General features: G+C 46.6%; 44 protein-coding genes and 1 tRNA gene (1 of these 45 only partly in view). 6 read left to right on the forward strand and 39 right to left on the reverse strand.

What is annotated here, in order from left to right; genetic code table 11:
• Window positions 1–1,280: the 3' portion of a CoA-acylating methylmalonate-semialdehyde dehydrogenase gene (locus ICN15_RS10615; RefSeq protein ID WP_216202717.1), read on the forward strand. Its footprint begins 241 nt before the window's first position; the window shows 1,280 of its 1,521 coding nt (coding positions 242–1,521); its start codon lies off the left edge, out of view; it ends in the stop codon at window positions 1,278–1,280.
• 84 nt (window positions 1,281–1,364) lie between these two features.
• Here the strand turns inward: ICN15_RS10615 and ICN15_RS10620 are convergent, their stop codons facing one another.
• The 27 genes from ICN15_RS10620 to ICN15_RS10750 all read right to left on the reverse strand — a co-directional run bounded on the left by ICN15_RS10620 (window position 1,365) and on the right by ICN15_RS10750 (window position 26,742).
• A complete protein-coding gene (locus ICN15_RS10620; RefSeq protein WP_216202718.1) occupies window positions 1,365–2,033 on the reverse strand; it encodes an amino acid ABC transporter permease in 669 nt (222 codons plus the stop codon).
• Window positions 2,030–2,761 (reverse strand): amino acid ABC transporter ATP-binding protein, encoded by a 732-nt coding sequence (locus ICN15_RS10625; RefSeq protein WP_216202719.1) that lies wholly within the window; start codon window positions 2,759–2,761, stop codon window positions 2,030–2,032. Before ICN15_RS10625 ends, ICN15_RS10620 begins: the two co-directional genes overlap by 4 nt.
• Window positions 2,762–2,795: 34 nt before the next feature.
• Window positions 2,796–3,449, reverse strand: coding sequence for an amino acid ABC transporter permease (locus ICN15_RS10630; protein ID WP_216202720.1), 654 nt, complete (start codon window positions 3,447–3,449; stop codon window positions 2,796–2,798).
• Between the two features lie 56 nt (window positions 3,450–3,505).
• Window positions 3,506–4,258, reverse strand: a complete 753-nt coding sequence (locus tag ICN15_RS10635) for a transporter substrate-binding domain-containing protein (protein WP_216202721.1) — start codon at window positions 4,256–4,258, stop codon at window positions 3,506–3,508.
• A gap of 82 nt (window positions 4,259–4,340) precedes the next feature.
• Window positions 4,341–4,880, reverse strand: a complete 540-nt coding sequence (locus tag ICN15_RS10640) for a DUF1178 family protein (protein ID WP_216202722.1) — start codon at window positions 4,878–4,880, stop codon at window positions 4,341–4,343.
• Window positions 4,881–4,939: 59 nt separating this feature from the next.
• The gene (locus tag ICN15_RS10645) at window positions 4,940–5,539 is read right to left on the reverse strand and encodes an NUDIX domain-containing protein (protein ID WP_216202723.1); all 600 of its coding nucleotides are present in this window, start codon (window positions 5,537–5,539) and stop codon (window positions 4,940–4,942) included.
• Window positions 5,540–5,658: 119 nt separating this feature from the next.
• Window positions 5,659–7,164: an NADH-quinone oxidoreductase subunit NuoN gene (nuoN, locus tag ICN15_RS10650; RefSeq protein ID WP_216202724.1), complete on the reverse strand. Its 1,506-nt coding sequence runs from the start codon at window positions 7,162–7,164 to the stop codon at window positions 5,659–5,661.
• 10 nt (window positions 7,165–7,174) lie between these two features.
• Window positions 7,175–8,641, reverse strand: coding sequence for an NADH-quinone oxidoreductase subunit M (locus tag ICN15_RS10655; RefSeq protein WP_216202725.1), 1,467 nt, complete (start codon window positions 8,639–8,641; stop codon window positions 7,175–7,177).
• A gap of 24 nt (window positions 8,642–8,665) precedes the next feature.
• A complete protein-coding gene (gene nuoL, locus ICN15_RS10660; protein WP_216202726.1) occupies window positions 8,666–10,723 on the reverse strand; it encodes an NADH-quinone oxidoreductase subunit L in 2,058 nt (685 codons plus the stop codon).
• Between the two features lie 2 nt (window positions 10,724–10,725).
• A complete protein-coding gene (nuoK, locus tag ICN15_RS10665) occupies window positions 10,726–11,034 on the reverse strand; it encodes an NADH-quinone oxidoreductase subunit NuoK (RefSeq protein ID WP_216198571.1) in 309 nt (102 codons plus the stop codon).
• A complete protein-coding gene (locus tag ICN15_RS10670) occupies window positions 11,031–11,678 on the reverse strand; it encodes an NADH-quinone oxidoreductase subunit J (protein WP_216202727.1) in 648 nt (215 codons plus the stop codon). Before ICN15_RS10670 ends, nuoK begins: the two co-directional genes overlap by 4 nt.
• A 21-nt stretch (window positions 11,679–11,699) precedes the next feature.
• The gene (nuoI, locus tag ICN15_RS10675) at window positions 11,700–12,191 is read right to left on the reverse strand and encodes an NADH-quinone oxidoreductase subunit NuoI (protein ID WP_216202728.1); all 492 of its coding nucleotides are present in this window, start codon (window positions 12,189–12,191) and stop codon (window positions 11,700–11,702) included.
• Window positions 12,192–12,202: 11 nt separating this feature from the next.
• Window positions 12,203–13,276 (reverse strand): NADH-quinone oxidoreductase subunit NuoH, encoded by a 1,074-nt coding sequence (gene nuoH / locus ICN15_RS10680; RefSeq protein ID WP_216202729.1) that lies wholly within the window; start codon window positions 13,274–13,276, stop codon window positions 12,203–12,205.
• 8 nt (window positions 13,277–13,284) lie between these two features.
• Window positions 13,285–15,600 (reverse strand): NADH-quinone oxidoreductase subunit NuoG, encoded by a 2,316-nt coding sequence (gene nuoG / locus ICN15_RS10685; protein ID WP_216202730.1) that lies wholly within the window; start codon window positions 15,598–15,600, stop codon window positions 13,285–13,287.
• 31 nt (window positions 15,601–15,631) lie between these two features.
• Entirely contained in the window at window positions 15,632–16,930 is a 1,299-nt protein-coding gene (gene nuoF, locus ICN15_RS10690; protein WP_216202731.1) for an NADH-quinone oxidoreductase subunit NuoF, read from the reverse strand.
• Window positions 16,927–17,433, reverse strand: coding sequence for an NADH-quinone oxidoreductase subunit NuoE (gene nuoE, locus ICN15_RS10695; RefSeq protein WP_216202732.1), 507 nt, complete (start codon window positions 17,431–17,433; stop codon window positions 16,927–16,929). Before nuoE ends, nuoF begins: the two co-directional genes overlap by 4 nt.
• Window positions 17,434–17,456: 23 nt before the next feature.
• A complete protein-coding gene (locus ICN15_RS10700) occupies window positions 17,457–18,710 on the reverse strand; it encodes an NADH-quinone oxidoreductase subunit D (RefSeq protein WP_216202733.1) in 1,254 nt (417 codons plus the stop codon).
• A 2-nt stretch (window positions 18,711–18,712) separates the two neighbouring features.
• The gene (locus ICN15_RS10705) at window positions 18,713–19,312 is read right to left on the reverse strand and encodes an NADH-quinone oxidoreductase subunit C (protein ID WP_216202734.1); all 600 of its coding nucleotides are present in this window, start codon (window positions 19,310–19,312) and stop codon (window positions 18,713–18,715) included.
• 3 nt (window positions 19,313–19,315) lie between these two features.
• Window positions 19,316–19,798 carry an NADH-quinone oxidoreductase subunit B family protein gene (locus ICN15_RS10710; protein WP_011902891.1) on the reverse strand — a complete coding sequence of 161 codons (483 nt, stop codon included), beginning with the start codon at window positions 19,796–19,798 and terminating at the stop codon, window positions 19,316–19,318.
• 5 nt (window positions 19,799–19,803) lie between these two features.
• A complete protein-coding gene (locus tag ICN15_RS10715; RefSeq protein ID WP_216202735.1) occupies window positions 19,804–20,163 on the reverse strand; it encodes an NADH-quinone oxidoreductase subunit A in 360 nt (119 codons plus the stop codon).
• A 98-nt stretch (window positions 20,164–20,261) separates the two neighbouring features.
• Window positions 20,262–20,346: transfer RNA gene (locus ICN15_RS10720), tRNA-Leu, on the reverse strand.
• Window positions 20,347–20,431: 85 nt separating this feature from the next.
• The gene (secG, locus tag ICN15_RS10725; protein ID WP_216202736.1) at window positions 20,432–20,779 is read right to left on the reverse strand and encodes a preprotein translocase subunit SecG; all 348 of its coding nucleotides are present in this window, start codon (window positions 20,777–20,779) and stop codon (window positions 20,432–20,434) included.
• 22 nt (window positions 20,780–20,801) lie between these two features.
• Window positions 20,802–21,560, reverse strand: coding sequence for a triose-phosphate isomerase (gene tpiA / locus ICN15_RS10730; RefSeq protein WP_216202737.1), 759 nt, complete (start codon window positions 21,558–21,560; stop codon window positions 20,802–20,804).
• A gap of 17 nt (window positions 21,561–21,577) precedes the next feature.
• Window positions 21,578–22,576 (reverse strand): NAD(P)H-quinone oxidoreductase, encoded by a 999-nt coding sequence (locus ICN15_RS10735; RefSeq protein ID WP_216202738.1) that lies wholly within the window; start codon window positions 22,574–22,576, stop codon window positions 21,578–21,580.
• Window positions 22,577–22,600: 24 nt separating this feature from the next.
• The gene (gene pnp / locus ICN15_RS10740) at window positions 22,601–24,769 is read right to left on the reverse strand and encodes a polyribonucleotide nucleotidyltransferase (RefSeq protein ID WP_216202739.1); all 2,169 of its coding nucleotides are present in this window, start codon (window positions 24,767–24,769) and stop codon (window positions 22,601–22,603) included.
• 271 nt (window positions 24,770–25,040) lie between these two features.
• Window positions 25,041–25,310, reverse strand: a complete 270-nt coding sequence (gene rpsO / locus ICN15_RS10745) for a 30S ribosomal protein S15 (RefSeq protein ID WP_112204355.1) — start codon at window positions 25,308–25,310, stop codon at window positions 25,041–25,043.
• Between the two features lie 226 nt (window positions 25,311–25,536).
• Entirely contained in the window at window positions 25,537–26,742 is a 1,206-nt protein-coding gene (locus tag ICN15_RS10750) for a patatin-like phospholipase family protein (protein ID WP_216202740.1), read from the reverse strand.
• Between the two features lie 82 nt (window positions 26,743–26,824).
• Here ICN15_RS10750 and ICN15_RS10755 point away from each other — a divergent pair, with 82 nt between their 5' ends.
• Window positions 26,825–27,418: a YSC84-related protein gene (locus tag ICN15_RS10755; protein ID WP_216202741.1), complete on the forward strand. Its 594-nt coding sequence runs from the start codon at window positions 26,825–26,827 to the stop codon at window positions 27,416–27,418.
• Window positions 27,419–27,449: 31 nt separating this feature from the next.
• Here the strand turns inward: ICN15_RS10755 and ICN15_RS10760 are convergent, their stop codons facing one another.
• The 6 genes from ICN15_RS10760 to ICN15_RS10785 all read right to left on the reverse strand — a co-directional run bounded on the left by ICN15_RS10760 (window position 27,450) and on the right by ICN15_RS10785 (window position 34,221).
• Window positions 27,450–28,997 carry a 2-isopropylmalate synthase gene (locus tag ICN15_RS10760; protein WP_216202742.1) on the reverse strand — a complete coding sequence of 516 codons (1,548 nt, stop codon included), beginning with the start codon at window positions 28,995–28,997 and terminating at the stop codon, window positions 27,450–27,452.
• Window positions 28,998–29,271: 274 nt separating this feature from the next.
• Entirely contained in the window at window positions 29,272–30,135 is an 864-nt protein-coding gene (gene pssA, locus ICN15_RS10765; protein ID WP_216202743.1) for a CDP-diacylglycerol--serine O-phosphatidyltransferase, read from the reverse strand.
• A 27-nt stretch (window positions 30,136–30,162) separates the two neighbouring features.
• Window positions 30,163–30,810, reverse strand: a complete 648-nt coding sequence (locus ICN15_RS10770; protein ID WP_216202744.1) for a phosphatidylserine decarboxylase — start codon at window positions 30,808–30,810, stop codon at window positions 30,163–30,165.
• 64 nt (window positions 30,811–30,874) lie between these two features.
• Window positions 30,875–31,891, reverse strand: coding sequence for a ketol-acid reductoisomerase (ilvC, locus tag ICN15_RS10775; RefSeq protein ID WP_216202745.1), 1,017 nt, complete (start codon window positions 31,889–31,891; stop codon window positions 30,875–30,877).
• Window positions 31,892–31,942: 51 nt separating this feature from the next.
• Complete coding sequence (ilvN, locus tag ICN15_RS10780; protein ID WP_216202746.1) at window positions 31,943–32,434, reverse strand: acetolactate synthase small subunit; 492 nt, start codon at window positions 32,432–32,434, stop codon at window positions 31,943–31,945.
• On the reverse strand, window positions 32,434–34,221 hold the full coding sequence (locus tag ICN15_RS10785) for an acetolactate synthase 3 catalytic subunit (RefSeq protein ID WP_216202747.1): 1,788 nt from the start codon (window positions 34,219–34,221) through the stop codon (window positions 32,434–32,436). Before ICN15_RS10785 ends, ilvN begins: the two co-directional genes overlap by 1 nt.
• Before the next feature lie 193 nt (window positions 34,222–34,414).
• Between ICN15_RS10785 and ICN15_RS10790 the strand changes: the two genes are divergently transcribed.
• From ICN15_RS10790 to ICN15_RS10805, 4 genes are read left to right on the forward strand one after another with little or no spacing between them, the layout of a single operon-like run.
• The gene (locus tag ICN15_RS10790) at window positions 34,415–34,984 is read left to right on the forward strand and encodes an RNA polymerase sigma factor (RefSeq protein WP_216202748.1); all 570 of its coding nucleotides are present in this window, start codon (window positions 34,415–34,417) and stop codon (window positions 34,982–34,984) included.
• Window positions 34,981–35,448, forward strand: coding sequence for a DUF3619 family protein (locus ICN15_RS10795; RefSeq protein ID WP_216202749.1), 468 nt, complete (start codon window positions 34,981–34,983; stop codon window positions 35,446–35,448). The genes ICN15_RS10790 and ICN15_RS10795 overlap by 4 nt, the downstream gene beginning before the upstream one ends.
• Before the next feature lie 25 nt (window positions 35,449–35,473).
• Window positions 35,474–36,106, forward strand: coding sequence for a DUF3106 domain-containing protein (locus tag ICN15_RS10800; RefSeq protein ID WP_216202750.1), 633 nt, complete (start codon window positions 35,474–35,476; stop codon window positions 36,104–36,106).
• Between the two features lie 3 nt (window positions 36,107–36,109).
• Complete coding sequence (locus tag ICN15_RS10805) at window positions 36,110–36,649, forward strand: RDD family protein (RefSeq protein WP_370625450.1); 540 nt, start codon at window positions 36,110–36,112, stop codon at window positions 36,647–36,649.
• Between the two features lie 25 nt (window positions 36,650–36,674).
• On the opposite strand, the gene ICN15_RS10810 is transcribed toward ICN15_RS10805, so the two are convergent.
• The 6 genes from ICN15_RS10810 to ICN15_RS10835 form a co-directional block, all read right to left on the reverse strand.
• Window positions 36,675–39,086 (reverse strand): FtsX-like permease family protein, encoded by a 2,412-nt coding sequence (locus ICN15_RS10810; protein ID WP_216862843.1) that lies wholly within the window; start codon window positions 39,084–39,086, stop codon window positions 36,675–36,677.
• Window positions 39,087–39,157: 71 nt separating this feature from the next.
• A complete protein-coding gene (locus ICN15_RS10815; protein ID WP_216202751.1) occupies window positions 39,158–39,943 on the reverse strand; it encodes an SDR family oxidoreductase in 786 nt (261 codons plus the stop codon).
• Window positions 39,944–40,000: 57 nt separating this feature from the next.
• On the reverse strand, window positions 40,001–40,645 hold the full coding sequence (locus ICN15_RS10820; protein WP_216202752.1) for an ABC-type transport auxiliary lipoprotein family protein: 645 nt from the start codon (window positions 40,643–40,645) through the stop codon (window positions 40,001–40,003).
• A gap of 8 nt (window positions 40,646–40,653) precedes the next feature.
• Window positions 40,654–41,568: an MlaD family protein gene (locus ICN15_RS10825; RefSeq protein ID WP_216202753.1), complete on the reverse strand. Its 915-nt coding sequence runs from the start codon at window positions 41,566–41,568 to the stop codon at window positions 40,654–40,656.
• On the reverse strand, window positions 41,565–42,362 hold the full coding sequence (locus tag ICN15_RS10830) for an ABC transporter ATP-binding protein (RefSeq protein WP_216202754.1): 798 nt from the start codon (window positions 42,360–42,362) through the stop codon (window positions 41,565–41,567). The genes ICN15_RS10825 and ICN15_RS10830 overlap by 4 nt, the downstream gene beginning before the upstream one ends.
• Window positions 42,362–43,534 carry an ABC transporter permease gene (locus ICN15_RS10835; RefSeq protein ID WP_216202755.1) on the reverse strand — a complete coding sequence of 391 codons (1,173 nt, stop codon included), beginning with the start codon at window positions 43,532–43,534 and terminating at the stop codon, window positions 42,362–42,364. Before ICN15_RS10835 ends, ICN15_RS10830 begins: the two co-directional genes overlap by 1 nt.
• Between the last annotated feature and the right edge of the window lie 604 nt (window positions 43,535–44,138).

The raw sequence follows: 44,138 nt of genomic DNA on the forward strand, positions 1-44,138 counted from the left end.
ACTTAGAGCTTCTCAATGCCCATCGCGATGAACTAGCCGCCATCATCACCGCCGAGCACGGCAAAGTGTTTACAGACGCCCAAGGCGAAGTGACCCGCGGTATTGATATCGTGGAGTTTGCTACTGGCATTCCGGAGCTTCTCAAGGGCGACTATACCGAGCAAGTATCTACTGATATCGATAACTGGGTCATGCGCCAGCCTCTCGGTGTTGTGGCGGGCATTACTCCCTTTAACTTCCCAGTGATGGTACCGATGTGGATGTTCCCGGTAGCGATTGCTTGTGGCAATACTTTCATCCTGAAGCCGAGCCCGACAGATCCCTCAGCCTCCCTCTTGATGGCCAAGCTGTTAAAAGAGGCCGGTTTGCCTGATGGCGTCTTTAACGTAGTTCAAGGCGATAAAGAGTCGGTAGATGCGTTGATTGAGAACCCCGATGTCAAAGCCGTGAGCTTTGTTGGTTCTACCCCAATTGCAAACTATCTTTATGAGCGTTGCGCTCACTTTGGTAAGCGCTCCCAAGCCCTAGGTGGCGCAAAGAACCATATGGTGGTGATGCCGGATGCCGATATCGATAAAACAATTGATGCATTAATTGGTGCTGCTTATGGCTCTGCTGGTGAGCGTTGTATGGCGATTTCAGTGGCGGTCTTGGTTGGTGATGTTGCCGAAAAAATCATGCCAAAACTGATTGAGCGCACCAAGACCCTCAAGGTCAAGAATGGTATGGAGTTGGATGCCGAGATGGGCCCGATTGTGACTAAAGCGGCTTTAGAGCGAATCACGGGCTACATTGAAAGTGGCGTCGCCTCAGGCGCCAAATTATTGGTAGACGGTCGTGGTCTAAAGGTACCAGGTCATGACAATGGCTTCTTTATCGGTGGCACCCTATTTGATGGCGTGACCTCAGATATGAAGATCTACTTACAGGAAATTTTTGGGCCAGTACTGTCTTGTATGCGCGTAGCCAACTTTACTGAGGCCCTCAATTTAGTGAATGCCTGTGAGTTTGGTAATGGGGTTGCCTGCTTTACTAGCGACGGCAATATTGCCCGCGAATTTGCTCGCCGTGTTCAAGTGGGCATGGTGGGTATTAACGTACCTATTCCGGTGCCAATGGCGTGGCACGGCTTTGGTGGCTGGAAGAAATCCCTCTTTGGCGATATGCATGCCTATGGCAAAGAAGGCGTTCGCTTCTATACCAAGCAAAAGAGTGTGATGCAGCGCTGGCCTGAGAGTATTGCCAAAGGCGCTGAGTTTGTGATGCCTACTTCAAAATAACCGAAGTCAACCATCAATCAAATAGCGGCCTGCGGGTCGCTATTTTTTTGTTCTTCTTGTTTCTTCAATGCGTCATACTGCAATTTAAGCAGGAATACAGCAACGCCTTTCAATAGCGCGCGCCAACAAGACAATCAGAGATACCAAGACTAGATAAACCAAAGCAGCAAAAAAATAGGCCTTGAAGAATTGAAAGTTGGTTGCGGCTAATTCCTGTACACGAGCAAAGAACTCGGTGTACTGAATTAAGAAAGCAACTGAACTATCTTTCAGGTTAGCAATGACTTGATTTGTCAGCGCAGGAATAGAGAGACGTATCACCTGCGGTAAAGTAATCAGCTGAAAAATTTGCAAAGGATTAAACCCTTGTGCACTCGCTGCCTCCAGCTGGCTTTTATCAAGGCCATTGAAAGCAGTCTTCAGATAAGCGGCATTGTAAGCGGCCACATTAAATGTAAAGCCAATAAAGGCAACAGTAAATGGTGACAGTCGTACACCCCACTGCGGTAGTCCGTAATACATCAAGAACAACAAGACGATTAATGGCATTCCGATAAAGAAGGAGATATAAGCGTTAATCGCACTACGCACATACTGATTTTTACTCAGCGTTAGGTAGAAAATCACAATGCCTAGCAACAGCCCAGAAACGCTAATCAAACCTGCTAACTGCAAGGTCTGTACTAGCCCAGTCAAAATCAAGGGCATCTGCTCCGTGAGATCGCGAATAAACGAGGACCATCCTCCCATCATCGCTTTTCCTCAGCGCCAAAGAAAGCTTGAATTTCCGGATCAGGGTGTTGACTTAATACCTCAATTCGATCATCTGCCCGAATCACACCACGATCTAAGAACATCACCGTATCAGCAATATTTCGAGCCAGATTTAGGTCATGCGTGACACAGATCATCGTAATGCCTTCGCCATGCAAACGATTGATGAGGTCCGCTACATCTCGAGACATGACGGGATCAAGTGCTGAGGTGGGCTCATCTAAAACCAATACCGCGGGATCCATTGCCAATGCACGGGCAATAGCTACCCGCTGTTTCTGACCTCCCGAGAGCTGTGAGGGATATTTATCTTGGTGTGACGTCATCTCAAAGTGGGACAACTCAAACAAGGCTTTTTCCTTAGCTTCCGCTTTGCCCATCTTGTGTAGCTTTCGTAAACCTAGGGACACATTATCCAAAACACTGAGGTGGCTATACAAAGCAAATTGCTGAAATACAAAACCAATTTGCTTGCGTAACTCCCTGACATCGACACTGGGATCCAACACTTCTTTACCTCTAAACACAATGGATCCCGAGGTAGGCTCGACTAGACGATTGAGGCAGCGTAATAAGGTCGATTTTCCTGAACCCGATGCGCCCATGAGTACACGGACATCACCCTCCTGCAAATCCAGATTAATGTTGGACAAGACAGCTTGCCCATCGAACTCTTTCACAAGATCTCGTACTTGAATTAATGCCACTGCATTACCTTATTCAAAAATGGGGTGCTGGTGTTCATGCTGGAGTCATTCCTGGAATTTGGAATCGCTGAGTCAGAATTTGTACACCTAGTAAACAAATTCGATAAATTAGAAAATATAGAATGCCTACTGCTAAGTAAACCTCGATACCGCGCAGGGTAGTAGAGGTCAGTGTCATCGCTTGCTTAGTAATCTCAGGAATGCCAACGGTGTAAGCGAATGGGGAATACTTCAGCACTGAGGTGAACTCGTTGACCATGCCTGGTACCGAGAAGCGGAGCATTTGCGGTAATTCAATAAACCTCAGTACCTGAATCCGCGTCATGCCCATCGCTTGAGCGGCAACGACTTCGGCTGGATCGACTGAATTAAAAGCACCCCGAAAGACTTCAGCTAAATAAGCGGAGGCAACTAAGCCTAAACTGAGCGCCATTGCTATAAGTGGAGGCACCTTAAAGCCGACCCCTGGCAAGCCAAAATACACCATGAAGAGCAAGACTAGTACAGGCACACCACGAAATATATAGGTGTAGCAATCAATCAGCGTGGTCAGCCAGGCAATATTGAGGCGCCGCAAACTAGATAAGGTCAGGCCGACTGCCAGACCTGTGAGCGAACAAACTAGGGTCACCAACACCGTATAAGAAATACCCTGAGCTAGCTGGGCAAGAATATCCAGAAAAGTCACAGGGCGGGGCTTTGACTACGGGTTGAGGTTGTTTCAGTTCTTAAAGCTTGCTGAGCTTATTTCATCCACTTATCCAGAATGGCTTTGATTTTTTCTGGGCCAAGTTCATTGAGATATTTATCAAAGTCATCGCGCAGTTTAGAGCCCTTAGCAAAAGCGAAGCCTAGCTGGTCGAAGTCTTTAAATACATAACTGCTTTGAATCGGCAGTTTCAATTTATTTTCATAATTGAGGAATACTGGCTCTTCAATAAAAGCTAAATCTAAATTACCATTTTGAAGATCGGTAATCACTTCAGCATAGGAAGGATAGAGTTTCACTTTACTTATGGAGTAGTAGCCTTTAGGCTCCAGTTCATTCTTAATCAGATCATCGTAAGCCATGCCACGAGGATAACCAATCGAATACTTTTTGAGTACGCTCAAATCGGTGATCTGAATATTCTTATCCTTCATGCTCACTAAATGCCAGGCATTGTCATAGTAAGGCTGAGAAAAATCCATCACCTCTTTACGTTTATCCGTAATCGAGATTCCCGAGAATGCAACATCAGCCTGCCCGCTCGATACGGCGCCTAACATGCCAGCCCAGTCATACGGCGTCACCTTTAAAGTACAACCGCGAGACTGACAATAGCCCTGAAAAATATCCATATCCGCACCTATGATCTGACCTTTATCGTCAAACAACATGGGTGGAGAGGCAGGAGAAACAGCAACCTTGATTTCTTTTGTACCTGAGGACTTGGAGCAAGCCACCATGGTGAGCGCTAGAACAGCAGTAAACAATGCTAGAAATAAGCGTTTCATGGGTATTTCTCCTATTCTGTTAAATTGACTTTACCCGGACTCTGGGTTCAAGCCAAGTATAGGGGAATTAGTCTATAGCTGACTACTGCAGGGTGTTTTTGAAGGCAGGAAGCATGGGCATAGCCATGACCTCAATGCCCTCCTCACGTAGGGCTTCAGCTTCATCTAAGGTAGTTTGCCCCCGGATACTGCGCTCAGGGGATTCTTTGTAATGAATCTTTCGGGCTTCCTCGGCAAAAGAATTACCCACATCTTCAGAGCGCCCCATCAGCTCACGCATCCCCTTAAGAAAGGCGGCTTGAACTTGGGCCACTAATTGAGAGTGGTCTCCATTAGTCATAGCAATAACATCGCCGCTGACTCCGCCATTGACACTGTCGCTCAGACTACTGTGATCGGTTGCTGTAGCATGCCCAACAGTAAGCTCAGTTGATGTGCTCACCTCTTTAATAGAGCCTGATCTCCCAATATGAGGGGCAGATGGCATCCTGGCAATCTCAGTGCTGTCGCAAATGGGGCAAGCCAACATTCCCTTGTCTTGTTGCGCAAGGCAATCCTCTTCTGAGGCAAACCACCCCTCAAAGCGATGATCTAGCGGGCAAGCGAGGTTATAAACTTTCATAAGACCTATATCGGGGCAAAAGTACTAAATTCAATAGCACTATTCTATAGGATGGGGTGCTAAGGGATCAGTGTGGGGCTAATTAAGCCCTTCCGATATCGATCTAGCCAGTAAGCGGCAATGGTAGTTTTGACATCGGTAATCTCACCCTGCTCCACCCAATCCAACAGCTGCTCCAGTGGCGCAGCAAAGACGTCTAAAAACTCTTCCTCGTCCAAGTGGCTTTTGCCGGAGACTAAGCCCTCAGCCAAGTAGATATCAATAAACTCTGTTGAATAGGAGATTACTGGATGGATACGGCGGATAAAGCTCCACTTCTGCGCTGTATAGCCAGTCTCTTCTGCTAGTTCCCGTTTTGCACATAAAAGGTGATCCTCTTTCGGATCCAGCTTCCCAGCAGGAATCTCCAAACAGGCCTTGGCAATGGGATAACGATACTGACGCTCTAATAGCACCCTTCCATCATCCAAGATCGCCAGAATGGCGACTGCGCCAGGATGAGTGAGATATTCCCGAATAGCCTGATTGCCATCGGGCAAACTGACTTGATCCCGCTTCATGTTCAGAAAGATGCCGCCATAGATATCCTCTCCAGAAAGGCGTTCTTCTCTCAAGTGAGCATCCCCCAGCGGAAGGTCTTTAAATGATTTTTCAGTCATGCTATTGCTTTCATATATTCAATCCCTATCTTACAAAACTTGGATGACCGAAAGTAAAAAGGCTCCTAATTCGGAGCCCTTCGTCACCACCTACTGCATTCGCTTACTTACTAACTCAGTTATGAACCCAATAAAGTGCGACGCATCGCATCTAGACAAACCGTCATCAGGCCCGCAGGAAAGATTCCCAATGCGAGGACAAAAACCGCATTCAGACTCAACAAGCCACGCGCAAATCCTGATCCAGAAATCTCCAACACAGGCTTCTCTTTAGGATCATCAAAGTACATCACCTTGACGACTCTCAGGTAATAGAAGGCGCCAATAAGTGAGGCGAGAACGGCAATCACAGCCAAGAAAGTGTGCTCACCATCCACCAAGGCTTCTAATACGCCAAGCTTGGCGGCAAAGCCTACCGTTGGCGGAATACCGGCCAATGAGAACATCATCACTAGGCCAATAAAAGCAAACCAAGGATGGGTCTTATTTAACCCCTTCAGGTCATCAATCGTTTCGCAATCATGGCCTTTGTGTGACAGCAACATCAAGAGACCGAAGCTGCCTAAAGTAGTCAAGACATAAGTGATTGCATAAAACAGAGAGGCACTAAAGGCATGATCATCAAACACTGACAACATGCCTAGTAGTACAAAACCCATTTGTGCAATAGCCGAGTATGCCAACATGCGCTTCATATTCGTTTGCGCAATTGCCGTCAGGTTTCCAACTACTAGTGATAGGACTGCCAACAAGACCAGCATCGGTTGCCAATCACCCATTAGTGGCAAGAGAGTATTTACCAATAAGCGGAATAACAATGCAAAGGCTGCCAGCTTAGGCGCAGCTGCAATCATCAAAGTCACTGCTGTTGGCGCACCTTGATAAACATCTGGTACCCACATGTGAAAAGGTACTACGCCTAACTTAAAGGCCAAGCCAGAAACAATGAATACCAGACCAAAAGCCATTACCAGATGGTTGACTCGTGGATCTGCAACTGTAGTGAAGATTTCAATTAAATCGAGTGAGCCGGTGACACCGTACAACATCGACATACCGTAGAGTAAAAATCCCGATGCCAGAGCGCCCAGAATGAAATACTTAATTGCCGCTTCTACACTCTTTTCATTGCTATGACGCATAGCTACTAAAGCATAGGTTGGCAGAGCCATCAACTCCAGACCAAGATAGAGGGTCAGCAGATTAGCGCCGGAAATTAATACGCATTGACCCAGTAAGGCGAGCAAAACCAAGACAATGAAGTCAGGGCGGAAAATGGCTCGATCGACGAGGTATTTTTTTGAATATACCAAGCTCACCAACACGGCACCGCAAGAACAGGCTTTTAATAAATTAGAGAGTGGATCCGTCTGAAACAAGCCATTCATTGCAACCGCTGATACATCCCCCATACGACCCAGAAAGGCGACGATTAGATACGCTAACAAAATAAGGGAGAAGAAATATACAAAGCCAACCCCACGCGGGGTGTGGAAAATATCCTGCTCCACTCCTGGGGTAGCTGGCTGACGCTCAGGCACATAAACGCTGGCCACCAATAACAAACAGGTGACAACGAGTAAAACAAGTTCCGGCAGGATGGCGTATAGGTCGAATGCTTGCATTAGCGTTTACTCAGAGTTTGCTGACAGCAACATGCTGCAACAGATTAATCACGGAGGGATGAATGATGTCAGTAAAGGGCTTTGGATACACCCCCATACCAATTACACAGATAGACAATACCGCCATCATGAAATACTCGCGACCATTCAGATCTTTTAATGCCTCGACATGCTCATTCGTGATGGCACCAAAAAATACCCGCTTCACCATCCATAATGAATAGGCAGCACTCAGAATCAAAGCGGTAGCAGCTAACAAGCCAATGACGAAATCGTAATCTACCGCAGCCAAAATCACCATGAATTCACCAACAAATCCAGAGGTAGCTGGTAGGCCGCAGTTCGCCATCGCCATTAATACTGCAAAGGCAGTAAAGGCTGGCATCCGATGCACCACGCCGCCGTAGTCCGCAATTTGACGGGTATGCATGCGGCCATACAACACACCAATCGAAAGGAACATCGCGCCAGCTACAAAGCCATGGGAGATCATCTGCACAATGCCACCCTCAATGCCCAGCGGGCTAAAGAGGAAGAAGCCTAAGGTCACAAAACCCATGTGCGCAACTGATGAATAGGCCACCAGCTTCTTCATATCTTTCTGCACCAAGGCCACGGCACCCACATAAATCACGGCTACCAAAGACAAGAAGATCACAAATGGGCCAAGATATTGGCTTGCATCTGGAGCAATCGGCAGCGAGAAGCGTAAGAAACCATAGGCACCCAGCTTCAACATGATGGCAGCCAAGACTACTGAGCCACCTGTTGGGGCTTCAACGTGAACATCTGGCAACCAAGTATGTAAAGGCCACATCGGAACCTTCACTGCAAATGCCATGAAGAAGGCAAAGAACAGGAGGATTTGTTCAACGATATCCAAACGGGCATTGTGCCAAGCCAGAATATCAAAGGTATTGGTCACGTTGTACAGGTACAGCATCGCGATCAAGGTAAGCAAGGAACCCATCAATGTGTACAAGAAAAACTTGAATGCTGCGTAGATTCGGTTATGTCCACCCCAAACACCAATGATGATGTACATCGGGATTAAAGTCGCCTCGAAGAATACATAGAACAGTAATGCATCCAGCGAAGCAAATACGCCAATCATCAATCCGGAAAGGATCATGAACGAAGCCATATATTGGGATACCTTGGTAGTAATCGACTCCCAAGAGGCAATCACCACAAAAATATTAATAAATGCAGTTAAGACAATAAACCAAACAGAAATACCATCCACGCCGAGGGAGTAATTAATGTCATAACGAGGTATCCAGCTAATCTTTTCTACAAACTGCATGCCCGGATTAGCAACATCAAAATCTATTACTAATGGCAAAGTGGCAATGAAGCCGAGTACTGCTCCAACCAGTGCCAGCCAACGCACTCCAGCAGAAGGCTTTTCTGAGCCGTAGAACAAAATAATGATGCCGAAAAAAATCGGGATCCAGATGGCGAATGAGAGAATCATAATGGCTACTTAAGTAACAAAGGCCTAGCGAACAAAAGGCAGGTAAGCGTATAAAACCCAAGCCAGCAATACCGCTAAGCCAGCAATCATTGCGAAAGCATAGTGGTAGAGATAACCGGATTGCAAATGACGAATGACACCAGCAAAGCGCCCGACCGAGAAGGCGCTACCATTAACAATAAATCCGTCGATAATTTTTTGATCGCCACGATGCCATAAAATACCGCCGATCCACAGCAAGCCTTTAGCAAATATTGCTTGATTGAAATCATCTAGGTAGTATTTATGATCCAGCAGCTTTTTGACCGGAGCCAATGCTTGCGAAACCACGCTCGGCAACTTCGGAGCCCAAAGGTAGCCAATCGCAGCTGTAAGCACGCCCAATACGACCAAGAGCAATACTGGGGAAGTGAATGCATGGATGGCCATAGCAATGGGTCCATGGAACTCATCTTCAAGCTCTTTCATCACTGGATGACGAGCGATATCAATAAAGATGGAATCCCCAAAGAAAGTGCCGAACAACAAAGGGGTAATAGTGTAGAAACCAATGATGACCGAAGGAATTGCTAACAAAATTAATGGCAATGTAACCACCAAGGGAGATTCATGTGGCTTTTGACCAGGTGCTAAGCCATGATGCGCATGGTCATCGCCCTGCTCTGCATGGTCACCATGCTCGTGCGCATGTGCATCAGCATGACCCCAACGCGACTTACCGTGAAATACATAAAAATATAGACGGAAAGAATATAAGGCGGTCACAAAGACGCTGGTCATAACAGCAAAATAAGCAAATCCGGATCCTGGGATATGACTAGCAGCTACCGCTTCAATAATCGAATCTTTTGAATAGAAGCCTGAGAAAAATGGCGTACCGATTAATGACAAACTACCCAGCAACATCATGAGACAAGTGATTGGCATGTACTTCCAAAGACCACCCATCTTGCGCATGTCTTGCTCATGATGCATACCCAAAATCACACTACCCGCCCCAAGGAACAGGAGCGCTTTAAAGAATGCATGCGTCATCAGGTGAAAGATGGCTACTGGATAAGCTGAAACCCCCAAAGCAATCGTCATAAAGCCCAACTGAGACAGAGTGGAATAAGCAATAACCCGTTTGATATCCGTTTGAACCAGGCCCAGGAAACCCATGAAGAGTGCAGTGATGGAGCCAATAATCAAGATAAAGCTCAAGGCCGCCTCTGATAACTCAAATAGAGGGGACATGCGTGACACCATAAAGATGCCCGCAGTAACCATGGTCGCTGCGTGAATCAACGCAGAAATAGGAGTCGGACCTTCCATCGAGTCTGGTAGCCAGACATGTAAAGGGAATTGGGCTGACTTACCCATCGCCCCGATGAATAAACAGATACAAACCACTGTCAATAAATTCCAGCTAGTACCTGGTAATGTTTGCGCTGCTAATGCCGTGTTCTGCGAAAAGATCACGTCATAGTTCATGGAGCCAGTGCTAGCCAGCAATAGACCAATGCCGAGGATGAAGCCAAAGTCACCCACTCGGTTTACTAAGAAGGCCTTCATGTTGGCAAACACAGCGGACTGACGTTCATAGTAGAAGCCAATCAATAAATAAGAAACAACCCCGACCGCCTCCCAGCCAAAGAACAGTTGCAAGAGGTTATTACTCATGACCAGCATTAACATCGCAAAGGTAAAGAGTGAGATATAGGAGAAGAAGCGGTTATATCCCTCTTCACCCTGCATATAGCCAATGGTATAGATATGCACCATCAAGGACACAAAGGTCACGACACACATCATGGTTGCTGTCAGCGGGTCGATTAAAAAACCGATATCCAAGTTGAGCTCACCCAACTCCATCCAGCGGTAAACCGTACCGTTGAAATAGAAACCATCCATGACTTGAACTAATACAAAACACGACAGCACAAAAGCGATCATCACACCCAAGATAGTGACGAACTGGCAAGGGCCATTACCAATGCGATTACCACCCAATTTAGTCCCAAAAAATCCGGCAATGATTGAGCCAAATAGTGGCGCCAATGGAATGGTGCAGAGGACGGGAAGAGTTAAGGTCAATTGCATGACTAGCCTTTTAGGTGGTCAAGGTCTTCAGCATTAATGGTGTCCACCTTGCGGAAGAGCACAACCAAAATTGCCAAACCGATTGCTGCCTCAGCAGCAGCCACAGTCAAAATAAAGAATACAAATACTTGACCAGCCATGTCACCCAAATAATGGGAGAAGGCGACAAAGTTCATGTTTACCGAAAGAAGCATTAACTCAATGGCCATCAAGAGTACGATGACATTTTTACGATTCAAGAAAATACCAACTACGCTAGTAGCAAATAAAATGGCGCCTAGCACTAAGTAGTGAGCCAAAGTAATCGTCATGACTTCTCCCCGCGACTATCCTGCTTTGCAGCCCTATCGGAATCCATTTTCACGATGCGCATCCGATCTGCAGAATTGACATTGACTTGCTGATGAATATTTTGGGATTTAGAATCTTTGCGATTACGCAGAGTCAAGGCTACAGCAGCAATGATGGCTACCAATAGGATGACACCAGCAATCTCGAAGGCATACACATAATCTACGAAAATCAACATCCCCAAAGCGTGAGTATTGCTAGTGGCCGCCTCCTCGAGCATTGGCTGGACTGGCGCATTGGTTCCAATAAAGCTGCGGATCAGGACAATCGATAACTCTAAAACAATGACAGTACCCATTAAAAAAGCTACTGGTAAGAATTTTTTATAATCGCGACGCAAATTTTCAATATCAAGATCTAACATCATGACCACAAACAAGAACAGCACCATCACTGCACCAACATAGACGAGGATCAAGGCCAGACTGAGGAACTCTGCCTTGAGGAGCATCCACAAGCCAGATGCGCAAAAAAAGGCGAGCACTAAAAACAGAGCAGCATGCACTGGGTTGCGAGCGGTCACTACGCGCAGAGCAGAAATCACCAGCAAACCTGCGAAGGCGTAAAAGAATACGGCAAACAGAGTAGTTGGATTAAGTGTCATATATATTTGCGCTCTGTTCGCTTAACGATAAGGTGCATCCGCTGTGCGGCTAGCAGCAATCTCTTTTTCATACTTATCACCTACGGCTAACAGCATGTCTTTTGTGAAGTACAAATCACCACGCTTATCGCCAAAATATTCAAAAATATTGGTTTCAACAATCGCGTCTACAGGACAAGCCTCTTCACAGAAGCCACAGAAAATACACTTCGTTAAATCAATGTCGTAGCGGCTAGTACGGCGCGTACCATCATCCCGCTCAGCGGTTTCAATAGTAATGGCGTATGCCGGACAAACTGCTTCGCATAATTTGCAACCAATGCAACGCTCTTCCCCGTTCTCATAACGACGCAATGCATGCAAACCACGGAATCGGGCAGACTGGGGCGTCTTCTCCTCTGGATACTGAATAGTAATTTTTGGCTTAAAGAGATAGCGGCCGGTAATCGACATGCCGACCAGAATGTCTTTTAGCATCAAGCTATCGAGGAATTGGGAAATTTTCTTAAACATGATTGATCGCCTTATTTCCAGATATTCCATGGGGATACTACCCATGCGCCAACAACCACTACCCAGAAAACTGAGATGGGGATAAAAATCTTCCAGCCCAAACGCATGATCTGGTCGTAGCGATAACGTGGCAAGGTGGCACGTAGCCAGATGACACAGGACAAGAGGAGGAACGTTTTAGCAAATAACCAGAAGAAGCCTGGGATATCGCGCAAGATTGGCAAATCAACGATTGGCAACCAACCGCCCAAGAAGATAGTAGAAGCTAAGGCAGCGATCAAAATCATATTGGCATACTCTGCCAGAAAGAACATTGCAAAGGCCATACCAGAATACTCAACCATATGACCAGCAACAATCTCTGACTCCCCTTCCACTACGTCAAATGGATGACGATTGGTTTCAGCAACACCAGAGATAAAGTAAATGATGAACATGGGGAGCAATGGCAACCAGTTCCACGACAGGAAGTTCAAACCCATATTGGCAAAGTAGCCCTGCTCTTGAGAAATCACAATCGCACTCAGGTTTAATGAGCCAGAAGTCAATAACACCGTGACCAATGCAAAACCCATTGCAATTTCATAAGAAATCATTTGAGCGGAGGCACGCATCGCGCCAAGGAACGGGTACTTGGAGTTAGATGACCAACCCGCCAAGATGACGCCATAAACCCCAATAGAAGAGATTGCCATGACATAGAGCAAGCCAGCATTAACATCAGCTAACACCAGTTTGGCCTGGAAAGGAATGACAGCCCAGGCAGCAAAAGCAGGCATGATCACCATCACCGGCGCAATGAAATACAGCACCTTGCTTGCTTGAGTTGGAGAAATGATCTCCTTCATGAGCAACTTCAATGCATCTGCAATGGGCTGCAACAAACCTAATGGGCCAACACGATTAGGGCCAAGCCGGATGTGCATCCAACCAATGAGTTTGCGCTCCCAAAGAGTCATATAAGCTACGGCAGCAAACATCGGCAATACGATAACTACGATACGCACCAAAGCCCAAACCAGCGGCCATAGAGATCCGAAGATAGCCTCACCTTGAGTAGTAACGAGGTTCAAGAAATGATCCATCTTGGCGCCTATACCTTGCTAACCGAAACAGGACCGAACATCGACCCTAATTGAGCGCTAGCCATGGTTCCTGCAGAAATTCGAATGACGCCCTGAGCTAAATTGACTTCCAATGTTGCCTGCAAATCTACGAACCGACTGCCTTGAGTCACTTGCACAGCATCACCCTCTTTCAAGCCCAACTCATTAAAGAGCGCTTGACCAACACCAGCCTGATTACTGCGCTTCGCATCTCGCGTTAACTGCAAAGCAGATGAGCGGCGCACAATTTGGTCACCAGCATAAATGCCTACGTCCGATAGACGCTCTAGTCCGCTTAATGGAGCTAATTTGCCATGAGTCAATGCGCTTGCAGTCGATTGATTGCTTAAATGAGCGCAGTAATTATCACTCAGCGCTTCGCCCAGTACTTCTTCAGGCATATTGAAATGAAAGCCATCTAAATTTAATAGGCCACCCAGTACACGCAGCACTTTCCATGCGGGACGTGAATCACCTAAAGGTTTCACAGCGGGCTGAATAGTTTGAACGCGTCCTTCTGCATTCACAAATGTAGATACAGTTTCTGTAAAAGGGGTGATTGGCAGAATGACATCGGCTACCTCTAGGATATCTGCGCTCTTAAAAGCGCTTAAGGCAATCACCGTATTGGCTTTAGCTAAGGCAGCACGCGCCTGCTCTGGATTAGGCAAATCAGCATCGGGCTCAATATTCATTAAAAGCACCGCACGGCGGTCACCCGACAGGACTGATTCAACACCAGCACCATTCGCTTTTACCAAGCTCGCACCGACTGCATTTCCGCCAACCGGTAAGAATCCTAAGGTAGCGCCTGTTTGCTCAGCAATAAACTGCGCTAATACATGTATGTCAGACGCTTGGGGATGGGCAATAGCAGCTGAGCCCAACAATACGGATCTTGTGGTGCCAGACAGCAAACTATCAGCTATCTGTTGGGCGGTAATAGAAACCGGCACAGCAGCTAAACCTGCGGGAGTAGAAGCAGATTTCGCCTTCGCCACAGCAATGGCAACTTCACTTAATGCATTCAACCATGCGCTAGGTCTAGCTGCAATTCCAACGCTAGGAATGAGCCAATCATCACCACCCGCGTCAATCCGTAAAACTTGTAAACCCTTTTTAGCACCCTCACGTAAGCGAACGGCAACTAAGGGCTGATCCTTGCGTAAGAAACTACCAATCACTAAAACGCGATCAAGCGTACTTAATGTAGTAATGGGCATACCCAACCAAGGGGCAGATGCAGCCCCACTAACATCAGTTTGACCCAATCGAGTTTCAATCTGATTAGATCCTAAGTCCCGAACCAGTTTTTGCAGCAGATACAACTCTTCAGTGCTAGAGATAGGATGGGCTAAAGCACCAATCGCTTCTGAGCCACTTTCAGCAGAAATCGTTTTGAGTGAATGGGCGACGTAATTCATCGCAGATTCCCAATCAGTCTCAAGCCATTGACCGCCCTGCTTCACCATCGGAGTCGTCACACGGTCTGCGCTATTAATACCTTCATAAGCAAAACGATCACGGTCACTAATCCAGCACTCATTGATTGCTTCATTTTCTAAAGCCACTACGCGCATCACTTTATTGGCTTTAGTTTGAACGGTGGTATTTGATCCCAAACTGTCGTGCGGACTGACGGAACGCTTACGACCTAATTCCCAGGTACGGGCAGCGTAGCGGAATGGCTTGCTCGTTAATGCACCGACTGGACAGATATCAATCATATTGCCTGATAGTTCGGAATCAATCGTCTGACCAGTGAAGGTCGTGATTTCAGAATGCTCACCACGATTGACCATACCCAACTCCATCACTCCAGCCACCTCTTGGCCGAAGCGCACGCAACGGGTGCAGTGAATACAGCGGGACATCTCCTGCATAGAGATTAATGGGCCTACATTTTTATGGAACACAACACGCTTGTCTTCTTCATAGCGTGAATTGGATTTACCGTAACCTACTGCTAAATCTTGTAACTGGCACTCACCACCTTGATCACAAATAGGGCAATCTAAAGGATGGTTGATGAGAAGAAACTCCATTACTGAACGCTGTGCTTCAACTGCTTTAGCTGAGTGTGTAAATACCTTCATGCCTTGGGTCGCTGGTGTGGCACAAGCTGGCAATGGTTTAGGCGCTTTCTCAACTTCTACCAAACACATGCGGCAGTTAGCAGCGATGGATAATTTCTTGTGATAGCAAAAGTGGGGAATATAAGTACCCAGCTTGTTCGCGGCGTGCATCACCATCGAACCTTGCGGAACTTCTACTACCTTGCCATCTAATTCGATTTCAACCATGCTCACTGTAAGGTGTCCCGTGCTCAATATCTCATAAAGGTTTAGCAGAATCTAAGCAGCGCTTATGTTCTACGTGATAAACAAATTCATCCATGTAATGTTTCAACATGCCACGAACTGGCATAGCAGCGGCATCACCCAAAGCGCAAATCGTGCGACCCTGAATATTAGCTGCTACATCGTTTAATAAATCTAAATCTTCTGGACGTCCTTGGCCATGCTCAATCCGATGAACAATGCGCCACAACCAGCCTGTACCCTCACGGCATGGAGTGCATTGACCACAGGATTCCTCATGATAAAAATAGGACAAACGCTCCAGTGCACGAACCATGCAACGAGTTTCATTCATGACGATGACTGCACCGGATCCCAGCATTGAACCTGCTTTCGCAATGCTGTCGTAATCCATCGTGAGGTCCATCATCTGCGCACCAGGAATAACAGGGGCCGATGAACCGCCAGGAATAACTGCTTTCAATGGAATGCCATCGCGCATGCCGCCAGCCAATTTGAGTAAATCCGCAAATGGAGTGCCCAATGGAACCTCATAATTGCCAGGATAAGTCACGTCACCAGAAACAGAAAAAATCTTCGTACCGCCATTATTTGGCTTGCCCAACTCTAAATACGCAGGTCCACCAATTGCCATAATGAATGGGACGGCAGCGAAGGTTTCAGTATTGTTAATAGTGGTTGGCTTGCCGTATAAACCAAAGCTCGCTGGGAATGGTGGCTTGAAGCGAGGTTGACCCTTCTTGCCTTCAAGCGATTCTAAGAGTGCGGTTTCTTCACCACAAATATAAGCACCCCAACCTGGCGAAGCATGCAATTGAAAATTGAATTCGCTTCCCAAAATCTTGTTACCGAGATATCCAGCAGCACGTGCCTCTTCAAGAGCTTCTTCGAAACGTGCGTAAACTTCCCAGATTTCGCCATGGATATAGTTATAACCCGTTGCGATACCCATAGTGTAGGCGCCAATGATCATGCCCTCAATCAAAGCGTGTGGGTTGTAGCGCATGATGTCGCGGTCTTTAAATGTCCCTGGCTCACCTTCGTCGCTATTGCAGACTAAATACTTTTGACCAGGGAACTGACGAGGCATAAAGCTCCATTTCAATCCCGTTGGAAAACCTGCGCCTCCACGGCCACGTAATGACGATGCTTTTAATTCAGCAATGATGGCGTCTGGCGCAACCTGGTCATTCAAGATACGACGCAGCTGCTGATAACCGCCACGACTTTCATAATCCTTTAAACGCCAGTTCTCGCCATTCAAGCCGGCAAGAATCAAAGGTTTAATGTGTCTATCGTGCAAGCTGGTCATGCTGCTTTTCCCTCTGCACGCAACTCATTTAATAGAGCATCAATCTTTTCTTTGCTCATCAAGCTACACATGCGCTTGTCATTAATCAGCATGACTGGTGAATCACCACACGCACCCATGCACTCCCCCTCTTTTAAGGTAAAGGTGCCACAAGGTGTTGTTTCGTTATACCCAATGCCTAAGGTTTCCTTTAGATGAGTAGCCGCGGTTTCACCATGCGTTAATTGACAAGGCAGATTAGTACAAATCACCAACTTGTATTTACCAATTGGCTTCGTGTTGTACATGTTGTAGAAAGTAGCTACTTCATCAACAGCAATCGTCGGCATTTCTAATATTTGTGCAACTGTGGCAATCACCTCAGGAGAAACCCAACCTAGCTCAGTTTGGGCTGCAATGAGAGCAGCCATCACAGCAGACTGCTTTTGCTCTGGAGGATATTTAGCGACATTACGTGCTATGTCAGCGAGCGTTTTGTCTGATAGTTGAAGAGTAGTTGTCATAAATTTATTCTTGGCACACTGTATTAGCGGTCAATCTCCCCGAACACAATATCTTGGGTGCCAATAATCGTGACTGCGTCAGCCAACATGTGACCACGAGACATCTCATCCATAGCAGATAGATGTACAAATCCTGGTGCACGAATCTTGAGGCGATACGGTTTATTCGCACCGTCAGAAATCAAGTAAATACCGAACTCGCCTTTGGGATGCTCAACCGCAGAATAAGCCTCGCCATTGGGAACATGCATACCTTCAGTGAAGAGTTTGAAGTGATGAATCAGCTCTTCCATATTCGTCTTCATATCAACACGCTTGGGTGGCGATACTTTGTGGTTATCACTCATGACCGGGCCATCATTTGCTTTGAGCCAGGCAATACATTGCTTAATGATGCGATTGGATTGACGCATTTCTTCCATGCGCACCAAATAGCGATCGTAAGAGTCGCCGTTTACGCCCACAGGAATATCAAAGTCGAGCTTGTCATAGGTCTCGTAAGGTTGTTTTTTACGCAAATCCCACTCGATGCCAGAACCCCGCAACATCGGGCCAGTAAAGCCCAACTGCAAAGCACGTTCAGGCGTCACAACGCCAATGCCAACCAAGCGCTGCTTCCAGATCCGGTTATCCGTCAGGAGATTGCAATACTCATCGACGTTTCCATCAAAGCGCCCAGAGAACTCTTCAATGAAATCCAGCAAAGTACCGCTACGATTTTCATTCAAGCGTTTGATAGCAGAAGTGCTACGTACCTTGGACTGAGAGTACTGAGCCATTTGCGTTGGTAGATCACGGTAGACGCCACCTGGACGGTAGTAAGCAGCATGCATACGCGCGCCAGAAACGGCTTCGTACATATCAAAAATATCTTCACGATCACGGAAGGCGTATAGGAATACGGCCATTGCGCCAACGTCTAAGCCGTGACAGCCGATCCACAAGAGGTGGTTGAGTAAACGCGTTAACTCATCAAACATGACGCGAATATATTGGGCTCGCAAAGGCACATCTACTTGCAGCAATTTTTCAATTGCCATCACGTAAGCGTGCTCATTAGCCATCATCGATACATAATCCAAGCGATCCATGTAAGGAACGTTTTGAATCCAAGTACGGGTCTCGGCTAATTTTTCAGTGGCGCGATGCAGTAAACCAATATGCGGGTCTGCACGCTGGATCACTTCACCATCTAGCTCCAGCACCAGGCGTAAAACACCGTGAGCGGCAGGATGTTGAGGTCCAAAATTGAGGGTGTAGTTCTTAATCTGTGCCATAGCTAAACCGGGCCTCCGTACTGCTCTTCACGGACGATACGCGGTGTAATCTCGCGCGCTTCAATCGTGACGGGTTGGTAAACCACGCGCTTGAGCTCTGGGTCGTAGCGCATTTCCACATTGCCAGAGATGGGGAAATCTTTTCTAAATGGGTGACCGATGAAACCATAATCAGTCAAGATGCGACGCAGGTCATCATGCCCATCAAACAAGATGCCATAAAGATCAAATGCTTCACGCTCAAACCAATTCGCCGCCGCCCATACTGGCGTAAGTGAGGCGAGGATGGGGTACGAATCTTCTGGGGCAAATACGCGTACACGTAAACGCCAGTTATGCGCCAGAGACAAGAGATGCGTTACCGCAGCAAAACGTGGGCCAACCCAAGCACCGTCGCGGAAATCTTGATAATCCACACCGCATAAATCAATGAGTTGCTCAAAGGCCAATGAAGGCTCATCACGCAAGAGCATGGCGGATTCAAAATACGTATCTGCATTCAAAACGACCGTCACTTCACCTAAAGCAATTTCGATTGACTGGGTGCGCTTACCTAGAACTTTTTCTAGATTGGCTGCGAGTTGAACTAAACGATCTGACATGAATTAAGCCTTCCGCGCAATCGTGCTGGTGCGAGCAATCTTGGATTGCAACTGAATAATTCCGTAGATTAATGCTTCTGCAGTTGGGGGGCAGCCAGGCACATAAATGTCTACAGGCACAATACGGTCGCAACCACGAACCACTGAATACGAGTTATGGTAATAACCACCGCCATTGGCACATGAGCCCATGGAAATAACCCAGCGGGGTTCTGGCATTTGGTCATAGACCTTGCGCAAAGCAGGTGCCATCTTGTTACATAAGGTACCAGCCACAATCATCAAGTCCGATTGACGTGGGGATGGACGAAAAACTACCCCAAAACGGTCTAAGTCATAACGGGAAGCCCCTGCATGCATCATTTCTACAGCGCAGCAGGCAAGACCAAAGGTCATTGGCCATAAAGAACCATTACGCGTCCAGTTGATTAACTGGTCTGCAGTAGTAGTAACAAATCCCTCTTTAAGAACGCCTTCTAATGCCATAACGATCACTCCCAGTCGAGGGCGCCCTTTTTCCAGATATAAACAAATCCCACGATAAATTCCAGAAGGAAAATCACCATGGAGGCATAGCCAAACCAGCCGATATCACGCAAAGCCACACCCCATGGGAACAGGAATGCTGTTTCTAAGTCAAATAAGATAAATAAGATCGCAATGAGGTAATAACGCACGTCAAATTTCATGCGTGCATCTTCAAAAGCCTCAAAACCACATTCGTATGGCGACAGTTTTTCAGCGTTTGGCTTAGAAGGAGCCAACACTTTTCCGAGGAACATGGGCACTAAACCGACCCCAATACCTACGAGGATAAAAAGCAGAACAGGAAAGTAATTAGCGAGATCCAAAATAGCCTTGATTCTTTCGTCTGGTGAGTCTGAATAAGATACAAATTAACAATTACTTCACTACATAAAACCTGGATAACAGCTTCAATCTTACAATTTGGTGCCGACGGCGAGACTCGAACTCGCACAGCCTAAGCCACTACCCCCTCAAGATAGCGTGTCTACCAATTTCACCACGTCGGCATCTTGTAAAACTCGTCAATTCTACTGCATTGAACCTAGTAAATACCCTGAAAAACAGCTTTTAAACCCCTTAAAACCAAATATTTTATTTTGGAACTGCTGGTTTGGTAGGATCCTGAACAGGGGCAGCCGGTGCAGCTGCAGGAGCGGCAACAGGGGCTACGGTGCCAGACAAAATGCCTGGGCTAACTTCCTTCTTATTACCGATCCAAGTTATCCCTAGGGTGCATACAAAAAAGATAGCAGCAAAGATAGCCGTTGTGTGGGAAAGAAAATTGGCAGAGCCGCTGGCGCCAAAAAGGCTACCCGAGGATCCAGAACCAAAAGCAGCACCCATATCGGCGCCCTTTCCCTGCTGAAGCAATACCAACAAAATCACTGCCAAAGCGGAAATCACCTGCACAACAATCAATAAAGTCTTAAACCATTCCATGGCTTATCTCCAAATAAAAAATCTAGGCCTGACAAATAGCCAGAAAATCCTGCGGGCTCAATGAGGCGCCCCCAATCAATCCGCCATCAATATCTGGCATTGCAAATAGTTCAACAGCATTATCAGGCTTGACACTGCCGCCATACAAAATTCCCACATGGGATGCAACATCCTCATCAAACTCTGCCAACTGCAAGCGAATGGCCCGATGCATATCTTGAGCAAGCTGCGCGCTAGCAACCTTACCAGTGCCAATAGCCCAAATAGGCTCGTAAGCAATCAAACAGTCAGCCAAACGGTCTTGCAAGATGGCTACTTGCCTTGAAATTTGGCCTCTCACAACCTCAACCTCACGACCAGAGTTACGCTCATCGGCAGACTCGCCTACACAGATAACTGGAATCATGCCGTTATCGAGAACTTGCAGCGCTTTTTCTGCAACCTGCTCATCCGCTTCCTGATGGTACTGGCGGCGCTCTGAATGCCCCACAATGACATAAGTACAACCCAACTCTTTCAACATTGAGGCAGCAATCTCGCCGGTATAAGCTCCTGCGGCATAAGCCGATACATCTTGGGCACCCATACTCAAAAAAGCGAGAGAGCAATCACGAATCAATTCACCGCATTGCGCCAAATAAAGCGCCGGCACACAAAACGCATACTTACGACCTGCAGGCATGCCCTGCTCCATCCCACGACAAACCGTTTTAACCCAGTCTGCATTCCCCGCAAGACTGCCGTTCATTTTCCAATTACCGATAACCGTGAGTGGACGCATGCAATCTAACTCAATACTTAAACAGTTAACACAATCTTGCCAACGTGCTCAGAGGATTCCATCAAACGATGGGCATCTGCCGCCCGATCTAAGGCGAAGGTTTTATAGATTACCGGCTTTAACTGACCCGCATTGAGTAATGGCCAAACATGATCAAACAACTGCTTGGTAATTTGCTTCTTAAAGGAGACTGGGCGTGGACGCAAGGTTGATCCAGTAATCGTTAAACGACGACGTAGAATTTGATTGGTGCTCACTTCTGCTTTTGAACCACCCTGAATCGCAATAATCACAATGCGACCATCATCAGCTAAGCAATCGATTTCTTTTTGAACATAGGCGCCAGTCACCATATCGAGAATGACATTGACACCCTTGCCATCAGTAGCCTTCTTCACCTCTTCTACAAAATCTTGTGTCTTGTAGTTAATGGCCAAGTCAGCACCCAAGGCTACACAGGCAGCACACTTCTCATCGGTACCTGCAGTAACAAATACCTTATGACCTAAAGCCTTGGCAATGAGAATGGCAGTTACTCCTATGCCACTTGAGCCACCTTGCACTAACAAAGTTTCACCTTCAGCTAATTGACCACGCATAAAGACGTTGCTCCACACAGTGTAAAAAGTTTCGGGTAAGGCAGCCGCCTCTTGATCGCTGAAACCGGTTGGATAAGGCAAACATTGTGCAATAGGTGCAGTACATCTGTCTGCATAACCACCGCCTTGCACGAGTGCACAAACTTTATCACCCACTTTGAGGCCAAAGAGATTATCGGCGTGAGCTAAGTCACCGCCAATAATTTCACCAGCAACTTCAAGACCAGGAATATCAGATGCACCCGCTGGAACTGGATAATGGCCCTTACGCTGTAAAACATCTGGACGATTAATACCCGCAGCCAATACCTTAATCAAAATCTCGCCTGTTCCAGCGGCCGGAACTACTGGATCAGGACGAGTGGCAGGCACCAACATTTCTGGTGCGCCAAATTCTTTGATTTCAATGACGTGCATAAATACTCCTGCTCGCTAATCTGCTTAAGCAGACTCGCCAGATGCCGGAGCTGCGTCTGTAACCACTTCAGCAGCGCCTGCTAAAGGAGCAATCGTGCCACCTTCATCAGCCATAGCTGCTTTGAGGGAGAGACGTAAACGACCACGCTCATCAGCAGCTAACAATTTCACACGCACTACTTGGCCTTCTGCCAAATAGTCTTTCACTTCTTTTACGCGCTCATTTGAAATTTCAGAGATATGCAAGAGACCGTCTTTACCTGGCAGAATATTAACCAAGGCACCAAATTCAAGTAACTTCACTACTGGGCCTTCGTAGATTTTGCCTACTTCAGCTTCAGCAGTAATACCTTCGATGCGTGCTTTTGCTTCAGCCATACCTTCAGCACTAGTAGAAGCAATCGTGACAGTACCGTCATCTTTAATGTCAATGCTGCAACCTGTCTCTTTAGTCAAGGCTTGAATGGTTGCGCCGCCTTTACCAATTACTTCACGAATCTTGTCCGGATGAATCTTGAATGAAACCATTCGTGGAGCATGTGCAGACAATTCAGTACGTACTGAACCCATTGCCTCTTGCATCTTGCTCAAAATGTGTAAGCGACCTTCTTTAGCCTGAGCTAAAGCGACCTGCATAATTTCTTTAGTGATGCCCTGAACCTTAATGTCCATTTGCAAGGCGGTAATACCGTTTGCTGTACCAGCGACTTTAAAGTCCATATCGCCTAAGTGATCTTCGTCACCCAAGATGTCGGTCAAGACGGCAAAACGATTGCCATCTAAAATCAAGCCCATGGCTACACCAGCAACGTGCGCCTTGACAGGAACACCCGCGTCCATCATCGCCAAACAGCCGCCGCAAACAGAGGCCATGGATGAAGAACCATTGGATTCGGTGATTTCTGAAACCACACGAATACTGTATGCAAAGTCTTCTGCACTTGGCAGTACCGGAATCAATGCACGCTTAGCCAAACGACCATGACCAATTTCACGACGCTTTGGGCTACCTACACGACCAGTTTCACCGGTAGCGAATGGAGGCATGTTGTAGTGGAACATAAAGCGATCACGGTATTCACCTTCGAGTGCGTCAATGATCTGCTCATCACGCGCTGTACCTAAGGTAGCAACTACGAGAGCCTGTGTTTCTCCACGAGTAAACAATGCTGAACCGTGCGTGCGCGGTAATACGCCATTACGAATCTCAATCGGACGAACAGTACGAGTGTCGCGACCATCAATCCGTGGCTCACCATTCAAAATCTGGCTACGAACAATCTTGGCTTCGATTTCAAATAGGATGTCATTAACAGCTACTGCATCAACATCACCCTCTTCAGCAAGCTTAGCCATGACTGTTTTAGTGGTTTCTTTGAGCTTATCTGTACGAGCACCTTTTTGACGAATCTGATAAGCCTCACGCAAAGGCGCTTCAGCCAATGCAGTTACTTTGGCAATGAACGGCTCATCTTTAGGAGCAGCAGTCCAATCCCATTCAGGCTTGCCCGCTTCTTTTACTAATTCATTAATCGCATTGATGGCGGTTTGCATTTGGTCATGACCATATACAACTGCACCCAACATGATTTCTTCGGACAACTGATTGGCCTCTGACTCAACCATCAATACAGCGGCTTGTGTACCAGCTACGATTAAATCCATCTCGCTAGTAGCTTGCTCAGTACGGGTGGGGTTCAAGAGGTATTGGCCATTCGCGTAACCAACGCGCGCTGCGCCTACTGGGCCAGCAAATGGGATACCTGAAACCGCTAATGCAGCAGAAGCAGCGATCAAAGCAGGAATATCAGAGGGTACATCCGGGTTGATAGACAACACATGAATGACAACCTGAACTTCGTTCAAGAAACCTTCTGGGAATAATGGACGCAATGGGCGATCGATCAAACGGGAGATCAATGTCTCACCTTCTGATGGACGACCTTCACGACGGAAGAAGCCACCAGGAATTTTTCCTGCAGCATAGGTTTTTTCTAGGTAATCCACTGTCAATGGGAAAAAAGACTGGCCAGGCTTAGCTGACTTGGAAGCCACTACGGTACCCATAACGACGGTGTCATCGATATTCACGATCACGGCACCACCAGATTGACGAGCAATCTCGCCCGTTTCCATCGTGACTTGATGGTTACCCCATTGAAAGGTTTTTACTGTTTTGTTAAATATAGACATTCTGATCTTCTCCAAATTGTTCACGTAAAAGCCACATGGATTTCACGCTTGTCGTGGGATAAAGCAGTGTCACGACAACACTGGAGCGTTTAAGGATTACAAGGGATGCCATTCCAGGGAGGCACTGAGCTTACAAACCCAGAAACTCATTGGAATGACACGATCCCCTACACAAATAATCTTGAAGCGCTCAAAAAACATGCCATCTGCCTAAGACTGATTCTGCGAAGAAACAACCTCAAGATAGATGGCATTGCAATACCGATAAGAATTACTTACGGAGACCTAATTTCTCGATCAATGCGCGATAGCGACCCAAATCCTTGCCCTTGAGGTAATCCAAGAGGCGGCGGCGGCGTGAAACCATCTTCAACAAACCACGACGGCTGTGATGATCTTTAGCGTTAGCTTTGAAATGGGGGGTTAATTCATTGATTCGGGCTGTTAGCAATGAAACTTGCACTTCAGGGCTACCCGTATCATTTGCGCTGCGCGCGTTATCTTTGACGATTTCCGCCGTTTTAATATCAGCAACTGCCATTTTCATGCTCCTTACTTGCGAACACTCGAGCTTTCACCCAAATCGTGTCGTGCGTTTATTAATCAAATAAAACAAAAAAGCTTTATAAATCAAAGCCATCGAATTGTAGCAGATCCACCATCAATTCCCCGATCCATGGCTAAGCATCCTAAAGAGACTTAAACCAGAGAGATTGATATAAGACGCTGATTTATATAAAAATTTTCATCAAAATCACCAAAATTGCCTATTTTTTAGGCAAATCTTCATCAAATCCTTTTTTGTAGCCGGGAGGATATTTTTGCCACTCCTTGCCACTCAGACCCTGTTTATAACCATATTCGAAAAGAGCCTGCATATAAGCAGTATCAAACTCTGTCTTGTGCGGAAATTTGAAATCCGAGCCTATAAAAGCCAAGTTAAAAGTGACGCCATCAACCTGGGTGTTGTGATAAATCCGATAAAGATCTCCAATACCTTGGGTCTGAATCAGACTAGAGATCGCCCTCTGAATAATGCTTAGAGTTTCCCGCTGCGTTTCGCGCCACTCAGGATCCAAGCGAGAATTGCGAATGATGTAAGCATTGCGCTGTTTTTGGAGCTTTAAATTCAGATCTTTTGCTCGTTGAGATAAAGCACTGGGATACAGAAATACCTGGGTAATAGCGCCACCATCTACGTGCATTTCTTGAAAGCTTTGGCCAGCAACCTCAAAATCAAACATCATCGGAGAAAACGCTCCTGGAATGGAGGCTGAGGCCAACATGATTTTTCTAAAAAGCTCGAGGGCCTCAGGTGTGCCAATGCTGGCAATCTTACCCATATTCCACACGACGGGAATCCCGGCGTCTAAATTAGTAGTACCGATCAATAGCCAGCGGTTTTTAGTGGTGTACTCGTAAGCGACTTTTTTCAAGAAGTCTTGATTAACAAATTGAGAAATCAATTGATACAGCGGCGTAGTATCGGATAACCCATCCCCCAGAATTCCAGAGATTAAACCTCGCTCTGTAAAAATATCTTGTGGGCCAACCTGGGTATATACATGACGCAACGCGGGATCGTATTCTTTTCCCATAAATGCAAATGGCGCAATCAAGGCGCCCGTACTAATACCTGTAACTAAATTAAATTGAGGCCGATCACCATGGTCAGACCAGCCGATAAGTAAGCCTGCTCCGAAAGCCCCGTCATCTCCTCCACCAGATAAAGATAAATAGTTTGCGGAGGCCTTTAATGTCTTGTCACTTCTAGCGTTGAAGCCAGCCTGAATATCATCTGCCATCTGAACAATACCGGATTGGCTCGCAACCAGATATCTCACACCCGACAAGCCAGCAATTTGCGCCTGCCCCATCTGCTGAGATGGCACTGCAGCTTTGCGCTGTAAGCTGCTACAACCAAATAAGGTAAGGATGAGGAGGGCTAAGATAAAACGAATCAGTATGGGCATGGTTTCTAATTAGTAGTCAAGAGGCAGGATGGAGTATAAAGATGAATAAATTTAGCTATCCAAATACAGCGAGGGAATATCAATGCAAGCCAAAATCATTCATCTATTAGCCTACAGTCTACTAACCCTATTTCCGTTGAGTAGCTTTGCCCAATTTTCCAATCCTTTTGCCTCTAGTAAAACTGTTGCCGAGCAGCGTCAAGAAATTCTAAAGAAGAATGATGACACTCTCAAGCAACTCTATCAAGCACAACCCAAAGCAAAAGAACTCATCGAAAAATCTGTTGGCTATGCCACCTTTAGCAACTTTGGCATGAAGATTCTGATTGCTGGCGGTGGAACGGGTAGCGGAGTTGTTATCCAAAAAGATGGGGCCAAACCCATTTTTATGAACATGGCTGAGGTGCAAGCTGGCCTCGGTTTTGGAATCAAGTCATTCCAAAATATTTTTGTGTTTCAAACTAAAGCCGCACTGAATGACTTTGTAAACTCTGGATGGACCTTTGGAGGTCAAGTGACAGCATCCGCAAAATACGAGACTAATGGAGATGCCTATCAAGATGCTACCGTTGTAGCGAGTGGCGTTTTGATGTACCAACTCACAGACTCAGGCCTTGCCGCTGAAATCACCGGCAAAGGAACCAAGTATTACAAAAATACGGACCTCAATAAGTAAGTGTTGCATTGCTGATGGCGCCGCAAACTGCTTATGGTGTCATCTGTGCGTTGAGCTTAGCTTGACTAGGATCATGAAGCTTGTTCAGTGCTGATAAATAAGCCTTTGCCGAAGCAGCAATAATATCCGGATCAGTGCCAACGCCATTCACAATTCGACCGCCCTTAGCTAGACGCACAGTCACTTCACCCTGTGACTGCGTACCTGAGGTAATCGCGTTCACAGAGTAAAGCAACTGCTCCGCCCCACTCTTCACTATCCCCTCAATCGCATTTAAGCTGGCATCAACCGGGCCATTACCTTCAGCTTCAGAAGTCACTTCTTTATCGTCAACCCGGAAGGTCACTTTAGATTTTGGACGCTCACCTGTTTCAGAATGCTGACTTAAGGAAATAAATTTATAAAACTCACCCTCTTCAGCCGCTGCGGAATCAGACATAATGGCAATAATGTCTTCATCAAAGATCTCTGACTTTTGATCAGCCAGGGTTTTAAAGCGCACAAAGGCTTCATTCAAGTCCGCCTCAGCTTCAAGCGCAATGCCTAACTCTTGCAAGCGTTGCTTGAAAGCATTACGACCAGATAATTTTCCCAAGACAATCTTATTCGCGGCCCAACCCACATCTTCTGCGCGCATGATTTCATAGGTGTCACGATTCTTCAAAATACCATCTTGATGAATCCCTGAAGTATGTGCAAATGCATTCGCTCCAACCACTGCTTTATTGGGCTGAACTACAAATCCCGTAATTTGAGAGACCAACTTAGAAGCAGGCACGATCTGAGTCGCATCTATGCCGCAGACCATATCAAAGTAATCTTTGCGGGTACGCAAAGCCATCACAATCTCTTCTAAGGCAGTGTTACCAGCGCGCTCACCCAAGCCATTAATAGTGCACTCAATTTGACGCGCCCCACCAATTTTGACGCCGGCCAAAGAGTTCGCCACTGCCATTCCTAAGTCATTATGGCAATGGACAGACCACACTGCCTTATCGGAGTTGGGCACACGAGTACGCAAAGTGTGAATGAACTCACCGTACAACTCAGGGGTTGCATAACCTACCGTGTCAGGAATATTGACCGTGGTAGCGCCCTCATTGATGACTGCTTCAACCACTCTGCATAAGAAATCCATTTCTGAGCGATAGCCATCTTCTGCGGAGAACTCAATATCGTCAGCCAAGTTTCTAGCAAAACGAATCGAGCGCTTGGCCTGCTCCAATACTTCCTCTGGAGACATGCGCAGTTTTACTGCCATGTGTAATGGACTAGTCGCCAAGAATGCATGAATGCGTTTCGCGTTAGCAGCCTTTAAGGCATCAGCAGCACGCGTAATGTCTTTATCGTTCGCACGCGCGAGCGAACAAACAATTGAGTCTTTCACCGCAGCAGCAACTGCGGAAATCGCCTGAAAGTCACCCTCGGAGCTAGCAGCAAATCCAGCCTCAATCACATCAACCTTGAGACGCTCTAACTGACGAGCAATACGAACTTTCTCGTCCTTCGTCATTGAAGCGCCAGGTGATTGTTCGCCATCGCGTAAGGTGGTATCAAAAATGATTACTTTGTCGCTCATCACTACTCTCCGGTTCAATGTTGCTTATTGTTACTTGATGTTGCTCGCTGTTACTTATTATTAATTGTGGCTTCATTGTCAGTCTAAAAACAAAAACCCCAGCAATTTGCTGGGGCTGGTATGTGGCGGCTAATGAATTACTTTATTCTCATTAGCTCAAGCCTTACCTGCCCCAAGCTGTAGGCTTAGTGCTAAAAGCAGTTTCCTGCTAGGCAGCTTGGATAAGGGTGAGAAATTCATCAACATGGATTAAATATAACCTAAATATTCTAAATTAGCTAAAACGACGCCCACTCAAACTTTCCCATGCCCAAATGACATAGCCAGAAATGGAATACACCACAAAGAGGCCGAATAAGGTTAAGGGCGGGTTGGAGGAGATGAGTACAAAAGTGAGGATCATCAGAACCATCACACCAAAGGGGACGCGGTAGCGAACATCTAAAGCCTTACCGCTATAGAAACGGGCATTGGAGACCATGGTGAGACCGGCATAAACAGCCAAGAAGAAGGTAATCCAGGGAATGGCGCTATCGCGCACAGGTATTTTATTGTCATCAGCCAACCAGATGAAGCCAGCTATTAATGAGCCAGCGGCCGGGCTTGGCAAACCCTGGAAGAATTTCTTATCAACCACAGCCGTATTGACGTTAAAGCGCGCTAAACGCAAAGCGGCACCTGCGCAGTAAGTAAAGGCGGCTAACCAGCCCCACTTACCTAAATCCTTTAAAGCCCATTCGTAGGCAACTAAAGCAGGAGCTACGCCAAATGACACCATATCTGCTAAAGAGTCATACTGCTCACCAAAAGCACTTTGGGTATTTGTCATTCGCGCTACACGACCATCCATACCATCCAAGACGAGGGATGCAAAGATTGCAATCGCGGCAGTCTCAAACTGGTGATTCATCGCATTCACAATCGCAAAGAAACCACAGAATAAAGCTGCCGTAGTGAATGCATTCGGAAGAAGGTAAATACCTTTACTGCGACGACGCGGCTTATCAGCATGCAACTCTTCTACCTCGAAATCTACTCCATCACCAAGGTCTTCAGCCCACTGATCTTGAGTCCGATCAGTACGAGCTTTTGGTAGGCGACTACGATCGATACGGCCTCGACGGCGAAAAGTAGGCAAAGAATATTCCCAGTAAAAGTAGTTACATTAACCTAAGCCAGGCACTCGAGCTAATGCAGTATTGGTTGCAAATACTTTATCACCAACGCTGACCAAAGGCTCGGCTGTTAAAGGCAAATAGACATCTACCCGGGAGCCAAAGCGAATAAATCCGTAGCGCTCACCTGCTTTGAGCCTATCACCTACATGGATATAGCAAAGGATTCGGCGAGCAATCAAGCCCGCTACCTGCACAAGGGTCACAATTTGACCATTGGCATCAATCACAACGGCATTACGCTCATTCTCAGTGGAGGCTTTATCCAGATCAGCATTAACAAACTTGCCCGGGAAATACTGAACCTCTTTTACCAAGCCATTCACTGCACTACGGTTGGAGTGAACGTTAAACACATTCATAAACACGCTAATCTTTAAGGCTTCACGTCCTGCATAGGGATCATTAGCCACCTCCACCACCACAATACGCCCATCGGCTGGAGATAAAACCAAGTCTCGACCTATGGCAGCAATCCGCTGTGGATCACGGAAGAACTGCAGAACAAAGATAAAGATGATCCAGAGTGGCCATGACCATGCAATACCACCAAGGTAGTGCACTAGCAAAGCAACAGCCCCCACCAATGCCAAATACGGCCAACCTTCTTTCGCAATAATGGGGTGTGGATACATCATCTTTGTTCTGAGCCTTTAAATGAAAATCATCAATTTCTAAATTATTACTTAATGAGCTCTTTGCTTAGTTTTTAGTCTGGTCAACTAATTTATTTTTCGCAATCCAAGGCATCATGGCACGCAATTTAGCGCCAACGATCTCGATATCATGCTCAGCATTCAAGCGACGGCGTGAAATCAAAGTAGGTGCACCCGCCTTGTTTTCCAGAATGAAGCTCTTGGCGTACTCACCAGTCTGAATATCTTTCAAGCACTGACGCATTGCCTTCTTCGTTTCTTCAGTGACAACACGTGGGCCAGTGACATACTCACCGTACTCCGCGTTATTAGAGATAGAGTAGTTCATGTTGGCAATACCGCCTTCGTAGATCAAGTCAACAATCAATTTGAGTTCGTGCAAGCACTCAAAGTAAGCCATTTCGGGAGCGTAACCTGCCTCAACCAAAGTCTCAAAACCGGCTTTGATCAATTCCACTGCGCCACCACAAAGAACAGCCTGCTCGCCGAACAAGTCCGTTTCGGTTTCTTCGCGGAAATTGGTTTCAATGATGCCAGCACGGCCACCACCATTCGCTGTTGCGTATGACAAAGCAACATCACGTGCTGAGCCCGATTTATCTTGATATATAGCGATCAAATGGGGAACACCGCCACCTTGAGCATAAGTACCACGAACAGTGTGACCTGGTGCTTTAGGGGCAATCATGATGACATCCAAGTCAGCGCGCGGCTGAACTTGACCGTAGTGAACATTAAAGCCATGAGCGAATGCTAATGCAGCGCCCTGCTTAATATTACCGTGAACTTCTTTACTGTAAACATCAGCGATTTGCTCATCAGGCAAGAGCATCATTACTACATCTGCATCTTTAACCGCTTCGCCAACTTCTTTTACTGTCAAACCGGCATTCGCAGCCTTACTCCAGGAAGCGCCATCCTTACGTAAACCAACAGTAACATTACAGCCCGAATCCTTGAGGTTCAATGCGTGTGCGTGACCCTGTGAACCGTAACCAATGATGGTCACTTTTTTGCCCTTGATGAGTGACAAATCAGCGTCTTTATCGTAAAAAACTTTCATGCTCTTTCCTTGTATTGAAAATGTAGTTAATTCAGTAATCAGTTAAAAAAATTAAACCTTCAGGATGCGTTCGCCGCGCCCAATCCCAGAACCACCCGAGCGGACAGTTTCCAGAATCGATACACGATCAATCGAATCAATAAAGGCATCTAATTTGGCACCATCACCAGTTAATTCAATGGTGTAACTCTTGTCAGTCACATCAATGATGCGACCACGGAAAATATCCGTTGTCCGTTTCAGCTCTTCGCGCTCTTTACCTACCGCGCGCACTTTAATCATCATGAGCTCACGTTCAATATGAGGGCCTTCAGTCAAATCAAATACCTTTACCACTTCAACTAAGCGATTGAGGTGTTTGGTGATTTGCTCAATGACATCCTCAGAGCCGATCGTAACGATCGTCATACGAGAAAGCGAGGGATCTTCAGTAGGTGCAACACTCAAGGTTTCAATGTTGTAGCCACGCGCAGAAAACAAGCCTACAACGCGCGATAGTGCTCCTGGTTCGTTCTCTATCAGTACAGAAATAATGTGACGCATCAGAGTTCCTCGCTACCCAAGAGCATTTCAGTAATACCCTTGCCTGCTTGAACCATCGGCCAAACGTTTTCTTCTGGGTCTGTCTGGAAATCCATAAACACAGTGCGATCTTTTAAGCGGATTGCCTCTTTGAGAGCACCCTCAACATCAGACTTTTTCTCAATACGCATTCCGACGTGACCAAAGGCCTCAGCCAACTTCACAAAGTCAGGCAAGGAATCCATGTAAGAACTGGAATAACGCTTGTTATAAGTGAGCTCTTGCCATTGACGAACCATACCAAGGTAACGGTTATTCAAAGACACAATCTTCACAGGCGTGTTGTATTGCTTACAAGTGGAGAGCTCTTGAATACACATCTGAATCGAGCCTTCACCGGTGATCGCAAACACATCCTGATCGGGGAACGCCTTCTTGATACCCATAGCGTATGGCAAACCTACACCCATCGTTCCAAGACCGCCTGAGTTAATCCAGCGACGGGGTTTGTCAAACTTATAGAACTGTGCAGCCCACATTTGATGCTGGCCAACGTCCGAAGTGATGAAAGCATCGCCACCAGTAAGTTCCCATAGCTTCTGAACTACGTACTGTGGCTTGACGATTTGTGAAGCCTCGTCGTACTTTAAGCAATCTTTTTTACGCCATTCGTTAATCTGCTCCCACCATGCCGCTAACTTTGCACCATTTTTACGTGGGCCAGCAGCTTTCAGTTGAGCAGTCATCTCTTGTAATACTTCTTTGAGATTGCCCACAATCGGTACATCGACCTTTACCCGCTTGGCAATCACGGAGGGATCGATATCAATATGGATGATCTTGCGTGGATTAGTGGCAAAGTGCGTAGGATTACCAATCACGCGGTCATCAAAACGCGCACCAATGGCAATCAGCACATCACTGTGTTGCATCGCCATGTTGGCTTCGTAGGTGCCATGCATTCCGAGCATACCCACAAATTGCGGGCTCGTACCAGGAAAGCCACCAAGTCCCATCAAGGTATTGGTGACGGGATAGCCTAGCAAATCAGCAAACTCTTTTAACTCTGGTGCAGCATCAGCCAAGATGACGCCACCACCGGTATAAATAAAAGGCCGCTCTGCCTCTTGCAGTAAAGAGACTGCTTTACGAATTTGTCCGCTATGTCCCTTTACTACAGGGTTATAGGAGCGCATCTCCAATACCTCTGGATAAACAAAAGGGCCTTTAGCTGCTGAAACATCCTTCGGGATATCAATCAGCACAGGGCCTGGCCTACCTGTCTGCGCAATATGAAAAGCTTTCTTAATCACCAGAGGAAGATCTTTTACATCCTTAACTAAGAAATTATGCTTGACCACTGGGCGAGTAATACCAACAGTATCTGCCTCTTGAAACGCATCCTCACCAATAGCGTATGTCGGCACATTACCGCTGATGATCACCATCGGAATGGAATCGGTATAGGCAGTTGCAATTCCCGTAACTGCATTGGTGACGCCAGGGCCAGAAGTGACTAAAGCAACACCAACCTTACCGGTTGCCCGTGCATAACCATCGGCCGCATGGACTGCTGCTTGCTCATGACGCACTAGAATGTGCTCGAATTTGTCCTGCTTAAAAATTTCATCGTAGATAAAGAGAACGGATCCACCGGGGTAACCCCACACGAACTCAACACCCTCTTTGTGCAATGCTTTCACCAGCATCTCGGCACCAATCATTTCTGGTGGCGTAACTACGGAATTTGGATTTGTTGTGTCTTGATTAGCTTTAGGAGCTAAAAATTCTGCGCTGCTTGTATTCATTTTCTTTCGTCCTTTGCAATTTTCGGCAAAAAATTGTTTGGTCTGTTCTGTCTCCTGCTTATGGCCTGAGTTCGAACGGCGCTGCTACCGGAAAAAACCACTTCTTGAATGAGATTTTAGGTAGTAAGCCCTATATTCTATAGCAATCCCCTAAAATCAACCAATTCCATCTGATTCAGGTCTAATCTACTGAATGGCTTCACCCCAAGAACTTTCTGATTTCCTAACCAGTGTTGAGAAGCGCGCTTTTAAACAAGCGGTCTATGCTGTTCGGGATGACGATGCTGCCCTAGACATCGTTCAAGATGCCATGATTAAGCTATCTGAAAAGTATGGTGATCGGCCGGCTCAAGAGCTGCCCTTGGTTTTTACTAGAATTCTGCAAAATCGCATTCATGACTGGTTTAGGCGTCAAAAGGTCAGAAATACTTGGGTGTCGCTCTTTTCTAATATGGGAAAGAAATCAGATGAAGGCGACGATTTTGACCCTCTGGAGTCCCTTTCTGCGCCTGATGACAGCGAAATTCACCAAGATGGGGCGTTTAAACTAGAAAGAAGTCAGCTTTTACAGGCTTTGGAGTCAGAAATATCAAAATTGCCTGCCCGTCAACGAGAAGCCTTCCTGATGCGTTATTGGGATGAGCTGAGTATTACTGAAACTGCCCTAGCCATGCGTTGTAGCGAAGGAAGCGTCAAAACCCACTGTTCAAGGGCCACCCAGGCTCTAGCTAAAGCATTGAAATTAAAAGGAATTACGCTGTGAACCGCAAGAATGAAGAACTCTTAAACCCAACAGAAGCCGATCAATTTGGTCGGGCTACTGCCGCTCTACTCCGCGACGGATCTCAATCCCTGTCAGCCGTAGTAAAAGACCGTCTCTATTCAGCCCGCTTGAAGGCACTTTCGGTTCAGAAACCGGAGAAAATTGCCGTTTATCAGCCTGTTTTGGCCTTTTCCGCCGGAAACCGGTCCTTCGGCTCCCGCTCTTTTTGGGATAACCTTGGTTGGGTTGCCCCCTTGGTTGTTCTGGTGTTTGGCCTAATTGGCATTGCCCAATGGCAACAAGACTCCCGTATTAACGACATTGCTGAATTAGATGTGGCCCTCTTGACTGATGAGGTCCCTCCAGATGCTTACGCTGACAGCGGCTTCATGGGATTCCTAAAAAATGGCGCCCTTTCTGATTCAAATCAAGATAGCTCCGATACCGCTAAGCTACCTTCCTAAAGTTCATGTTTAGCCTCATTAGCGCATGCTGAAAAAATTACGCTCTTTGGGAAGTCCGCTCGCCATTAGCGCGATGTTGATGCTGGGTGCATTTGGATTCATCTTGAGCCCTAATGCAAACGCCCAAACCGCTGCGGGCGGTCATGGAAAATCTACCGGCATTCCCGAGAAAAGGCCAGATGGAACCTGGGAAGGCCTTAAGCCTGAGCAGCAAAAAACCCTAGCGCCACTAGAAAGCGACTGGGACTATATGCTCCCCGATAGCCGCAAAAAATGGATGCAAGTAGCTAACCTATATCCGAAAATGAGCGAAGCAGATCAGCAACGCCTGCAGTCCCGCATGGCTGGCTGGTCCAACCTCTCCCAAAAAGATCGTCGCCTTGCCCGAGAAAATTACTTAAGCAGCCTCAAGTTTCCTGCAGAGAAAAAGGCAGAGGCTTGGAGTGCATATCAAAAACTGAGCGATGAGCAAAAGAAAAAATTAGCGCAGACAGAGATCAATAAGAAAAAACCAACTGCAGTTAATGCACCTACATTACAGCAGCGTCCAGTCACACAAAAGCCAAGCTTAGCCCCAACAATACCGGTAAATAATGCGTCTAACCCAGAAACTCCAGCACTGAGCACTAACTCCGATGCTAGCTCGAGCAACCCCTAAGTCGTGATCACTCCCGCTGAATTAAACGTCCTACCCGCTCCGCAATTTTGGCGACGGGTCTCTTGCACCCTGTATGAGCAATTGGTTTTATTGGGCGTAGTTGCTTTGACATTCTTATTACCTAATCTAGGCCTTGGTATTGTGTTTGGCAGTTCTTTGCCAAGCTGGCTCACCTTTCTCTACCTCTACGTAATCTTGGGTATTTATTTTGTTTGGTACTGGACCAAGTCAGGACAAACCTTAGCCATGCAAACTTGGCGAGTGAAGATCATTGGCCCAGGAGGTCATAATTTAACTCGACATCAAGCGATTTGGCGTTATGTTTATGGGTCTTTATGGCTTGTGCCATGCGTCATCCTGCAGTGGATTTTTGACTTTGAGAAATGGCAAATTATTGAAATGCTATTTGCTGTCGCTTTATTTCTGTGGCCTCTGAGCATTTACTTGGATCGCGTAAGCCCTCTGCTTCGCCAAAGTCTGCCAGATCGGTTTGGCGGAACACGTCAGGTGGAGTTGCCTAAGAATCTAGTAACAATCTCTTAGGCCTGAAATCCGAATTACAAGGTTTTCAGATCTCGCGCAGGCATTCCATTGCGGTAGCGGTTTGAATTTTTCTCTGAAAGCGATAACCCGCTAAAAGGCAAGCAGCCACCCCAAAGCAGATGCCCATTGCCAAAGACTGGGTAAAGGCCTGGAACTCAATTTCTAACACAAAGCGTCCCAATGCCCAGGCAGCAATTCCTGCTGTGAGACCTGCCAAGGTGCCCGCAAGCATGCCAATGACCAAGAGTTCAGCAAGCGCAATTCTTCCCAGTAAAAAACGCGATGCGCCCACTGCCTTTAGTAATGCAGCACTTCTAAAGCGCTCATCTTGGGTTGCAGCAATAGCAGCAAGCAAGACCAGTACAGCAGCAGCAATCGTAAAGGCAAAAAGCAAGCCCAAAACAGAAGACAAGCGATCCAGAACATCTTGGATTTGGCGCAGTGAAGTCCCAACATCAACAATGGTTAAGTTAGGGTAGTTTTGTGCCAGCTGATAATCAAGGCTCTCAGTCTCAGTGCTCTGATAGTAAGAGGTGATCCATGATTGAGGCATCTCTGCGAGCATAGCGGGCGGCATAATCACAAAGAAGTTCACCTTCATCGAACTCCAATCTAACTTACGCAAAGAAGTAATGGGTGCGGTAACTCTTTCTCCGGCAAGTTCAAAAGTCATTTGATCGCCCAACTTCAGCTTAAGGGTCTTAGCAATACCAACTTCTAATGACACTTGTGGCGCGCCTCCCTCGATCCATTTGCCTGCAGAAATACGATTGCCCTCAGGTAACTGTTCAGCATATGAAAGATTGAACTCTCGGTCAACTAGTCGACGGGCATTCTCATCCGCATAATCGTTCGGCCCGATCAATTTACCGTTGATCTCGATCAAACGTGCGCGGATCATTGGACTAAAGCTTGGATTTTGGATGCCTGCCTGTGCGAGAGATTGAGTGATATCTCGCTTTTGATCTTCTTGAACATTAATCATGAAGCGATTAGGTGCATCCACGGGAATATTTCCCTGCCATGTACTTAATAAATCCTGCCGAAGCAGCAGAATGAGTAGCAATGCCATCAGCGCAATACCTAAGGCAGTGATTTGCATAACTGCAAATCCTGCCCGACGTGCTTGAGCCGTCAATGCAAAACGTAAAGCAAAACTATTAGCACTCCATTTGGCAAAGAGCAGATTCAGTCCGCGTAATGCGAACCAAGAAACAAGTGCAAAGAGAAAAACAGCTAAGCCAAAACTTAGTCCAACCCAAGCAGCTAACTTCCAGTCTCTAGCTGCGATTGCAATCAAAGTAAGACAGGTAATCAGCCCAAACAGTGCAACCCAAACTACCTTTATGTTGACAGTTCCCAACTCTTTACGAATCAGTCTTACCGGGGAAATCGTTACTAAACTCATTAGCGGTGGCCCAGCAAAACCCACCAATAAGAATGAGGAAAACAAAATACTCCAAGCGACAGGCCAAATCGAAACAGAGGGTAAATTAGCCATCACTAAATTCCCCAAGATACGCATGAGGACCTCTTGCACGCCGAATCCAATCACTGCACCAATGACAGCGGCCAACAGGCTCAGACTAGTCAATATTTTAATTTGATTAAGCAAAATAGCCTGCTGGGTAGCGCCAAGACATTTCATCACCGCACACACATCTGCTTGTCTAAGAACATAACGTCGTGCCGATAAGGCAATCGCTACGGCAGCCACCATCGCTGTGAGTAAAGCCACCAAGGATAAAAAGCGCTCTGCCCGCTCTAGCGTTTTCCGCATCACCGGCTGCGCATTTTCTAGAGTCTCGATCCGTAAGCCGCGTAAACCCTCAGAGTCGATCCATTGCGTGGCCCATTTTTCATAAGCGGAGATAGCTTGATCATCCCCTGACAGCAAGAGACGATAAGTAACACGGCTACCTAGGCCAATCAGTCCGGTAGAAGGCAAGTCATCTAGCGACATCATGATGCGCGGGGCAAAGTTCATAAATCCAGCCCCACGATCTAGTTCACGCTCCAAGACGCCGCCAATGAAAAATGATTTATCACCCAAGGTAATCTGATCGCCTACTTTGGCACGCAGTGCATTGATCATTGCAGGATCTAGCCATACGGATCCGCTTGGTGGAGTAAGGCTTGGCAAAGCAGATGAAACCTGAAGCGCTCCTCGCAGGGGATAGGTATCACTTACCGCCTTGAGCGAGGCCAGCTTGCTTTGCGAACCTGCTGTTGCCATACTTGGGAAGACAATCGTTTGAGCGATATTCAGCTGCCGCTCTTTAGCTTCCTGAATAAACCGTTCAGGCAATGGCCGATCTGCTACTAACAGAAGATCTGCAGCTAGTAGTTGGCGGGCATCCAACTGAAAGGCCCGCTGCATCCGGTCAGCCAAGAAGCTAACGCTAGATAAGGCTGCTACCGAGAGAGTTAGCGCCACCAAAAGTGCTACTAACTCGCTCGATCGAAAATCTCGCCTAATGCTCTGAAGAAAATGGGTTTGCACTACGATTAAACCGCTTGTATCTGACCACCATCAACCCGGATCACTGACCCAGTAATGAAGGAGGCATTTTGACTTGCTAAAAATGCAGCAGCGTCCCCATATTCCTGAGGATCCCCGTAACGACCCATGGGAATTTGTTTCAAACTTAACTGGACGACGGAGTCATAACTCACATTTTCACGTTGGGCACGCGCCTCATCCAACTGACGTAAGCGATCAGTCGCAACACGACCCGGCATGATGACATTGACAGTAATGCCATTAGCCGCTACTTCTGCCGCCAAAGTTTTAGACCATGCTAATAGCGCTGCACGCAAGGTATTGGATATGGCGAGGTTTTTGATAGGGGCGATTGCACCAGAAGTGGTGCTGGTGATAATACGGCCCCACTTGCGTTCACGCATGCCGGGTAGAACGCGATCAGTAATACTGATGAGCGAAAGCACCATATCGTTAAAACTCTTTTGCCATAGAGCTGGATCTTGTTCAGCCGCAGGGGTTGGTGGTGGTCCGCCGGTATTGTTAATTAAGATATCGATTGGACCCAATTCTTGCTCTACCTTGGTAACCAAGTTGTCAATGACTGAGCGGTCTGACAAGTCCCAACTGAGTGCGAGTGCTTTGCCACCAGCAGCCTCAATCAGCTCGACGGATTTTTTTAGACCTTCCGCATTGCGCCCAGTCACTGCCACCTTGACACCTTCACGGGCTAAGGATACCGCCATTGCCTGACCTAAACCACGACTCGATGCCAACACCAAAGCCACTTTACCTGTAAGCCCTAAATCCATCTCTTCCCCACCTTATCTATTTCAGTATTGCAATTCTAGAATGACTGCTGTGAATGACTACTGCCCCAAGGGTGACGGCAACTTACCTGCGTATTGATACAACACCACCTCATACTCCCTCAAAATTTTCGCCAAAGCCTCCTGCTGACCGAGAACCAATGCTTGAGGGGTATTATCCTTTAATGGGATTCTCTTGGTATAACGGTTTTTACCAATCACAGGATCCCGTTTTTTGGGATCAGTAGCGGTCAGGAAAAATTCTACCGTCACCACTGCCTCAGGACGAATGCGATAGTCACCGTAAAACTCCTCAATAGAAGTCTGGAGGACGTAATAAGGGAAAAAGCTATTTCCCTGCCCCACTGTCATTGAAAAGATCTGAGCATTATTCATCCACTGGCGTGTCGCATTGCCAACCATCTCATTGGGTAGCGCAGAATAAATATTGTAAAAATCTTTTTCATAGCGCTGATCTCCTAAACGGTAGACGAGGGACTTACCATCAAAAGGGGGGGATGTCGATACTGAGCCCATTTTTAGCCAAAGATCTGTACGCGGCTTATAAGCAGTGCCGGTTCTTTCGGGTGCAACCATCCAACTAGCAGTCTCCAATGCAGGGCGCTGAGGCAATGAACAGGCAGTGAATACAGCAAAGATAAGTGCTACTAAAGTGAGCTTAATAAAGCGTGAATTTCTCATCATCTGCATTCTCATTTTTGCGCTCCATTCATTGGCGGAGTAATCCTTGCGGGTGGCTCACCCCAGAGCAAGGTCGATGGAGACTGACTTGCGACCCGAGTAAATTCATTTAGCTGCTCACTAGCCAGGCGAAGGTTTTCCAGGGTAGCAGTGGTATCACCTTGCACACTAGTCACTGTTTGACGTAAGGAAACCATGGTAGCAGCCAACTCTCGCATCAGAATATTTAACTGATCTTGATCAGTTGCCTTTGCAATTCGGTCCAGCAAAACATTCAAATCTTTTGTGGAATTAATTAAACCCGCGTTATTCTTGCCATCGCCAGCCATTAACTGATTGAGATTTCCCAATAGCGCATCAAATTTCTTTTGAGTTTCCGCTACATCTAAACCATTTAAACCAGTTATAAGCCTTTGGATGCCAGAGAGAATCTCATCAGCCTGGTTAGGCATGGAAGGAACGACCGGATATTCAGGCGTCCACGTATAACGTAATGGCGAATACTCAGTTGCAGAGGGGTAGAAATCAAACTCAATGTAGTTAACCCCAGTAATACCCATTGATTTGACACGTGCGCGAAGGTTGTCCTTAAGATAAGTTTCGAGATTATCTAAGCGAATTTTATCTCCAAAAATTTGCATCCTTACCACTACATACTCACGACGATCAGCCATCTTTATATCTTGCTCATAAAGATCACCCGATAAGCCAATGGAGGTCACCTGACCAATCTTTACCCCCCGAAAACGCACAGCAGCACCGGCATCTAAGCCGGTTACAGACTGCTTAATATAAGTTTCAACCATGAATGATTTCTTGAAGAATTGTCCTGAACCAAAAATCAACACCACAGCGAGTAGCACACCGACTGCTGCTAGGACAAAAATACCCAAGCGAAAATAATTAGGATTGGAGTTATTACTCATGCTGCTTCCTTACTCATAATGCGATTGAAGAATTGGTGCACTCTAGGATCTTTACTGGTATCGCGTAATATTTTTGGATCACCCTGAGCAATAATGCCCTTAGCATCCTTATCAAGCATGATGACCTTATCGGCGATGGAATAAATACTAGCTAATTCATGTGACACGATTACAAACGTAAATCCTAAATTGTTTGAGAGGTCTAAGATCGTACTGTCAAGATCAGCAGAGGTAATGGGATCTAGTCCCGCTGAGGGTTCATCTAAGAATAGAATCTTCGGATCGAGAGCCATAGCCCGTGCAATTGCAGCGCGCTTCTGCATACCGCCACTGATTTCACTTGGCATATAGGTTTCGTAAGGTAATAGACCGACTAGATCTAACTTACAACGTGCCAGTAAATCCATTTGTGGCTTAGTAAGGTGGGTGTACTCCTCCATAAAGAGCGTGACGTTATCAAGCAAATTCATCGAGCCGAATAAAGCGCCCTGCTGATACATCACCCCAAAGCGCGTCATTATTTTTTGGCGCTCCGCTCCCTGAGCGGAAGTGATATTTTGCCCCTCGATCAATACATCTCCGGAGAGTGGTTGATATAGCCCAAATAAATTCTTTAGCAAACTCGATTTACCGCATCCAGATCCGCCCAAAATCACGAAAATTTCCCCGCCACTGACGGAAAAATTTAGGTTTTGCAAAAGCACATTGGAGCCATAGCCTACCGTGAGATTTTGTACTTCAATCGCATTGGCGCTGTCAGCTGTCTTTTGTGTTGTCTTGTCAGTGAGAGCCATCAGAAACCAGTCCTATAAGAGATATAAGCAAAGATTCCGTCCACTAAAACAATCATGACAATGCTGCTCACTACTGCTCGGGTTGCAGAGATCCCTACAGCAGCTGCACCCGTTCCAGTTTGCATGCCACGCAGACAACCTACTGCCGAAACTACTACTCCAAATAAAGTTGCCTTTAGTAAGCCAGAAAGAATATCTTCAATACCTACTGCAGATAGCATGCCGTTATAAAAATTAATAAATGGAATGCCGTAAATTTGCATCGTTAACATCGATGCAAAAATACTGACAATATCGGCATACAAAGTCAAAATCGGCATCACCAAAATTCCAGCAAGTACTCTAGGTACTACCAAGAAACGAATGGGGCTGAGGCCACCAGTTACTAGAGCATCTACTTCACTATTCACCGTCATGGTTCCGATCTCTGCTGCAAACGCTGCAGATGAGCGGCCGGCAAGTAAGATCGCGGTGATGAGCGGCCCCATTTCACGCACAATACCCAATGCGGCGAGTGGCCCAACAAAAGAAACGGCGCCAAATTGCTCCATACCGATAGCGGCTTGAAAAGATAAAATGACACCAATTAAGAATGCAACTAAGCCGACAATTGGTAATGCAGCAATGCCCGCCTCCACGGCGGCATTTACAAAATCACCCCAGCGCACTTGCTTCACATTGCGGATAGACCACGCTAGGTCAGACGCAAGATGTCCAGCGAAAGTAATCAGTCCTTGAGCATCATCCAATAAGTTTTGGGTAGCCATCCCGGTACTAACAATAAAACCTCTCTTTGGCTTTGGAATAGGTGCTGGGAATAAATTACTAATGGGATCGAACTCTTGCAAGAGCGGCTGATATTTAGGATCTAAGCCTTGAATCTCAAATTGCCCGCCTGCTTTTTTTTGTGCCTCTTGTATGTCGATCAGAAATGCGAATGCAGAGCCATCTAGTGAACTGACGTTTGTGGCATCAAAGATGAGGGAGCGATCTTTACCATCTCCCTGCCCAAGCCAAATCGTTTGCTTTTCACTCACATCAGTCCAAACCTCTCCTAAGGAATAGACATTGACAGTTCCACTCAATGTGACTTGAGCATGCATTGGGTCAGCTTGGGACCAAATAGCTACTGGAGCGGTCAACATTGGGGGACTGGAGTTTGAAATGCTCATAGACCAACTATAAGGGATCTGTATTAAACCGCTCAAAAACGCCAGAAATAGAAAAGGGCCCAGTTTTTTACACTAGGCCCTGTATAAGTTGGTGCGGCTGGCAGGAATTGAACCCACGACCCCTTGGTTCGTAGCCAATGTACTTGAGTGACACTTTATCTATATGAATCAATGACTTACAAGTAGTAATTTGCATAATAGAATTGGCGCTCAGGGGCTCGTAACCCCTTGTTTCTATTGGTTTGCTACTAGTTCTATTATGCAGATTTAGAGCACTTTTTTATGCAAGCATTCCCTTTTCTTTAGTGCATTTAAATTGGCAGTAAGAGTTAGCCCTTTCCTTCAGACTCACACTCAATGTTGGACGCGCAAAGAATACATCAGGCGGCTTTTAAATCCAAAGCAGGCCATCACCCTATCCAAGTCTAATCGGCAGAGTTCGACCCAAAGTAGACGCTCGAACAATAGCCACCCTGATGAACTGACCCCCAAAAGTTGGACACCATGTCCAACCAAGGGGGTTTTGTTTTATGAGCAAGTACAGCAAGCAGTTCAAGCTAAAGGTAGTTAAAGAGTTTCTAAAGTCAGGTGGTCTTAAGCGGGT

The organism is Polynucleobacter sp. CS-Odin-A6, from assembly GCF_018882095.1.
Classification (GTDB): Bacteria; Pseudomonadota; Gammaproteobacteria; order Burkholderiales; family Burkholderiaceae; genus Polynucleobacter.

Coding starts and splice junctions, on each gene's coding strand:
- ICN15_RS10620 (WP_216202718.1), bottom strand. CDS start 2,033: ATGATGGGAGGATGGTCCTCGTTTATTCGCGATCTCACGGAGCAGATG.
- ICN15_RS10635 (WP_216202721.1), bottom strand. CDS start 4,258: ATGAAACGCTTATTTCTAGCATTGTTTACTGCTGTTCTAGCGCTCACC.
- ICN15_RS10640 (WP_216202722.1), bottom strand. CDS start 4,880: ATGAAAGTTTATAACCTCGCTTGCCCGCTAGATCATCGCTTTGAGGGG.
- ICN15_RS10645 (WP_216202723.1), bottom strand. CDS start 5,539: ATGACTGAAAAATCATTTAAAGACCTTCCGCTGGGGGATGCTCACTTG.
- nuoN (WP_216202724.1), bottom strand. CDS start 7,164: ATGCAAGCATTCGACCTATACGCCATCCTGCCGGAACTTGTTTTACTC.
- ICN15_RS10655 (WP_216202725.1), bottom strand. CDS start 8,641: ATGATTCTCTCATTCGCCATCTGGATCCCGATTTTTTTCGGCATCATT.
- nuoL (WP_216202726.1), bottom strand. CDS start 10,723: ATGCAATTGACCTTAACTCTTCCCGTCCTCTGCACCATTCCATTGGCG.
- nuoK (WP_216198571.1), bottom strand. CDS start 11,034: ATGACGATTACTTTGGCTCACTACTTAGTGCTAGGCGCCATTTTATTT.
- ICN15_RS10670 (WP_216202727.1), bottom strand. CDS start 11,678: ATGACACTTAATCCAACTACTCTGTTTGCCGTATTCTTTTACGCCTTC.
- nuoI (WP_216202728.1), bottom strand. CDS start 12,191: ATGTTTAAGAAAATTTCCCAATTCCTCGATAGCTTGATGCTAAAAGAC.
- nuoH (WP_216202729.1), bottom strand. CDS start 13,276: ATGGATCATTTCTTGAACCTCGTTACTACTCAAGGTGAGGCTATCTTC.
- nuoG (WP_216202730.1), bottom strand. CDS start 15,600: ATGGTTGAAATCGAATTAGATGGCAAGGTAGTAGAAGTTCCGCAAGGT.
- nuoF (WP_216202731.1), bottom strand. CDS start 16,930: ATGACCAGCTTGCACGATAGACACATTAAACCTTTGATTCTTGCCGGC.
- nuoE (WP_216202732.1), bottom strand. CDS start 17,433: ATGACAACTACTCTTCAACTATCAGACAAAACGCTCGCTGACATAGCA.
- ICN15_RS10700 (WP_216202733.1), bottom strand. CDS start 18,710: ATGGCACAGATTAAGAACTACACCCTCAATTTTGGACCTCAACATCCT.
- ICN15_RS10705 (WP_216202734.1), bottom strand. CDS start 19,312: ATGTCAGATCGTTTAGTTCAACTCGCAGCCAATCTAGAAAAAGTTCTA.
- ICN15_RS10710 (WP_011902891.1), bottom strand. CDS start 19,798: ATGGCATTAGAAGGCGTTCTTAAAGAGGGATTTGTTACTACTACTGCA.
- secG (WP_216202736.1), bottom strand. CDS start 20,779: ATGGAATGGTTTAAGACTTTATTGATTGTTGTGCAGGTGATTTCCGCT.
- tpiA (WP_216202737.1), bottom strand. CDS start 21,560: ATGCGTCCACTCACGGTTATCGGTAATTGGAAAATGAACGGCAGTCTT.
- ICN15_RS10735 (WP_216202738.1), bottom strand. CDS start 22,576: ATGCACGTCATTGAAATCAAAGAATTTGGCGCACCAGAAATGTTGGTG.
- pnp (WP_216202739.1), bottom strand. CDS start 24,769: ATGTCTATATTTAACAAAACAGTAAAAACCTTTCAATGGGGTAACCAT.
- rpsO (WP_112204355.1), bottom strand. CDS start 25,310: ATGGCAGTTGCTGATATTAAAACGGCGGAAATCGTCAAAGATAACGCG.
- ICN15_RS10750 (WP_216202740.1), bottom strand. CDS start 26,742: ATGCCCATACTGATTCGTTTTATCTTAGCCCTCCTCATCCTTACCTTA.
- ICN15_RS10755 (WP_216202741.1), top strand. CDS start 26,825: ATGCAAGCCAAAATCATTCATCTATTAGCCTACAGTCTACTAACCCTA.
- ICN15_RS10760 (WP_216202742.1), bottom strand. CDS start 28,997: ATGAGCGACAAAGTAATCATTTTTGATACCACCTTACGCGATGGCGAA.
- ICN15_RS10770 (WP_216202744.1), bottom strand. CDS start 30,810: ATGATGTATCCACACCCCATTATTGCGAAAGAAGGTTGGCCGTATTTG.
- ilvC (WP_216202745.1), bottom strand. CDS start 31,891: ATGAAAGTTTTTTACGATAAAGACGCTGATTTGTCACTCATCAAGGGC.
- ilvN (WP_216202746.1), bottom strand. CDS start 32,434: ATGCGTCACATTATTTCTGTACTGATAGAGAACGAACCAGGAGCACTA.
- ICN15_RS10785 (WP_216202747.1), bottom strand. CDS start 34,221: ATGAATACAAGCAGCGCAGAATTTTTAGCTCCTAAAGCTAATCAAGAC.
- ICN15_RS10790 (WP_216202748.1), top strand. CDS start 34,415: ATGGCTTCACCCCAAGAACTTTCTGATTTCCTAACCAGTGTTGAGAAG.
- ICN15_RS10800 (WP_216202750.1), top strand. CDS start 35,474: ATGCTGAAAAAATTACGCTCTTTGGGAAGTCCGCTCGCCATTAGCGCG.
- ICN15_RS10815 (WP_216202751.1), bottom strand. CDS start 39,943: ATGGATTTAGGGCTTACAGGTAAAGTGGCTTTGGTGTTGGCATCGAGT.
- ICN15_RS10820 (WP_216202752.1), bottom strand. CDS start 40,645: ATGATGAGAAATTCACGCTTTATTAAGCTCACTTTAGTAGCACTTATC.
- ICN15_RS10825 (WP_216202753.1), bottom strand. CDS start 41,568: ATGAGTAATAACTCCAATCCTAATTATTTTCGCTTGGGTATTTTTGTC.
- ICN15_RS10830 (WP_216202754.1), bottom strand. CDS start 42,362: ATGGCTCTCACTGACAAGACAACACAAAAGACAGCTGACAGCGCCAAT.
- ICN15_RS10835 (WP_216202755.1), bottom strand. CDS start 43,534: ATGAGCATTTCAAACTCCAGTCCCCCAATGTTGACCGCTCCAGTAGCT.